This window comes from Streptomyces sp. NPDC091371 (assembly GCF_040684275.1).
Classification (GTDB): domain Bacteria; phylum Actinomycetota; class Actinomycetes; order Streptomycetales; family Streptomycetaceae; genus Streptomyces.
Genome location: NZ_JBFBFP010000039.1, coordinates 1 through 56,556, shown reverse-complemented (window position 1 = coordinate 56,556; position 56,556 = coordinate 1). Strand labels below are relative to the sequence as shown.

Here is a 56,556-nt window from a genome sequence, read left to right as displayed (position 1 = left end):
GAACCGGCACGGCCCCTGGGGCATGCTCCAGTCGCTCGCCGACGGCGTGAAGCTGATGCTCAAGGAAGACATCATCGTCAAGCGGGCCGACAAGGTCGTCTACGTCCTGGCCCCGATCATCGCGGCGATCCCGGCCTTCATGGCCATCGCGGTGATCCCGTTCGGCCCGCCCGGCGACGAGGTCTCCATCTTCGGCCAGCGCACCACGATGCAGCTGACCGACCTGCCCATCGCGATGCTCTACATCCTCGCGGTGGCCTCGGTCGGCATCTACGGCATCGTCCTGGCCGGCTGGTCCTCCGGCTCGACCTACCCGCTCCTCGGCGGCCTGCGCTCCTGCGCGCAGATGATCTCGTACGAGATCGCGATGGGCGCGGCCTTCGCCTCGGTCTTCCTCTACTCCGGGTCGATGTCGACCTCGGCGATCGTGGAGGCCCAGGCCGACCGCTGGTACATCATCCTGCTGCCGGTCTCCTTCATCATCTACGTCGTCACGATGGTCGGCGAGACGAACCGCGCCCCCTTCGACATGCCGGAGTCCGAGGGCGACCTGGTCGGCGGCTTCAACACCGAGTACTCGTCCATCAAGTTCGCGCTGTTCATGCTGGCCGAGTACGTCAACATGGTCACCGTCTCCGCGGTCTCGGTCACCCTCTTCCTGGGCGGCTGGCGGGCCCCGGCGCCGATCTCCACGTACTGGGAGGGCGCGAACCACGGCTGGTGGCCGATGCTCTGGTTCGTCCTCAAGGTGCAGCTGCTCCTCTTCTTCTTCATCTGGCTGCGCGGCACGCTGCCGCGCGTGCGGTACGACCAGCTGATGAAGCTCGGCTGGAAGGTGCTGATCCCGGTCTCCCTGGTCTGGCTGATGCTGGTCGCCACCGTCCGGGCGCTGCGCAACGAGCAGTACGACTTCAGCCAGATCGTCCTCTACGTCGGCGGCGCCGTCGTCGGGATCCTGCTGCTCTCCTTCGTCGCGGACCTCTTCCGCGACAAGCGCGAGAAGCGTGAGAAGGCCGCGGCGGCCGTGCGGGACACCGAGCCGTTCGACCCGCTGGCGGGCGGGTTCCCCGTACCGCCCAAGCCCGGCCAGCACCTGGCACCCGTACCGCGCAGGCGGCCTCGCAGCGAGCGAGAGCTGATTGTCAGTGGCGGGACGAATACTGACAGTGACCGAGAGGAGGGTGCTGAGAATGTCTGACAAGTCTGACGCCGAGCAGGGCGAGAAGTGGCAGAACCCGGTGGCCGGCTTCGGCGTGACCTTCAAGGCCATGTTCAAGAAGCGCCTCACCGAGCAGTACCCGGAGCAGCAGAAGACGACCGCCCCGCGCTTCCACGGACGGCACCAGCTGAACCGGCACCCCGACGGTCTGGAGAAGTGCATCGGGTGCGAACTGTGCGCCTGGGCCTGTCCCGCCGACGCGATCTACGTGGAGGGCGCGGACAACACGGAGGAGGAGCGCTACTCCCCGGGTGAGCGGTACGGCCGCGTCTACCAGATCAACTACGCCCGCTGCATCCTGTGCGGGCTGTGCGTCGAGGCGTGTCCGACGCGGGCGCTGACGATGACGAACGAGTTCGAACTGGCCGACGCCAGCCGCGAGTCGCTCATCTACACCAAGGAGCAGCTGCTCGCGGGCCTCACCGAGGGCATGGTCGAGGCCCCGCACTCGATCTTCCCCGGCACCGACGAGCAGGACTACTACCGCGGACTGGTGACGGGCGCCGCCCCGGGCACGGTCCGGCAGGTCGCCGTCTCGAAGGGCGAAGCCGCCCCGGAGAACGGCGGCTCCGAGGAGGTGAAGGCATGAGCAGCACCGCCGCCACCATGACCTCCAGCGGTGAGGCCGTGCAGTTCTGGGTCCTCGGCACGGTCGCCGTCATCGGCGCGCTGGCCACGATCCTCATGAAGAAGGCCGTGCACAGCGCACTCAGCCTCGCCGGGACGATGATCATCCTGGCGGTCTTCTACCTCGCCAACGGGGCGTACTTCCTCGGCGTCGTCCAGGTCATCGTCTACACCGGCGCGATCATGATGCTCTTCCTCTTCGTGGTCATGCTCGTCGGCGTCACCGCCGCCGACTCCCTGAAGGAGACCATCAAGGGGCAGCGCTGGCTGGCAGTCCTGTGCGGCCTCGGCTTCGGCATCCTGCTGATCGCCGGCATCGGCCACGCCAACCTCACCCACTTCACCGGGCTCGGCCGGATCAACTCCGCCGGACACGTCGAGGGCCTGGCCCAGCTGATCTTCACCAAGTACGTCTTCGCCTTCGAGATCACCGGCGCGCTGCTGATCACCGCGGCCGTCGGCGCGATGGTGCTCACCCACCGCGAGCGCACCGAGCGGGCCGCCACCCAGCGCGAGCTCTCCGAGAAGCGCGTACGCGAGGGAGTGCAGCTCCCGCCGCTGCCCGCGCCCGGCGTCTACGCCCGGCACAACGCGGTGGACGTCGCCGGTCTGCTGCCGGACGGCACCCCGTCCGAGCTGACGGTGAGCAAGACGCTGCGCGCCCGCGGCCAGATCCGGGACGTCTCCAGCCAGGCGCTCGACGACCTCAAGGCGCTGGAGCAGAGCTCCGCGGAGCGCCTCGGCCGTGACTCGCGTGAGGAGGCATCGAAGTGAACCCGGTCAACTACCTGTACCTGGCAGCCCTGCTGTTCACCATCGGCGCGACCGGAGTGCTGATCCGGAAGAACGCGATCGTGCTGTTCATGTGCGTCGAGCTGATGCTCAACGCCTGCAACCTCGCCTTCGTCGCCTTCTCCCGGATGCACGGCAACCTCGACGGCCAGATCATCGCGTTCTTCACGATGGTCGTCGCCGCCGCGGAGGTCGTGGTGGGCCTCGCGATCATCGTGTCGCTGTTCCGTACCCGCCACTCGGCCTCGGTCGACGACGCCAGCCTGATGAAGCTGTAAGGGGCGTTCACAGTGGAGAATCTGATTGCGCTGCTGGTGGCAGCGCCCCTGCTCGGAGCGGCGGTGCTGCTGTGCGGCGGCCGGCGCCTGGACAAGTCCGGCCACTGGATCGGCACCCTGCTCGCGGCCGTGTCCTTCGTCATCGGGGCAGCGCTGTTCGCCGACATGCTCGGGCGCAGCGCCGAGGACCGGACCCTGCACCAGCAGCTGTGGACCTGGATCCCGGTGGAGAGCTTCCAGGCGGACATCGCCTTCCAGCTCGACCAGCTGTCGATGACCTTCGTCCTGCTGATCTCCGGGGTGGGCACGCTCATCCACGTGTACTCGATCGGGTACATGGAGCACGACGAGCGCCGCCGCCGCTTCTTCGGCTACCTCAACCTCTTCGTCGCCGCGATGCTCCTGCTGGTCATCGCCGACAACTACCTGCTGCTGTACTTCGGCTGGGAGGGCGTCGGTCTCGCCTCGTACCTCCTGATCGGCTTCTGGCAGCACAAGCCCAGCGCGGCCACTGCCGCGAAGAAGGCCTTCCTGGTCAACCGGGTCGGCGACATGGGCCTGTCGATCGCGATCATGCTGATGTTCACCACCTTCGGGACCTTCACCTTCGGGCCGGTGTTCGGCGCGGTCGGTGAGACCTCGGAAGGCAGGCTGACGGCGATCGGCCTGATGCTGCTGCTGGCCGCCTGCGGCAAGTCGGCCCAGGTGCCGCTGCAGTCCTGGCTCGGTGACGCGATGGAGGGCCCGACCCCGGTCTCGGCCCTGATCCACGCCGCCACCATGGTGACGGCCGGCGTGTACCTGATCGTCCGCTCGGGCGCCATCTTCAACGGGGCGCCGGACGCGCAGCTGGTGGTCACCATCGTCGGCGCGGTCACGCTCCTCTTCGGTGCGATCGTCGGTTGTGCGAAGGACGACATCAAGAAGGCCCTGGCGGGTTCGACGATGTCGCAGATCGGCTACATGATCCTCGCCGCGGGCCTCGGCCCGATCGGGTACGTCTTCGCGATCATGCACCTGGTCACGCACGGCTTCTTCAAGGCGGGCCTCTTCCTCGGCGCCGGTTCCGTGATGCACGGGATGAACGACGAGGTCGACATGCGCAAGTACGGGGGCCTGCGGAAGTACATGCCGGTCACCTTCGTGACCTTCGGCCTCGGCTACCTCGCGATCATCGGCTTCCCCGGCCTGTCCGGCTTCTTCTCCAAGGACATGATCATCGAGGCGGCCTTCGCGAAGGGCGGCACCCAGGGCTGGATCCTGGGCGGAGTGGCCCTGCTGGGCGCCGGCATCACCGCCTTCTACATGACCCGGGTCATGCTCCTCACCTTCTTCGGCGAGAAGCGCTGGCAGCCGGCGCCGGACCCGGACAAGACGCCCGGGGTGGAGCCCGGCTTCGAGGTGCACCCCGGCGAGCTGCCGCACCCGCACGAGTCCCCGAAGTCCATGACCATCCCCATGGTCATCCTGGCGTTCGGGTCGGTCTTCGCCGGTGCCTTCTTCGAGATCGGCGAGCGCTTCCTGAAGTGGCTGGAGCCCGTCACGGGCTACGAGCACGGAAACCCGCCGGTCAGCGCCATGACGGTCACCGCCTCCACCATGGTGGTCCTGGTCATCGGTGTCGGCATCGCCTGGTCGATGTACGGCCGCAAGCCCGTCCCGGTCCTCGCCCCGCGCGGCTCGCTCCTCACCCGGGCGGCCCGACGGGACCTGCTCCAGGACGACTTCAACCACGTCGTGCTCGTACGCGGCGGGGAGCACCTGACCCGCTCGCTCGTGTACGTGGACCACAGCCTCGTCGACGGGGTGGTCAACGGGACGGCCGCCTCGGTCGGCGGGCTGTCGGGCCGGCTGCGCAAGCTCCAGAACGGCTACGCCCGCAGCTACGCGGTCTCGATGTTCGGGGGAACGGTGGTCCTGATCGCCGCGACCCTGCTGATGAGGGCGGTGTGAAATGAGTTTCCCGCTTCTGACGGTGACGGCCGCGGTCCCCGCGGTCGGCGCGATCCTGACGGCGGCCGTCCCGGCCGCCCGCAGGACCGCCGCCAAGTGGCTCGCGCTGCTCTTCTCGCTGGCGACACTGGCCCTGGCCGTGCTCGTCGCGGTCCGCTTCGAGCCCGGTGGCGACCGCTACCAGCTCACCGAATCCCACGCCTGGATCGCCGACTTCGGCGTCCGCTACGAACTGGGCGTGGACGGCATCGGGGTGGCGCTCATCGCGCTCACTGCGCTGCTGATCCCCTTCGTGATCGCGGCCGGCTGGCATGACGCCGACCCGCTGGAGACGAGCTCCAGGCGCTGGCGGCCGACCCAGGGCTTCTTCGCCCTGATCCTGCTGGTCGAGGCGATGGTGATCATCTCCTTCGAGGCCACCGACGTCTTCCTCTTCTACATCTTCTTCGAAGCCATGCTCATCCCGATGTACTTCCTCATCGGCGGCTTCGGGGACCGGGCGCACTCGGGTTCCGACGAGAACGCGGCCGCGCAGCGGTCGTACGCGGCGGTCAAGTTCCTCCTCTACAACCTGGTCGGCGGCCTGATCATGCTGGCCGCCGTCATCGGGCTGTACGTGGTCGCCGGGAACTTCTCGCTCCAGGAGATCACCGCCGCCCGCGCCGCGGGCACGCTCGACATGGCGACCAACACCGAGCGGCTGCTGTTCCTCGGCTTCTTCTTCGCCTTCGCGGTGAAGGCCCCGCTGTGGCCGCTGCACACCTGGCTGCCGAACGCGATGGGCGAGGCCACGGCCCCGGTAGCCGTCCTGATCACCGCGGTCGTCGACAAGGTCGGCACCTTCGCGATGCTCCGCTTCTGCCTCGGGCTCTTCCCCGACGCCAGCAAGTGGGCCACGCCCGTGATCCTCGTACTGGCCCTGATCAGCATCGTCTACGGCGCGCTGGTCGCGGTCGGGCAGCGGGACATCAAGCGGCTGGTCGCCTACGCCTCCATCTCACACTTCGGCTTCATCATCCTGGGCATCTTCGCGATGACCTCCCAGGGCCAGTCCGGTGCGACCCTCTACATGGTCAATCACGGGATCTCGACGGCGGCGCTGATGCTGGTGGCCGGCTTCCTGATCTCGCGGCGCGGCTCGCGGCTCATCGCCGACTACGGCGGTGTCCAGAAGGTGGCCCCGGTCCTCGCCGGCACGTTCCTGATCGGCGGTCTCGCCACCCTCTCGCTGCCGGGCCTCGCGCCCTTCGTCAGCGAATTCCTGGTCCTGGTCGGCACGTTCGCCCGGTACCCGGTCGTCGGCATCATCGCCACCATCGGCATCGTGCTGGCCGCGCTCTACACGCTGGTGCTCTACCAGCGCACGATGACCGGCCCCGTGAAGGAGGAGGTCCGCACCATGCCGGACCTGCGCCTGCGGGAGGTGCTGGTGGTGGCCCCGCTGATCGCGCTGCTGATCGGGCTGGGCGTCTACCCGAAGGTGCTCACCGACATCGTCAACCCGGCGGTGCAGTACACCATGTCCGACGTGAAGCAGAAGGACCCTGCTCCTGAAGTGGAGGCGGCGAAGTGAGCACGATGACTGCTGCCCACAGCCTGTGGACACTGGCGGCCGCGGTACCGGCCCCGGTCGACCGGATCCCGGCACCGAAGATCGAGTACGCCCAGCTCGCGCCCACGCTGATCGTGGTGGGCGCGGCGGTCCTCGGGATCCTCGTCGAGGCCTTCGTACCGCGCAAGTCCCGCTACTACGTGCAGGTGTTCCTCGCCGTCGCCGCGCTGGCCTCGGCCTTCGCGGCGGTCGTCGGCCTCGCGGCCGGCGGGTACGGGTCCACCAAGGCGCACATCGCGGCGATGGGCGCGATCGCCGTGGACGGACCGGCCCTGTTCCTGCAGGGCACCATCCTGCTGGCCTCGGTCGTCGCGGTCTTCACCTTCGCCGAGCGGCGCCTGGACCCGGCGGCGCACGGCAACCGGGTGGACTCCTTCGCCGCGCAGGCGGCGTCCGTACCGGGCAGCGACAGCGAGAAGACCGCCGTCAAGGCGGGCTTCACCACCACCGAGGTGTTCCCGCTGGCGCTGTTCGCGATCGCCGGAATGCTGATCTTCCCGGCGGCCAACGACCTGCTGACGCTGTTCATCGCGCTGGAGGTCTTCTCCCTCCCGCTGTACCTGCTCTGCGCCGTCGCCCGCCGCCAGCGGCTGATGTCGCAGGAGGCCGCGGTGAAGTACTTCCTGCTGGGCGCCTTCTCCTCCGCCTTCCTCCTCTTCGGCATCGCGCTGCTGTACGGGTACGCGGGCTCGGTCTCGTACGCGACGATCGCCGACGTGGTCGACGGCACGGTCGCGAAGGTCGACCCGGCGCTGGCCTCCACCATGGGCAACGACGCGCTGCTGCTGATCGGCGGCGCGCTGGTCCTGATGGGCCTGATCTTCAAGGTCGGCGCCGTCCCGTTCCACATGTGGACCCCGGACGTCTACCAGGGCGCCCCGACCCCGGTCACCGGCTTCATGGCGGCGGCGACGAAGGTGGCCGCCTTCGGCGCGCTGCTCCGTCTCCTTTACGTCGTCCTCCCCGGCCTGCGGTGGGACTGGCGGCCGGTGATGTGGGCGGTGGCCATCGTCACGATGCTGGCGGGCGCGGTCATCGCGGTCACCCAGACCGACGTGAAGCGGCTGCTGGCCTACTCCTCGATCGCGCACGCGGGCTTCATCCTGGCCGGTGTGATCGCGACCTCGGCGGAGGGCGTCCAGTCCGTCCTCTTCTACCTGGGCGCGTACTCCTTCGTGACGATCGGCGCCTTCGCGGTGGTCACGCTGGTGCGCGACGCGGGCGGCGAGGCGACGCACCTGTCCAAGTGGGCCGGTCTGGGGCGTCGTTCACCGCTGACGGCGGCCGTGTTCGCCGTCTTCCTGCTGGCCTTCGCGGGCATCCCGCTGACCTCCGGCTTCGCCGGCAAGTTCGCGGTCTTCAAGGCGGCGGCGGAGGGCGGCGCGGGAGTGCTGGTCGTGGTCGGTGTCATCTCGTCCGCGATTGCCGCGTTCTTCTACATCCGGGTGATCGTCCTGATGTTCTTCAGCGAGCCGAAGGCCGACGGCCCGACGGTGGCGGTGCCCTCGCCGCTGACGATGACCACCATCGCGGTGGGCGTGGCCGTCACCCTGGTCCTGGGCCTGGCGCCGCAGTACTTCCTGGAGCTGGCGGGGCAGGCGAGCACGTTCGTCCGCTGACCAGTCCGGCCTTGGCGTAGGGCCCGGCTCCCCTGGGGGAGCCGGGCCCTACGCCGTGCGGGCCCGTCCTAGTGGCCGCCGTGCGCGGGGGCGGGGTTCGCCGGTGCGGCGGCCTTCGCGGGGCAGGTCAGGGCGGGGTTCCAGTTGTGGAAGCGGCCCGCCGGGTTGTGTTCGTACGCCCACAGGTGGAGGTCGAAGTGCTTGGGCATGCCGGCCCAGTGGCCCGGCATGGGCCCGTCGAAGGGCAGGCCGAACATGCTCGGGCGGTCGTCGGCGGTCTTCAGGTCCTGGTCCCGGTCGGTGGACATCCACTCCACGGCCTGGAGCTTGCGGCGGCCGTTGCGGTCCTTCTCGGTGCTGTAGAGGAGCGCGGTCGGCCTACTGGGGTCCTTCGAACCCCAGTAGGCCTGCTTGACGTAGTGGTAGCCCATGGCGCCGACCCCGAAGGGGTTGGTCATGCACTCCGTGCCGTGCGGGACGTACCCGTCCTTGAGGGCCTGCCGCTCGTCCACGTACTTCGCCGTCACCGCGATGGCCGTAGCCATGTCCCGCATGGCCTTGGCGTTGAGCGGGTCGGGGGCAGGGCCCTCGACCCCGTGCGCCGGGGGCAGGGCGGTCAGGGCGAGGGCCCCGGCGGCGACGAGGGTGAGGGCGGCGGCCTTGAAGGGACGGCTGGCCATGGGGACTCCTGCCGGTCGGGGGCTTTCGTCCACCATCCCGGCGCGGTGCGCGGGGTGCACGCGGCAGGCCCCCGAACGGGGTCCGGGCGGGTCAGGCCGCCGCCCGGCCGGCGTACGCGCGCACGTCCGAGTCGGGGTCGGAGACCGCCGTGGCGAGGGCCGCCCGGGCCGCCTCGGAGCCCCGGTGGGCGAGCAGCGCCAGCACCGCGGCCTTGCGGACGTCGGCGTTGGCGTCGTCCAGCGCCCCGGCCAGCGCCGGTACGGCCGTGCCGGGTGCGGCCGCCGACAGCGCGGCCGCGGCCCCCGCCCGGACCTGCCAGGCCGGATCGGCCAGCCCCGCCACCGCGGCCTCGGCGTACCGCCCCGGGCAGCCGGTGGAGGACAGGGCCGCCAGCGCGGCGCCGCGCACCAGCGGGTCGGCGTCCGCGAGCAGCGGGTCCAGCGGCTCCGGTGCCGCGTCGCGGACCGCGGCCAGCCCCTTGGCGACGGCCACCCGGACCTCCCGGGCCGGATCCCCGGCCGCCCCCGCGAGCGCCGCCCGGGCGTCCACCGACACCAGGCCCCGGACGGCGTGGATCCGGACGTCCGGCTCCGCATCGGCCAGCGCCTTCGCGTACAGCCCGGCGTCGCCGAGGCGCAGCGCCCGCAGGACCTCCAGCGCCGCCGAGCGTACGGCCGGGTCGGGCACCGCCAGGGCCGTCCGCAGCCCGGCCGCCAGCTCCGGTCCGGCCGGCAGGACCTCCACCAGCTCCCGCAGCGCGCCCGCGGCGGCCGCCCGTACGGCACCGGCCGGGTCCGTGAGCCGCTCGGCCAGCGCGGGCCCGGCCCCCGCCGGGGCGGTCTCGCCCAGTGCGGACACGGCCGCGGCCCGGACCGCCGGGTCGGGGTCGCCGAGGTAGGGGAGGAGGGCCGCGAGGTCCGGTGATTCCTCGGCGAGGGCGAGCAGTTCGAGGATCCGCGGCGAGGTGCCGGCCGCCGGAATGCTCGGCGTTCCGGCTGCCGGTCCGGTTCCGCGGCCCGCCGTGCCCGCCGCCGGGGGTGCGTGCCGGGGGCCCGCCGTGGCCACCGCGACGAGTTCGACCTCGCCGAGCCGGCGTTCGGGGCCTCCCTCCGGGGCGAAGCCGTCCACCGGGACCAGGTACGGCTCCACCGGGCGGGCCGTGAACTCCATCGCCCCCGAAGCCGACTTGCGCAGGTCCAGGTGGTACAGCCAGCCCGTGTCGTCGCGCTCCGGGTGGTCGAGCCGCTCGTGGTACAGGCCCCAGCGGGACTCCGTACGGGCCAGCGAGGACCGGGCCGCCATCTCCGCGCAGTCCCGGATGAAGGACACTTCCGCGCAGCGCATCAGCTCGTGCGCGGTGGTCGCGCCCATCTCCGCGATCTCGCCGCCCATCCGGTCGAAGGCCTCCACGGCCAGGGACAGCTTCGCCCCCGTCTTCGGCGGAGCCACGTAGTCGTTGACGAACCGCCGCAGCTTGTACTCCACCTGCGGCTGCGGCGGCCCGTCCGGGTTGCGCAGCGGGCGGTAGACCAGCTCGTGGGCCGCCGCGAGCTGGTCCGCCGGCAGCTCGCCCTCGTACGCGGTGTACTGCGCGGCGTCCGCGCCCGCCAGGTCCCCGAAGACGAACGCCCCGATCATGTAGTTGTGCGGTACGGAGGCCAGGTCCCCGGCCGCGTACAGCCGCGCGACCGTGGTGCGCGCGTGGTCGTCCACCCGTACGCCCGAGGCGGAGTGGCCGCCGCACAGCCCGATCTCCGAGATGTGCATCTCGACGTCGTGGGTGCGGTAGTCGTGGCCGCGGCCCGCGTGGAAGGTCCCGCGCGTCGGCCGTTCGGTGGTGTGCAGGATCGATTCGAGCGAGGCCACCGACTCCTCGGGGAGGTGGCTGAGCTTCAGGTACACCGGCCCCCGGTCCGAGGCCAGTTCGGCCGCGAACTCCGCCATCATCTGCCCCGACCAGTAGTCGGAGTCCACGAACCGCTCGCCGTGCCGGTTGACCTGGTAGCCGCCGAAGGGGTTCGCGACGTACGCGCAGGCCGGGCCGTTGTAGTCCTTGATCAGCGGGTTGATCTGGAAGCATTCGATGCCGGTCAGGGCGGCCCCCGCGTGGTAGGCCATGGCGTAGCCGTCACCGGCGTTGGTCGGGTTCTCGTACGTTCCGTAGAGGTATCCGGAGGCCGGCAGTCCGAGCCGTCCGCAGGGACCGGTCGCCAGGATCACCGCGCCCGCGCGGACGGTGACGAAGGCGCCGGTACGGGTGTTGAAGGCGGCCGCGCCGATCGCCCGGCCGTCCTCGGGCGAGGTCAGGACCCGCACCGGCATCACCCGGTTCTCGATCCGGATCCGCTCGCGCATCTCGCGGCGCCGCAGCTGCCGGTAGAGGACCTTCTTGACGTCCTTGCCCTCGGGCATGGGCAGCACGTACGAGCCCGAGCGGTGCACCTGGCGGACGGCGTACTCGCCGTGCTCGTCCTTCTCGAACTTCACCCCGTACGACTCCAGCCGCTGGACCATCGCGAAGCCGCGGGTGGCGGTCTGGCGGACGGTGGACTGGTCGACGACCCCGTCGTTGGCGCGGGTGATCTCGGCGACGTAGTCGTCGGGCTCGGCGCGGCCGGGGACGACGGCGTTGTTGACCCCGTCCATGCCCATGGCGAGGGCGCCGGAGTGCCGTACGTGTGCCTTCTCCAGGAGCAGCACCCGCGCGCCGTGCTCGGCGGCGGTCAGCGCGGCCATCGTGCCGGCGGTGCCGCCGCCGATGACGAGGACGTCGCAGGAGAGTTCCTCGGCGTCGCCGATCGCGGGGATGTCCATGGTGCGGCCCTTCAGAGTGAGTTGATGATCTGCTGCCGCAGCGCGGCGTGGTCGGCCGCCCGGGTGCGCGGCAGGGGCACGCGCAGCACCTCGCCGGTGGCCGGCAGGGCGATGCGGTCGCCGAGGAAGAGGGCCTCGTCCACGTCGTGGGTGACGAAGACGACGGTCGCCCCGGTGCCCGCGAGGACGTCGACGAGGAGGTCCTGCATCTCGGCGCGGGTCTGGGCGTCGAGCGCGCCGAACGGCTCGTCCATCAGGACGGCGCGGGGGCGCGCGGCGAGGGCGCGGGCCAGCTGGACGCGCTGGCGCTGGCCGCCGGAGAGCTGGTGCGGCAGCCGGTCCGCGTGCGCGGCGAGCCCGACCCGCTCGAGCCACGCCTCGGCGACCTGCCGCCGCCACCCCCGCCCGCCTCCGGCACCCCGGTCGGCCCCGGCCCGCTGCTCCGGCTCGCCCGCGGCGGCCCGCGCCGCTTGGGTCCGTCCCGCGCCGTCCTCGTCGGCCGGCCCGCCGCGCGCGGAGGCGCGGATCGCGAGGGGGAGTTCCACGTTGGAGCGGGCCGTGCGCCACGGGAGGAGGGCGTCGTCCTGGAAGACCAGCGCCCGGTCCGCGGACGGGCCCGAGACCGGCTGCCCGTCCTGCTCGACCGCCCCGCCGAGCGGCGGCAGCAGCCCGGCCAGGGTCCGCAGCAGCGTGGACTTCCCGCATCCGGAGGGGCCTACGACGGCCAGCACCTCGCCGGCTTCGACGGTCAGGTCGAACCCGTCGAGGACCACGTCGCCCCGGTGGCCCAGGCGGGCGCCGCGCAGCGCCAGCGTCGCCCCGCGGGCCGGGGCGCGGGTGGCGGGGGTGCTGGTCGGGCTCATGTGGCCACCTCTCGGTCGCGGGTCGTGTTGGGCTCCGGCTCGGCGGTGTCCGTGGGACCGGACCCGGCCGCCCCCACGGCGGCGGCCCGGGCAACGCTCCGGCGGCGTACCGCCGAGCCGGCCGCCGAGCCGGCCGCCGAGCCGGCCGCCGCGCCGCTCCCGGCGGTGCCGACGTGGGCCGTGCTCGCGGCCGGTGTGCCCCGGGGCCGCTCGGCCGCGGCTCCCGCCGCGGCGCCGGCCTCGGCCACCCGGGCCTCGGCGGTTGCCGTGGTCGCCGGGCCCGCCTGAGCCCCGGGGGTGCCCCTGCGGGCGGGCCGGTGGGGTCGCGACGGCCCGGCCGGGAAGCCCCCCGCCGGGGAGCCGGCACCGCGGGACGGGAGCCACCGCGTCAGGCGGCGGCCCGCCCGCTCCACCGCCGTGGAGGTCAGCCAGCCCAGTGCCCCGATGGTCGCCATGCCGACGAACACGCCGGGGTAGTCGACGACCGTGTAGTCCTGCCACGTCCGGTAGCCGACGCCGTACTCGCCGGAGATCATCTCGGCGGAGATCACGCAGATCCAGGACACCCCGATGCCCACCGAGAGCCCGCCGAAGATGCCCGGGAGGGCGCCCGGCAGCACCACCGAGAACAGGACCCGCGCCCGGCCGCCGCCCATCGTCAGCACCGCCTCCTCCCACACCGGGGTCAGCGCCGCCACCGCGTGCCGCGTCGAGACCAGCACCGGGAAGAAGGCGGCCGCCCAGGTGATGAAGACGATCCCCTGCTCGTTGGAGGGGAACAGCAGGATCGCCACCGGCACCAGTGCGATCGCCGGGATCGGACGGAGCACCTCCACCAGCGGGCCCAGCAGGTCGGCCGCGATCCGCGACCGGGCGACGGCGGTTCCCGCCGCCACGCCCAGCACCGCGGCGAGCACGAAGCCCGCCACGATCCGCTGGAGGCTGAAACCCAGGTCCTGCCAGAAGGCCCCGGTCCCCGCCCGTTCCGCGAACTTCGCCGCGACCTCGCCCACCGTCGGGAACTGCTCGAAGCGCAGCCACAGGTTCACGTCCAGGGAGGTCAGCCCCTGCCACAGCAGCAGCGCCGCGCCGAGGGAGGCCGCCCGCAGGAGTCGGCGTCCGGCCGTCATGAGGCGAGGGCCCCGGCCTCGGCGAAGCTCACGATCCGCGCACCGGATCCGGCGTGCTGGTCGACGTACGACTTCGCGCCCGCCGGCGTGACGAAGGCGCGCAGCTCCGGTCCCTCGGCCACCCACACCGCCTTGTCCGCGAACCAGAGCGTGCCCGTCACCGCGTCCGGCACGTACGCCGCCCGGACGTCCGCGCCCCGGGCCGCCTTCAGCAGCTCGCGCGGGGAGTCGAACTTCCGCGTCAGGGTCTGGCCCTTCAGCCACAGCTCGGAGCGGGCGGCCGTCGCCTTCGGGTACTCGGCGGCGTCGCGCGTCGCCCGCTTCAGCGGCTCGGGGTCCACGAAGCCGTCGACGTCGACGTCGCCGACCAGCTTGGCGGCCTTCAGCACCGGCACGTCCTGCTTCAGCGCGTCTATCAGCTCCGGGCGCAGGGCCGGGTCGAAGGTCGCGATGCCGTTCGCGCCGTTGTAGAGGTACACCACCTCCGGGGGCAGCCCCGTCTCCTTCGCCACCGACTCCGCGGCCGCCACCGGCTCCGTCCGCAGGTACTCGGTGGCCTTGCGCTGCGCCCGCAGGAACGCCTCCAGCACGCCGGGCCGCTCCTTCGTGAACTTCTCGCGCACGGTGACCCCGTGGAAGGTCGGCAGGTTCAGCTCGGCGCCGTCGTACAGGGCCTTCGCCTTCCCCTCGAAGGCCAGCTGCCCGGGCCAGGCCACGAACTGCGACAGCGCGTCCGCGCTGCCCGCCTGGAGGGCCGAGGCGCCCACGCTGGGCTGCTGGTTGAGCTTCTGGATGCCGCTCTCCGGGTCGATGCCGGCGCGCTGCAGAGCCCGTACGAGGGTCCCGTCGGCGGCGGAGCCGACGCTCGTCGACACCTTCTTCCCGCGCAGGTCGGCGAGCGACTCCAGCTTCGAATCCGGCGCGGTGACCACGGTGTTGAGGCCGCCGCGCAGGTTGTAGCCGGTCACGGAGACGAGGTGGGTGGGCTGGCCGAGCTCCTTGCCGCGCGCCGCGTTGAGCAGCAGCGGGAAGTCGCCCATCGAACCGATGTCGACCTTTCCGGCCGTCATCTGCGCGGTGATCGGCGCGCCGGTCGCGTAGTCCTGCCAGTCGACCTTGTAGGCGACGCCGTCCTCCTGGCCGCGCGCCGCGAGCTCCTGCTCGAAGTGGCCGAGGGAGCGCAGCAGGGTGCCGGCGGTGACGGTGTTGATGGTCTTGGACTGGTAGCCGACGGTCACGGTGACCGTTTTCCCGCCGGACGCCCCCGAAGCGTCGCCGCCGCAGGCGGTGGCGAGCGGGGCGAGGAGCAGGACGAGCGCGGGAGCGAGAGCCTTCGTACGCATGGGGATCGGGCCTTTCACCGGAGCAGGTAGGGCATGTTGACGGTCACGGCGCCGGTGGGACAGCGCGCGGCGCACGGGCCGCAGTACCAGCACTCGTCCACGTGCATGTACGCCTTGCCGTCTTCCTCGCGGATCGCGAGCGAGTCGAGCGGGCACATGTCGACGCAGAGGGTGCAGCCGTCGATGCACAGGGACTCGTCGATGGTCACGGGCACGTCGCCGCGCTGGGGGACCAGAGGCATGGCTGTCTCCAGGAAAGGGGGGAACGCAGGGGTCAGAGGGAGCGGCGCAGCAGGCCGCTCATGGTGATCCGGTCGCCGCGGAAGCGGATGAACTCCAGGTCCACGGGACGGCCGTCGCCCAGATGGGTGAGCCGCTCCAGCATCAGTACGGCGGCCCCGCGCGGGGCCTGCAGGACGGCGGCGGAGTGCGCGTCGGCGTTGACGGCCTCCAGGGTGATCTCGGCGTGGCCGAGCGGCCGGCCGGTGAGCTGCTCCAGGAGCCGGAAGACGTCGGTGTTCTCCAGGTCGCAGCCCAGCAGTCCGGCGCCGATGTCCATGGGGACGTAGGTGAGGTCGAGGGAGAGCGGCAGCCCGTTCAGGCGGCGCAGCCGTTCGATGTAGAGCACTTCGGAGTGCTCGGGCAGGCCGAGGCGGCCGGCGACCGGGGCGGGGGCGGGGACGGGGCCGGCGGTGCGGACCTCGTTGGTCACCCGGCCGTGCTCGTGCAGGGTTTCGGCCAGGCCCTGGAGGCGGTCCAGGCCGTGCGGGTACTTCTCGCAGACGACGACGGTGCCGAGGCCGGGGCGGCGCTCCACCAGCCCCTCTCCGCGCAGCAGGCCGAGGGCCTGGCGGACGGTGTTGCGGCCGGCCCCGTAGTCGGCGGCCAGGGCGTTCTCCAGGGGGAGGACCCCGCCGGGGTAGCCGCCCGCCAGGATCTGGTGCCGCAGCAGGTCGGCGAGCTGGCGCGCCTGGTCCGCGCGCAGCCGCCGCCGACGCGCGGCGGCGGCGGCCGGGACGGTGTGCGTGGCGGTGCGTTCGGCTGGCATGGCAGGGAACGTACCGGCGGCGCGGCGGCAGTGGTGTTGCAGCAGTATTGCGCCACCGGAGGCTCCGGAGGCAGGGCTCTGACCTGCTATTTCGGCGGGGTGGCGAGAAGATCCGCCACCCCGCCGCCCACCCTTCGGACTACCGCGATCCCACGATGCGGCCGGTGACCTCGCCGAGGCCGACGCGGGTGCCGTCCGGGCCCGGGGCCCACGCGGTGAGGGTGACGGTGTCGCCGTCCTCCAGGAAGGTGCGCTTGCCGTCGGCGAGCTCGATGGCGTCGCGGCCGTTCCAGGTCAGCTCCAGCAGGGAACCGCGCTGGCCGACCTCGGGGCCGCTGACGGTGCCCGAGCCGTACACGTCACCCGTGCGCAGGGAGGCGCCGTTGACCGTCATGTGCGCGAGCTGCTGGGCCGCGGTCCAGTACATGGAGGCGAACGGCGGCTGCGCCACCTCCTGCCCGTTGATGGAGACGGTGATGCGCAGGTCGAAGCCGCCGGGGCGCTCGGCGTCCGAGTCGTCGAGGTAGGGCTGGAGCGGGAAGTCCCGCGCGGGCGGGGCCACGCGGGCCGCGTCCAGGGCCTCCAGCGGGGTGACCCAGGCGGAGACGGAGGTCGCGAAGGACTTGCCGAGGAAGGGGCCGAGCGGCACGTACTCCCAGGCCTGGATGTCGCGCGCCGACCAGTCGTTGAGCAGGAACAGCCCGAAGACGTGCTCCTCGAAGTCGCCCAGCGCCACCGGGGAGCCCAGCTCGGACGGGGTGCCGACGATGAAGCCGACCTCGGCCTCGATGTCGAGCTTGACCGAAGGCCCGAAGACGGGCGCAGGGTCGGTGGGCGCCTTGCGCTGCCCGGAGGGCCGTACGACGTCCGTGCCGGACACCACGATGGTGCCCGAGCGGCCGTGGTAACCGATGGGCAGGTGCTTCCAGTTGGGGGTCAGCGCGTCCCCGTCGGGCCGGAACATCTTCCCCACGTTGGTGGCGTGGTGCTCGCTCGCGTAGAAGTCGACGTAGTCGGCGACCTCGTACGGCAGGTGCAGCGTGACCTCGTCGAGGGGCGTGAGGTGCGGCTCCACGGTGGGGCGGTGGCCGGGGTCGGTGACCCACGCGGTCAGCGCGCGGCGCACGTCGCGCCAGGCGGTGTGCCCGGCGGCCAGCAGCGGGTTGAGGGAGGACTGCCCGAGCAGCCCGGCGTACGGAGAGCCGAGCGCGACGGCGGCCGCCCCCGCGTCGAGGACGTGTCCGCCGATCCGCACGCCGATCCGGCGCCGGTCGTCCCCGGCGGTCGAGAAGACGCCGTAGGGGAGGTTGTGCGGCCCGAACGGGTCGCCCTCGGCGAGATCGAGGGGGCTCTGCTGGGGCATGGGGTGCTGCCTCGCTTTCGACGCGGTCCGGGGGTGTCCCGGAGGCTGGTTGACACGTTACGTGGCTGGTGGGGCGTGCGGGAGGCCGGATTCGGGCGCTATTTGTAGGACTTGTCCGAGGGGGTCCGTATCCTTGGCGGGGTGACTTCCGCCCTGCCTCAGGCCCTCCCCTATGCCTTGATCGCCACTGACCTGGACGGGACTCTGCTGCGTGCCGGAGACACCGTCTCCGCCCGCTCGTACGAGGCGCTCGCCACGGCCCGCGCGGCCGGCGCCCAGCACATCATCGTCACCGGCCGCCCCGTCCCGCAGGTCCGGCACGTCCTGGACGGCCTCGGCTACACGGGGCTCGCGGTGTGCGGGCAGGGCGCGCAGGTGTACGACGCGGCGCGCGGGAGCCTGCTGCACTCCGTCTCCATGGACCGGGAACTGGCCGAGGTGGCCCTCGGCAAGATCGAGGCGGAGATCGGCGAGGTGTACGCGGCGGTCAACCAGGAGGGCGTGGACGCCGAGATGCTGATAGGGCCGGGCTACCGGATGTGGCACCCGCACCTGCCGACGGTGCGGGTGGCGCGGCGCGGCGACCTGTGGGCCTCGCCGATCAACAAGGTCCTGCTCCAGCATCCGGAGCTGGACGACGACGAGCTGACGCGGGTGGCGCGGGCGGTGGTCGGGGACCTGGTGAACGTCACCATGGCGGGGGAGCACACGGTGGAACTCCAGCCGCCGGGCATCGACAAGGCGAGCGGCCTGGCCCGGGCGGCCGCCGTGCTGGGGGTGCCGGCCGCGTCGACGATCGCGTTCGGGGACATGCCGAACGACATCCCGATGTTCGCGTGGGCCGCCCGGGGGGTGGCGATGGCGAACGCCCACCGCGAGCTGGTGGCCGTCGCCGACGAGGTCACGCTCTCGAACGAGGAGGACGGCATCGCGGTGGTCCTGGAGCGACTGTTCGCGTAGCGCCGCATTCAGCCTCGCCAGGGGCCGCCCGCCCGGGCGGCTGACCCGCCGCGCCCCAGAATGTCTGATTATCGATCCCCGCAGGGGAACCTCCTCTGCCCGCCCGGCAGTTCACAGAAGTGACCGGCAGGACAACGGCAGGGAGAACCCGTGCGCATCCTCTTCACCGGACCGGCCGCGGCCGGCCACCTCTTCCCGATGATCCCGACCGCGCAGGCCCTGCGCGCCGCCGGCCACGAGGTGCTGTTCGCGGGTTCGCAGCCGCTGGACCAGCTCCGCCAGGCCGGTTTTCCGATCGTCGAGATCGGTGACGGCCGCAGTGTCAGGGAGGTGTTCGAGCAGTCGACCGGCGAGGAGGTGCGCTACGTCTCCCCCGACATGACCACGGACGAGATCCTCGACAGGGCGGCCCGCATCTTCGCGCTCGTCTCCCGCTCCACCGTGGACGGCCTGCTGGAGGCCGCCGACAGCTGGCGCGCCGACCTGCTGGTCCACGACTCCTTCCAGGCCTCCGCCCCGCTGGTCGCGGCCAAGCTCAAGATCCCGTCGGTGGTCCAGAACTTCGGCGTCACCTCCGGCCTCGCCATGGTCGGCCGGGGCGCCGCCAACTTCACCGAGGCGTACGAGACGTACGGAGTGGCCGGCCCCGCCGAGCCCACCGCGCTGAACATCGTCCCCGCCTCCCTCGGCGGCGACCCGGGCGGCCTGCGGATGCGCTACCTCCCCTACAACGGCGGCGGCACCGTCCCGGCCCGGCTGCTCCGCCGCGGCACCCGTCCGCGCGTCGCCGTCACCCTGGGCACCGTGCTCACCGAGCTGGACGGCGTCCGCGCCATCGTCCGCCTGATCGAGGCCGCCGCCTCGGTGGACGCCGAGTTCCTGCTCGCCGTCGGCGACGCCGACCTCACCCCGCTCGGCACCCTCCCGGACAACGTCCGCCCGCTGCCCTGGGTCCCGCTCGCCGAGCTGCTGACCGCCTCCGACGCGCTGGTCCACCACGGCGGCTCCGGCACCCTGCTCACCGCCCTGCAGGCCGGCCTGCCCCAGCTCCTGCTCCCGCAGGGCGCCGACCACTTCACCAACGCCGATGCCCTCACCGCGACCGGCGCCGGCCTGCGGTCCGCCTCCGACGAGGTGAACTCCCCGCTTCTCGAGCGTCTCGTCGCCGACCAGGCCCTGCGCGAGGCCGCGACCCGCCTCCGGGCGGAGAACGCCGCCCTGCCCACCCCGGCCGAAACGGTCCCCGCCCTGGAGGCCCTGGTCACCGGCTAGCCGGCCGTGCGCGGCAGCCGGCGCTCCCACGTGCGGTGGAAGACCACCTCGTCGCCCTCCCGGCACACCACCTCGTTCGACGTGACGAAGCCGCCCGCGTCGCACGAGACCTCCGACCGGGTCTCCACCCGCGCGTCCCAGCCGAGTTCCGGCCGGTGGAGCCGGATCCGCCACTCCGAGCGCGTCCGCGCCGACAGCGGGTCCCCGTCGGCGATCTCGTACTCCTCCGCCGCGTCCTCGGCGTACTCCAGCCCGTCCGGGTACACCCGCGTGCCCCCGTACCGCGGGTCCACCTCCAGCCGCCACACCCCGCGCGCGACGTCCCGTACGACCAGCCGTTCCGGGCGGGGGTCGTCCAGCGTGGCCGGGAAGGAGACGCCCAGCGGCTCCGACTGCTCCGGCGCCTCGAAGACGATCCCCTCGTCGGCGGGGGAGGAGGCGCGGACCGGGAGGGTCAGGAGGCTGCCCGCAGGGTCCACGGTCCAGCCGGCCTCGGAGCCGGCCCGCGGCCAGATCCACGGCCAGTACGCGGAGGAGAGAGCGAGGCGGATGCGGTGGCCGGGCGGGAAGGAGTGGCCGATGCCGTTCAGCTCGAAGGTGACGTCCTCGTACGAGCCCACCGGCCAGGGCACCGCCTTGTCCCGGCCCTGCCGCGCCGAGAGGTTCAGCGCGCCCCGGGTGACCAGGGTCGAGGAGCCGTCGGGGGCCACGTCGCACAGCCGGGCCACGACCTGCCCGTACGGGACGTCCATGCGCAGCCGGAGCGTCACCGAGGGGCGGCCCAGGATCTCGACCGGTTCGCCGGGCGCCACCGGGAACTCGAAGCACGCCGACTTCGCGTCCTCCTCCCGCTGGTCCGGCGGCAGGTCGGCGTCGTTGCCGAAGGGGAAGAACCGGCCCGCGTCCAGCCCGGTGTGCTGCGGGGAGGCGACGAGCACCGGCTCGCCCTGGAGCCCGTACGGGACGGGGACGACCCACGCCGACGGCCAGGACTTGTCCGCGACCCAGCGGCCCGGGAGCTCCTCGTACACGGTGGCGGGCGGGTGCGAGTCGCTGATCCAGGAGCGCAGCAGCGGCTCGCCCATCACGCCGTTGTCGACGCCCTTCAGCCAGTGGTCCCACCAGCGCAGGGTCTCCTGGAGGAAGCCGATCGCCGGGCCCGGCGGGAGCCCCCGGTCGGGGTACTGGTGGGACCAGGGACCGATCAGGCCGCGGACGCGCGACGCGGGCAGCGCGGAGACCAGCCGGAGCACGGTGTCCCGGTACGGGTCGTGCCAGCCGCCCACGGCGAGGACGGCCGCGCCGATCGCCGAGTAGTCCTCGCAGACGCTGCCGTGGCGCCAGTAGTCGTCGCGGGTCTGGTGGGAGAGCCAGGTGTGGATCAGGGGCTCGACCGATTCCAGCCGGTCCAGCCACTGCTCGCGCCAGCCGTCGCCGACGAACCGGGGGTCCGGCGGGCGGGAGGCGAAGGCGAGCATGGTCGCGGCCCACGCGTGCATGTCCACGGCCAGCACCGAGCCGCCCATGTAGTGCACGTCGTTGTCGTAGCGGTCGTCGGTCGAGCAGACGGTGACGATCGCCTTCAGCGGTTCGGGGGCCAGGGCGGCGATCTGGAGGGAGTTGAAGCCGCCCCAGGAGATCCCGAACATGCCCACCGACCCCGTGCACCACGGCTGCGCCGCCAGCCACTCCACCACGGCGACCCCGTCGGCCAGTTCGCGGGCGTCGTACTCGTCGCCGGGGCGGCCCCCGCTGCACCCGTGGCCGCGCACGTCCACCCGTACGGAGGCGTAGCCGTGGCCCGCGTACCAGGGGTGGCGCTGCCAGTCGCGCGGCGCGGTCCAGTCGGTGAGCCGGTACGGGAGGTACTCCAGCAGCGCCGGAACCGGCTCGTCCGTGACCGGGCGCCAGATCCGCGCGTACAGCTCGACGCCGTCGGGCAGCGGGATCCGCACATCCTCGTGGGCGGTCCCGTACGGGAATTCGGTGCGGATGATCATTCGACAACCACCTCAGTGGACGGGGTGCATCGTGCGCCGCAGCCACGGCGCGAGCGCGATCACGGCCAGGCCCACGGCGACCGCGACGGCGCCGTTGACTCCGAAGTACACGGGGTTGGACACCTCGCCGTAGAGCTTGACCACCTGCGCCTGGATGCCGTTGGCCAGTGCCAGCGAGAGGAACCACAGGGCCATGGTCTGGCTGCTGAACGCCTTCGGCGCGAGCTTGGTGGTGGCCGACATGCCCGAGGTCTCCAGCAGGACGTCGCCGAGGCCGAGCAGCAGGTAGGAGCCGACGATCCACCAGGCGGCCATCTTGTAGGCGTCCCCGCCGTGTCCCGACGTCGGGATCACCATCAGCAGGAAGGACAGGCCGCCCAGGATCACACCGATGGCGATCTTGTTCGAGGCGTGCGGCTGGCGGGGCCCCATCCGGACCCACAGCGCGGCGACGACGGGGGCGAGCAGCACCTCGAAGGCGCCGAGCGCGGAGGCGTACCAGCTCGCCGGGAAGTGGAAGCCGAGGATCTCGGTGCGGGCGTTGGTCGAGGCCAGCAGCATCATCGTCGAGTAGGCCTGGAAGAGGATGAAGTTGAAGGCGACCGAGGCCAGGAAGAGGACCACGTACGGACGCAGCCGCCCGCGCTCCTCGGGTGTCACCCGGGGGCTGCGGAACATGATCGCGAAGTAGACGGCCGGGGCGATCACCGAGACGAGGGTGAGGAGGTCGACGAAGCGGTCCATCGTCAGCCACCCGGCGACCGCCAGCAGGGTGGCGAGCACGGCGAAGCCGAGGCAGCCGGCGATGATCTTCGTCACGGCGGAGCGCATCGCGTCGGGGGCGAGCTCGAACTCTGCCGAATGCTTGCGTCCGGCCAGGTGGCGGCGGCCCAGCACGTACTGGATCAGGCCCGCGGTCATCCCGATGGCGGCGGCGGAGAAGCCCCAGTGCCAGCCCTTGTGCTCGCCGAGCCAGCCGGTGATCAGGGGTCCGGCGAAGGCGCCGATGTTGATGCCCATGTAGTAGAGGGCGAAGCCGGCGTCGCGCCGCTCGTCGTCCGTCCGGTACAGCTTGCCGACCATGCTGGCCACGTTCGGCTTGAGCAGGCCGGTGCCCGCGCTGATCAGGCCGAGGCCCACCCAGGTCATCGCGGCGGTCGGCACGGCCATCGCGTAGTGGCCGCATGCGATCAGGATGCCGCCCCACAGCACGGCCCGGTAGGAACCGAGGATGCGGTCGGCGAGCCACCCGCCCGCGACGGAGACGAGGTAGACCATGGTCCCGTAGGCCGCCGATACGGAGGCCGCGGTGCCCGGGTCCATGCCCAGGCCGCCGTTCGCCACCGTGTCCGCGAAGTAGAGGACGAGGATGGCCTGCATGCCCAGGAACGAGAAACGCTCCCAGACCTCCAGTCCGGAGAGCGTGGCGAGGCCCCGGGGGTGGCCCAGGAAGGCATGGTCGTCGCTGGGCGGCGGCTGGTCCTCCGGCGGATCCGCGGGCTCGTCTATATCGGTCGAGATTCTGGACAAAACGCATTCTCCGGTTGTTTCGGCTCCTCAAGAACATACCGGTACGGTTCGGACAGTGCGCGGGTGGCGCCGGACGGGCCCTCTCTGTGATCGAAAACGGACCCGATACGCTGGGTTGAGTGATGGCAGCGACACGTCGACAATCCAGGTGATCGTCAGTGTGATCGTCAGCAGACAGGAGTACCCCTCGTGACCGTCGTCGGGCCGTTCGGACTGAGCGTGCGGGACCAGGCTCTTGAGACCGATCTCCAGGCCGGACTGGCCGCTGTCGAGGCGGGTCTGCTGGAAGCCACCAAGAGCGAAGTCCCCTTCATCACCGAAGCCGCGCAGCACCTCGTGCGCGCCGGAGGCAAGCGCTTCCGGCCGCTGCTCGTGATGCTCGCCTCCCAATTCGGCGATCCGTACGCGCCGGGGATCGTGCCCTCCGCCGTCGTGGTGGAGCTCACGCACCTCGCCACGCTCTACCACGACGACGTCATGGACGAGGCGGACGTGCGCCGCGGGGTCGAGAGCGCCAACACCCGCTGGGGCAACTCGGTGGCCGTCCTGACGGGTGACTTCCTGTTCGCCCGCGCCTCGCACATCCTGGCCGACCTCGGCCCCGAGGCCGTACGCATCCAGGCCGAGGCCTTCGAGCGGCTGGTGACGGGCCAGATCCTGGAGACGGCCGGCCCGCGCGACGGCCGCGACCCCGTCGCGCACTACCTCGACGTCATCGCCGGCAAGACCGGCTCGCTGATCGCCGTCTCCGGCCGCTTCGGCGCGCTGATGTCCGGCGCCGACGAGTCCGTCGTCGACATCCTGACCCAGTACGGCGAACGGCTCGGCACCGCCTTCCAGCTCGCCGACGACGTCCTCGACATCGCCTCCGACGCCCACGAGTCCGGCAAGACCCCGGGCACCGACCTGCGCGAGGGCATCCCGACCCTGCCCGTACTGCGGCTGCGGGAGATGGCCGCACAGGGCGGCGACCCGGCCGACCTGGAGCTCGTACGACTCCTCGACGGAGACCTCTCGGACGACGCCCGCCACGCCGAGGTGCTCACCCGGCTGCGGTCGCACCCGGCCCTGGAGCAGGCCCGCCGCGACACCATCCGGTACGCGGAGGACGCGCGGGCCATGCTCGCGCCGCTGCCCGAGTGCTTCGCCAAGTCGGCGCTGGAGGAACTCTGCGACGCGGTGGTGCACCGCGCCGGGTAGCGCGTACCGCACCCGCAGCAGTGGAACGGGCCCTTCCGCCCCGTCGACCCCTACGGGTCGGGGGAGGAGGGCCCTTCCCGTGTCATCCCACGGTCGTACGCGCAGTTGCGTCCGGGGGGTGACGCCCCAGCCCCGCCGTTTTGGTCAGATGGAGTCATCAACCCCACCAGATCGGGTGAGTGCGGCGACACGGGGGTCGCCGCCTTGGACACAGAGGGCAGGGCAGTGACATGGCAGCGAACACGAACACTTCTCGCAAGGCCGCCCGGTACGCCGTACCGGTTGCGGTGGCAGGAGTGGCCGCGGCGACCGTGGCGATGGTCCCGGCCTTCGCCAACGCCGGGGGACCCGACCTGCCGAAGGTGACGGCGCAGCAGCTGATCGAGAAGATCGCGGCCTCCGACGTGCAGCAGCTGTCCGGCACCGCCAAGATCAGTACCGACCTGGGCCTGCCGAAGCTCGCGACGGGCCTGCTCGGCGGCGGCGGTGTCGCGGGAGGCTCGGCCAACCCGGAGGACAAGGTCGCCCAGCTGGCGAACGGCACGCACACCTTCCGCGTCGCCGCGGACGGCCCGGACCGGCAGAAGCTGACCTTCCTCGACGGCAAGGACGAGTACAGCCTCATCCACAACGGCGCCGACGTGTGGGGGTACGACTCCAAGTCGAACGAGGTCTTCCACGAGAAGAACGCCGACGCGGGTGCCGGGCACGAGGAGGCCGGCCGGCTCGCGGCCTCTCCGCAGCAGCTCGCCCAGGACGTCCTGAAGGCCGCCGGCCCGACCACGGACGTCACCGTCGGCGACACCGCGCAGGTGGCCGGCCGGGACGCCTACCAGCTGGTGCTCAAGCCCAAGCAGAGCGGCTCCACGGTCGGCTCGGTGCAGATCGCGGTCGACGCGAAGAACGGCGTGCCGCTGCGGGTGCAGCTGCTCTCCAGCCAGGGCGGCAAGCCGATCGTCGAAGCGGGCTTCACCAAGGTGGACTTCGCCAAGCCGTCCGCCGACACCTTCGTCTTCAACGCGCCGAAGGGCGCCAAGGTGACCGAGGGCGGGAGCGAGGCCGGCAAGGCCGGGCGGGACGAGCACTGGAAGGCGCTGGACTCCTTCCCGGGCTTCGGCGGCCTGATGGGCGGGGCGAACGGCAAGGGCGGCGACGTGAAGGTCCTCGGCGAGGGCTGGGCGACCATCGCGCGCATCGACTCGGGCGCCGGCAAGGGCCTCAAGGACCTTGAGAACTCGGCGAACGACAAGAACGCGCCGAAGGAGGCCAAGCAGTTCCTCAACTCGCTCGGCGACAAGGTCAGCGGCTCGTTCGGTGGGGGCCGCGTCCTGTCGACCCGCCTGGTCAACGCCCTGATCACGGACGACGGCAAGGTCTACGTCGGCGCCGTGACCAAGGACGCGCTGGTGAAGGCGGCCGACGCCGACAAGTAACAGCGCGTCGCGAAGACGTTCGAAGGGTGGGCCGGGACTGTGTCCCGGCCCACCCTTCTGCCGTTCCCCTCTCGCGTACAGCACACCCGCTGTACGGTGGTGGGATGTCGAGACACGTGACCATCCGCCTGGACGAAGAGTTCCATGAACGTCTGAAGGCACGTGCGGCGGCGTTGGGGACCACGGTCACCGCGCTGATCACCGAGGTCACGGAACGCGAACTCGACGAGGACCGGAAGAACTTCCTCTCCGGCATCGAGGAGTTCGCGGACCACTGGGGCTACTTCCAGGAGCGGTTCGGCAATTGAAGATCACCATGGAGTGGGCGTGGACCGCGCTGGCCCACCACCTCCCGTCCGATCCCGCCGTGTGGGATCCCTCCGGGGTGGCCGCAGCGGTCGCCCGGCACCAGAACGACCTCGTCCTGGTGCCCGAACAGCCCGCCCCGGACACCGCGTGGCGGGCCGCCGCGTTTCTGCACACCCTCGCGGTGTGCCCGGCGCTGGAATCCCCGATGAACGAGTTCTACGCGGCCGCCGCGACCCGCTCGTACCTGCGCGTCGCCGGGGCCAAGCAGCTGCCCTCGCCGGAGGAGCTCGGCGATCTGGTGGAGGCGGCGAAACTGGGCCGCGCGGACGTCGCGGCGGTGGCGCGCGAGCTGCGCGCCCGCATGGAGGAACCCCTGTCGGCCTCGCTGCGGGCGGCCGCGGAGGACGCGTAGCGGGGGCGCGGAGGCCCCGGTGCGGTCCGAGGGGATCGCACCGGGGCCCGGGTGTGCCGCCGTCGGTCAGAAGGTGATCTTCCAGCTGTTGATGTAGCCGACGTCCTGTGCGGCCGTGTCCTTCACCTGGAGCTTCCACACCCCGTTCGCGACCTCGCTGGAGGCGTTGACGGTGTACGACTGGACGAGGTTGTCGGCGCTGCCGCCGCTGCGGTTGTGCAGGTTGTAGACCGTGCCGTCCGGGGCCACCAGGTCGACCACCAGGTCACCGCGGTAGGTGTGGACGATGTTCACGTCGACCTTGGTCGTGGCCGGCGCGTTGCCCGTGACGCCCGAGACCGTGATCGGCGAGTTCACCGCGGCGGCCGGGTAGTCCGGGATGCTCACGTCCGCCGTGTTCTCGAAGGACGGGCCCGGCGGGACCGGGACGGCTGTGCCGAGGGTCCAGATCGCGTAGGCGACGGCGTCCGAGTTGCGGTCCAGGGCGGTGTCGTTGATGTTCGCCGTGTTGTCGCAGGAGGAGTGGTAGCAGCGGTCGAAGGCCTGACCGGCCGTGCCGCCCCACTTCTGCGCCTGGGCCGAGGTCTTGGTGTTGCTGGCGCCGGTGAACAGGCCGCCGACGGGGATGCCCGCGTTCTTGAAGGAGGCGTGGTCGGAGCGGCCGTCGCCCTCGGTCTCGATCTCGGTCGGGACGCCGAGGCCGGCGAAGTAGTTCTTGAAGGTCTGCTCGATCGTCGGGTCGTCGTCGTAGACGAAGTAGCCCGGGTTCGGCGAGCCGATCATGTCGAAGTTCAGGTAGCCGGCGAACTTCGCGCGCTCGGCCGTCGGGAGCTGGTTGACGTAGTACTTCGACCCGATCAGGCCCAGCTCCTCCGCGCCCCACCAGCCGAAGCGCAGGTGCTTCGTCGGCTGGAGCTGGGCGCGGGACACGGCGAGCGCGGTCTCCAGCACGGCCGCGCTGCCGGAGCCGTTGTCGTTGATGCCGGCGCCCGAGGACACCGAGTCCAGGTGTGCGCCGGCCATCAGGACCGAGTTCGGGTCGCCGCCCGGCCAGTCGGCGATCAGGTTGTAGCCGGTGGCGCCGCTGGAGGTGAAGGTCTGCAGGGTGGTGGTGAAGCCGGCCGCGTCGAGCTTGGCCTTCACGTAGTCGATCGACGCCTTGTAACCGGTCCGGCCGTGGGCCCGGTTCCCGCCGTTGTTGGCGGCGATGGTCGAGAGCTGCGACAGGTGGGCCTTGACGTTGGCCAGCGGGATGTCGGGGGGAGTGGGGGCCGCGGCGACCGCCGTGGGGGCGGCGAGTGCGGCGGGGGCGGTGGCGGCGAACAGGCCCGCGACCGCGAGGGCGGTCACGGCAGCAAGACGCCGGGAGACGGACAGGCTCATGTGGGGGCTCCGGGATTCCGCGGGGATGAAACGGAACGAGCGGTATCGAGCGGGTGAGCGTTAGTGCGTCAGTGCGAGCCTGATGTTCAGCGAGAGTATGACTGTCCGTCAAGACCACAATTCGGTCAGGGTAGTTCGGAAAACGGACGATCCCCGGTACGGGTGATTCGTACCGGGGATCGTGGGGATCGGGGAGGCGCCGGGCAGCGCCGCGATGCGGAGGGCTACGCCGGTTCGCGCGCCGGAGCGGCGACGGGCACGGGCGCGGCTTCGAGCGCCGCCCGCGACCGCCGCGCCGTACGCAGGGCGTCCCAGGTCAGGAGGGCGAGCGCGGCCCAGACCAGCGAGAAGCCCACCCAGCGCTCGGGCGGCATGGCCTCGTGGAAATACAGCACGCCGAGCCCGAACTGGAACACCGGCGCCATGTACTGGAGCAGCCCGAGGGTGGACAGCGGGACCCGGATCGCGGCGGCCCCGAAGAACACCAGCGGGATCGCGGTGACGAGCCCGGTCGAGGCGAGCAGGGTGGCGTGCCCCGGCTCGTCCGCCGTGAAAGTGGACTGGCCCTGCGCGCCCAGCCACAGCAGGTAGCCGAGGGCGGGCAGGAACAGCACGGCGGTCTCGGCGGCCAGCGATTCCAGGCCGCCCATGTTGAGCTTCTTCTTGATCAGCCCGTACGTCGCGAAGGAGCAGGCCAGGACCAGCGAGATCCACGGCGGCCGGCCGTACCCGACGGCGAGGACGAGGACGGCGATGAAGGTGATGCCGACCGCCACCCACTGCGCGCGGCGCAGCCGCTCGCCGAGCAGCAGTACGCCCATGGCGATGCTGACCAGGGGGTTGATGAAGTAGCCGAGGCTCGCCTCGACGACGTGCCCGTTGTTGACGGACCAGATGTACAGGCCCCAGTTCACGCTGATCACCGAGGCGGCCAGCGCGGTCAGGCCGAGCTTGCGGGGCTCGCGGACGAGCTCCCGTATCCAGCCCCAGCGCCGCACCGCGAGCAGCGCCAGCCCCACGACGACCAGGGACCACACCATGCGGTGGGCGAGGATCTCGACCGCCCCGGAAGGCTTGAGGAACGGCCAGAAGAGGGGGACGAGCCCCCACATCCCGTATGCGCCGAACCCGTACAGCAAACCCGTGCGCTGCTCGTTCTGTGCCTCCACGGGCCCTCCTGTACGACTTTTCGGCCAACCTCACGACGGTATCGCCGCAGGGGCCGGATGTCATGCCCGTTCGGGGGAGATACTCATGACATTCCCGTGGCGGGACGACGAAGCCCGGGCCTCCTGGGAAGGAGGCCCGGGCTTCGTGTGCTCAGTCACCCGACGACGGTCCAGGTGTCGTTGCCGCTCAGCAGGGCGCCGAGGTCGCCCTTGCCCTTCTGGTCGACGGCCGTGTCGAGCTGGTCGGCCATGAGCGTGTCGTAGACGGGCCGCTCGACGCTCCGGAAGACCCCGATCGGCGTCTGGTGCAGGGTGTCCGGATCGGCGAGGCGGGACAGTGCGAAGGCCGTGGTGGGGCCGGCGGCCTGCGCGTCGTGGACCAGGATCCGCGACTCGTTCTCCGGGGTGACCTCGACGACCTGCAGCTCGCCCGTGGCCTGGTCGCGGACGACCCCCTTGTGCCCGTCGACGCCGAAACGGATCGGCTGCCCGTGCTCCAGCCGGATCACCGCCTCCGCCGCCTGGTTGTTGTCCTTGAGGACCTCGAAGGCGCCGTCGTTGAAGATGTTGCAGTTCTGGTAGATCTCCACCAGCGCCGTGCCCTGGTGGTCGGCGGCCTGCCGCAGCACCTCGGTGAGGTGCTTGCGGTCCGAGTCCACCGTCCGCGCCACGAAGGAGGCCTCCGCGCCCAGTGCCAGGGAGACCGGATTGAAGGGCGCGTCCAGCGAACCCATCGGCGTGGACTTGGTGATCTTGCCGATCTCGGAGGTGGGGGAGTACTGGCCCTTGGTCAGCCCGTAGATCCGGTTGTTGAACAGCAGGATCTTGAGGTTGACGTTGCGCCGCAGGGCGTGGATGAGGTGGTTGCCGCCGATGGACAGCGCGTCGCCGTCACCCGTGACGACCCAGACGGACAGGTCGCGCCGCGAGGTGGCCAGGCCGGTGGCGATGGCGGGGGCGCGGCCGTGGATCGAGTGCATCCCGTACGTGTTCATGTAGTACGGGAAACGCGAGGAGCAGCCGATGCCGGAGACGAAGACGATGTTCTCCTTCGCCAGTCCCAGTTCGGGCATGAAGCCCTGGACGGCGGCGAGCACCGCGTAGTCGCCGCAGCCCGGGCACCAGCGGACCTCCTGGTCCGACTTGAAGTCCTTGGCGGACTGCTTGGCCTCGGCCTTCGGGACCAGCGAAAGCAGCTTCGGGGCGTCGGTCACCTCAGTCATTGATGGCCTCCTTGAGAACCTGCGCGAGCTGCTCGGCCTTGAACGGCATTCCGTTGACCTGGTTGTACGACTGGGCGTCGACCAGGTATTTCGCCCGGATCAGGGTGGCGAGCTGCCCGAGGTTCATCTCCGGCACCACTACCTTCTCGTAACGCTTCAGGACCTCGCCGAGATTCCTGGGGAAGGGGTTCAGGTGGCGCAGATGGGCCTGGGCGACGGGGAGGCCCGCGATCCGCGTGCGGCGGACGGCGGCGGTGATGGGGCCGTAGGTGGAGCCCCAGCCGAGGACCAGCGTGCGCGCGTGGTCGGGGTCGTCGACCTCCAGGTCGGGGACCTGGATGCCGTCGATCTTGGCCTGCCGGGTACGGACCATGAGGTCGTGGTTGGCGGGGTCGTACGAGATGTTGCCCGTGCCGTCCTGCTTCTCGATGCCGCCGATGCGGTGTTCGAGGCCGGGAGTGCCCGGGACGGCCCACGGCCGGGCCAGGGTCTCGGGGTCCCGCTTGTAGGGCCAGAACACCTCGGTGCCGTCGGCCAGCTCGTGGTTGGGGCCGGTCGCGAACCGGACCTTCAGGTCCGGCAGTTCCGTGACCTCGGGGATCTTCCACGGCTCGGAGCCGTTGGCGAGGTAGCCGTCGGAGAGCAGGAAGACCGGCGTCCGGTAGGTGAGGGCGATCCGGGCCGCGTCGAGAGCGGCGTCGAAGCAGTCCGCCGGGGTCTTCGGGGCGACGATCGGGACCGGGGCCTCGCCGTTGCGCCCGTACATGGCCTGGAGCAGGTCGGCCTGCTCGGTCTTGGTCGGCAGACCGGTGGAGGGCCCGCCGCGCTGGATGTCCACGATCAGCAGCGGCAGCTCCAGCGAGACCGCCAGGCCGATCGTCTCGGACTTCAGCGCCACGCCCGGACCGGAGGTGGTCGTCACGCCGAGGGCCCCGCCGAACGCGGCACCCAGCGCGGCACCGATGCCGGCGATCTCGTCCTCGGCCTGGAAGGTCCGCACGCCGAAGTTCTTGTGCTTGGACAGCTCGTGCAGGATGTCCGAGGCCGGGGTGATGGGGTACGAGCCCAGGTAGAGCGGCAGATCGGCCTGCTGGGCCGCCGCGATCAGGCCGTACGACAGGGCCAGGTTCCCGGAGATGTTGCGGTAGATACCGGTCGGGAAGGCCCGGGTGGCCGGCGCGACCTCGTAGGAGACCGCGAAGTCCTCGGTCGTCTCCCCGAAGTTCCAGCCGGCCCGGAAGGCGACGATGTTCGCCTCGGCGATCTCCGGCTTCTTCGCGAACTTCGACCGCAGGAAGGCCTCGGTGCCCTCGGTCGGCCGGTGGTACATCCACGACAGCAGGCCGAGCGCGAACATGTTCTTGCTGCGCTCCGCCTCCTTCCGCGACAGCCCGAAGTCCTTCAGCGCCTCCACGGTCAGCGTCGTCAGCGGGACCGGGTGGATGTTGTAGGCCGAGAGCGATCCGTCTTCCAGCGGGGAGGTCTCGTAGCCGACCTTCGCCATCGGGCGCTTGGTGAACTCGTCGGTGTTGATGATGATCTCCGCACCGCGCGGCACGTCGCCGATGTTCGCCTTGAGGGCGGCCGGGTTCATCGCGACGAGCACGTTCGGGGCGTCGCCGGGCGTGAGGATGTCGTGGTCCGCGAAGTGCAGCTGGAACGACGACACGCCGGGCAGGGTTCCGGCGGGCGCCCGGATCTCGGCGGGGAAGTTCGGCAGCGTGGAGAGGTCGTTCCCGAAGGACGCGGTCTCCGAGGTGAAGCGGTCACCGGTGAGCTGCATACCGTCACCGGAGTCACCCGCGAAGCGGATGATCACACGATCGAGACGGCGTACTTCCTTGCCGCCCGGGCTCGGCGGGGTGCGCTGTCCACCGACAACCGCACCCCCAGCCCCGTCGGCCTGCTCGGCTGGGCTGCTGACCTGGCTGGTCACTGAACTGGACCTCCTTCGAGGCGTGGGCTCCCCCACAAACCCACCCTACGTCGGCGGGGAGGGCTTCCAAGGGAGCGATCACATTCTGGACCGTCGGGCCGCCCCTTGAGACGGCCGGCCGGTATGCCGTAACTGCCGTATCTGACAGAGTGTCAGTCGATCAAGATTTGAGGTAGGTGAGGACGGCCAGTACGCGCCGGTGATCCCCGTCACTCGGCGACAGGCCGAGCTTCATGAAGATGTTGCTGACGTGCTTCTCGACCGCTCCGTCGCTCACGACCAGCTGCTTCGCCACGGCCGAATTCGTCCGCCCCTCGGCCATCAGCCCGAGCACCTCGCGCTCCCGCGGGGTCAGCCCCGCCAGCACGTCCTGCTTCCGGCTGCGGCCCAGCAGCTGCGCGACGACCTCCGGGTCCAGGGCGGTACCGCCCCGGGCCACCCGAACCACCGCGTCGAGGAACTCCCGCACATCGGCCACCCGGTCCTTGAGTAGATAGCCCACCCCGGTGGTGGAACCGGCCAGCAGTTCGGTGGCGTACTGCTCCTCCACGTACTGCGACAGGACGAGCACCCCTATCCCGGGGTGGTCGCGGCGCAGGCGTACGGCCGCCCGTACGCCCTCGTCGGTGTGCGTCGGCGGCATCCGCACATCCGCCACCACCACATCGGGCAGCGCGTCCTCCGCGGCCAGCTCCGCCACCGTCTTGATCAGGGCTTCCGCGTCCCCGACGCCGGCCACGACGTCATGCCCCCGGTCGGTCAGCAGCCGGGTCAGGCCCTCGCGCAGCAGCACTGAGTCCTCGGCGATGACCACCCGCACCCTGTCTTCCACGATTCAGCTGCTCCCGCGTCCACTCGTTCCCGCAAACTCCCTGACCCGGCCAAGCATCCCAGTCCCGGGCCCGGATCAAGGCAGAGAAAGCGGACAACGCGTGGACCCCGGCGCCGAGTTTCAGCCAAGACCCCCTCCCGGCTCGCCGGGCCGGCCTCCGCCTTCAGGGTCCCGCCGGGCCAATTCCAGCCTCGCCGGCATCGCAGCCCGCCGGGGGCATATCCAGCCTCGCCGGCGTTTGAGGCGCGGGGTCTGGGGCGGAGCCCCAGAAGCCCGGGCGCAGCCCGGGGCCGCTCGCGCAACGGCGCCGCACCCGCATACGCGAACGGGACTCCCGTCCACCCGGACGGGAGTCCCGAAGCAAAACCCGCAGCCGACCTAGCCGCGCCCGCGCCACGGCAGCTCCGCCGTCACCACCGTCCCCTCCCCCTCGGGGGAGTCCACCACCAGCACCCCGTCCACCGCCCCCAACCGCTCCGCGAGCCCCGCCAGCCCACTCGCACCGCCGGAGGCACCGGCTCCGCCCCGCCCGTCGTCGCAGACCTGGATCAGCAGCCGCTCCCCGGACTTCCACACGTCCACGCTCGCGCCCCGCGCACCCGCCCCCGCGTGCTTGCTCACGTTCTGCAGCAGCTCCGACACCGTGAAGTACGCGATCCCCTCGATCGCTGCCGCCGGCCGCTGGTCCGCCGGCAGCTCCACCGCCACCCGTACCGGTACGGAACACCGCGACGCCACCGCGGACAGCGCCGCGTCCAGCCCCCGGTCCGTCAGCACCGCCGGGTGGATCCCGCGGGCCAGGTCCCGCAGCTCCTGGAGGGCGATCTTCACCTCCCCGTGCGCCTCGTCCACCATCCGCGCGGCTGCCTGCGGGTCCTCCGCGAGCTTTTCCTTCGCCAGCCCCAGGTCCATGGACAGCGCGACCAGCCGCGCCTGCGCCCCGTCGTGCAGGTCCCGCTCGATGCGCCGCAGGTCCGCCGCGGCGGTGTCCACCACCACCCCCCGGTCGGCTTCCAGCTCGGTCACGCGGTGGTCCAGGCGGGACGGCCCGAGCAGCCCCGCCACCAGGACCCGGTCCACGGTGGTCAGGGCCCGGATCACCCACGGCGTGGCGAGGGTGACGGCGAGGCCGAGGAGCGAGGCGAGGGCGATCTCCCAGGGGGCGTCGACCGGCGTGGAGAAGACGATCAGGCCGGCCTCGTCGGTGAAGGCCGGGAAGACCCAGAACCAGAGCGGGTACAGCAGCAGGGCCCACCCGTACGCCCAGAACGTCAGTGCCGCGCAGAAACCGAACACCGCCCACGGGAAGTGGATCACGGAGTACAGCACGTGCCGCCAGGCGCTCCCGCTCTTGAGCAGTGCCCCCATGGCGGCGATCGGCCCGCTCTTCCGGGCCCGGACGGGGGCGGGCTCGGCGATGTCCACGCCCAGCAGGTGCCGTACCCGGGCCCGCTCCAGGTGCCCGAAGCCGCGGCACATGGCGAGCAGGCCCGCCAGGACCGGCACGCCGAGGAAGGTGATGAGCAGCCCCGCGCCGAGGCTCACCCCGGTGATGGCGAGGGAGAAGTACAGGACGCTCAGCGGCAGCCCGATCAGCAGGTACCCGAACTCCCGCCAGGTCCGCCCCGCCACGGGAGCCCGCAACACCGCCCGTACCCCTTCACCCGTGCCCGTGCCGTTACCCATGACCCCGACCCGCCCTTCCCTCTGCCAGTACCCCTCCACCCTGCCGGTCGCCCCCAGCCCCCAACCATCCAGCGAGTCGGCCTCTCGAAAGGGGGGTTAACCCCACCCCGCCGGGGCGTATCCAGCCTCGCCGGCGCTTGAGGCGCGGGGTCTGGGGCGGAGCCCCAGGAGCCCGGGCGCAGCCCGGGGACGCTTGCGCAACGGCGCCGCACCGGCCGCCCCCGCGCGACGGCGCCGCACCCGTAAACGCGAACGGGACCCCCGTCCACCCGGACGGGAGTCCCGAAGCAAAACCCGCAGCCGACCTAGCCGCGCCCGCGCCACGGCAGCTCCGCCGTCACCACCGTCCCCTCCCCGGCAGGGGAATCCACCACCAGCACCCCGTCCACCGCCCCCAACCGCTCCGCGAGCCCCGCCAGCCCGCTCCCCCCGGAGGCACTGGCTCCGCCCCGCCCGTCGTCCGCGACCCGGATCAGCAGCCGCGCCCCCGCCCGCCTCACCTCCACACTCGCGCCCCGCGCAGCGGGCCCGGCGTGCTTGCTCACGTTCTGCAGCAGCTCCGACACCACGAAGTACGCGATCCCCTCTATCGCCTCCGCCGGCCGCTCCTCCGCCGGCAGCTCCACCGCCACCTTCACCGGCACCACGCACCGCGAGGCCACCGCGGACAGCGCCGCGTCCAGCCCCCGGTCCGTCAGCACCGCCGGGTGGATCCCGCGCGCGAGGTCCCGCAGCTCCTGCAGCGCCAGCTTCACCTCCCCGTGGGCCTCGTCGACCATCGCCGCCGCGCCCTCCGGGTCCTCCAGCAGCTTCTCCTTCGCCAGGCCCAGCCCCATCGCCAGCGCGACCAGCCGCGCCTGCGCCCCGTCGTGCAGGTCCCGCTCGATGCGCCGCAGGTCCGCCGCGGCGGTGTCCACCACCACCCCCCGGTCCGACTCCAGCTCCGCGATCCGCCGTTCCAGCTCGTCGACGGGCGACAGCAGCCCCCGCACCATCGCGCGGTCCACGTTCGCCATCCACCGCACCAGCCACGGCAGCACCGGCCACAGCACGAACAGCCCGGTCAGCGCTACCGTGAAGGTGAGCACCCCCCAGGGCAGCCGGATCAGCTGGTACAGCACCGTCCGCCAGCCGACCGGGTCCTTGATGCTCGTCCACAGCCAGGGGAAGAATCCGCCGGACCGCTTCGGCCCGGGGATCGGGGTCGGCTCGTCCACCCGTACGCCCAGCAGCGCGCGGGCGCGAGCGCGGTCCAGCCGTCCCAATTGCCGAGACAAGAAGAGGCCGCCCGCGAGCAGCGGAATCCCGATCGCCGTCACGGAAAGCCCCCCCGTCCCGGCGACCATGACAACCGTGTAAACGAATCCGACGATCGCCACCGGCAAATTGCTCACCAGATGGGCGATCTCCTTCCAGGTCACGGCGCTGAAGACGGCCCGTACCGGGGGAGGCTGATCGCTGTCGGGGGTGTCATGGCTCGTGGTCATGGGCCACAGCCTGCCAAGCGGGCCCCACTGATGCCATGGGGTGGCCGGGGTGCTGTGAACGGGGGATAACCCCACCCTGTGTGAGGCAGGCCCTAGACTCCCGTCCGTAACAGATCGTCGACAGTGGCCGAGGAGCGAGGAACGGAACGTGCCTGAACAGACGGTATCGACCGTAACCGTGCTCGCGGCGGACTACTTCCGAAGCTATTCGGTCGTGGGTCTCATGGCCGCGCTCGGTGTGCTGTTCGTGGCCGTGGCCTTCGGCGCCGGCCGCCTGCTGCGCCCCGTGGTCCCGACCCACGAGAAGCTGCTGACGTACGAATGCGGTGTGGACCCCGTGGGCGAGGGCTGGGCGCACACCCAGGTCCGCTACTACGTCTACGCGTTCCTCTACGTCATCTTCGCCGTCGACTCGATCTTCCTGTTCCCGTGGGCGACGGTGTTCGCCGCCGCCGGTTACGGCGCCACGACCCTGGTCGAGATGTTCATCTTCCTGGGCTTCCTGGCCGTCGGCCTGCTCTATGCGTACAAGAAGGGCGTCCTCGAATGGACGTGACACCGGCCGTGACGCCGACCGAGGCGGTGCTGCTCCCGGAGCCGAAGCGCCTCGGAGTTCTCTCCCGCCTCGCCCCGGAACCGATGAAGGTGGTCCTGAACTGGGGCCGCCGCTACAGCCTCTGGGTCTTCAACTTCGGCCTGGCATGCTGCGCGATCGAGTTCATCGCCGCCTCCATGGCCCGGCACGACTTCATCCGGCTCGGCGTGATCCCCTTCGCGCCGGGGCCCCGCCAGGCCGACCTCATGATCGTCTCGGGCACGGTGACGGACAAGATGGCCCCGGCCGTGAAGCGGCTGTACGAGCAGATGCCGGAGCCGAAGTACGTCATCTCCTTCGGCGCCTGCTCCAACTGCGGCGGACCGTACTGGGACTCGTACTCGGTCACGAAGGGCGTCGACCAGATCATCCCGGTCGACGTCTACGTGCCCGGCTGCCCGCCGCGCCCGGAGGCGCTGCTGCAGGGCATCCTCAAGCTCCAGGAGAAGATCGCCCGCGAGTCGCTGGCCGAGCGCTACGCCGACGGCCCGTCCGTCGCCCAGCTCACCAGCGGTCTCGTCACGCCGCCGCCCACCCCGGGGGCCGGCGCATGAACCTCTACGACTCCCTGCCCGACGCGGCACCGACGGTCTTCGGCGAGGAGGCCGTGGCCTCGTACGAGTACGACCTCCTCACGGTCGACGTGCCCGTCGGCTCCTGGATCTCCTCCCTGGAGATCGCCCGGGACAAGCTGGGCTGCACCTACTTCGACTGGCTGAGCGCGGTCGACGAGCCGGGCACCGGCTTCCGTATCTGCGCGCACGTCGTCTCCCTCGAGAACCGGCGCGTACGCCGGCTGCTCCTGCGCACGACGGTCCCGCACACCTCGCCGTCCCTGCCCTCCGCCGTCGCCGTGTACGCGGGTGCGGAATGGCACGAGCGCGAGACCTTCGAGATGTTCGGGGTCACCTTCACCGACCACCCGCACCTCGTCCACCTCCTCCTCCCGGAGGAGTTCGAGGGGCACCCGCTGCGCAAGGACTTCGTCCTCGCCGCGCGCGTCGCCAAGGCCTGGCCCGGCGCCAAGGAGCCGGGCGAGGCGCACGACCCGGACGCGCCGAAGCGCCGCCAGATGCTCCCGCCGGGCGTCCCGGACCCCAACGACTGGGGCCCGCTGAAGGGCCAGCTCCCCCCGGCCCCCGCCCGCCCGGCCCGCACCCCCCGCGCAGCCGGCGCGGCCGCCCGCACCCCCCGCGAGGGTGCCCCGGCCCGCCGCACCCGCTCGGTCGCCGACGGCTCGGCCACCCAGGCCACGGAAACCCCGGCGGCAGCCGCGTCCGCGGCGACCCCGGACGCCCCGCGCCCGGCCCGCCGCACCCGCTCCGTGGCCGACGGCTCAGCCAGCCAGGCCACCCCGCCGGCCACCCCCGACACCTCGGACGCCACCGCGCCGGAGGCAGCGCCCCCGGCCCGGCCGGCCCGCCGCACCCGCACGGCGAGCGACGGCTCGGCCAGCCAGGCAGCCACCCCGCCGGAGGCGACCCCCGACGCCCCGGACGCCGCCACCCCGCCGGCGGCGACCCGCCGCCCGGCCCCACGCAGCGCGGACGCGCCCTGGCACGACCCGAAGCCCGCCTTCGAGGAGCCCCCGACCCCGGCCACCCCGCCGGAGGCACCGGCGCCGCCGGCCGACCAGGCCAAGCCCAAGACCGAGACCGACCCCACCCCCGACAACGGAGGCGACGCGTGAACGACGTCCTCGACGTCGCCCTGCGGCTGATCGTCGTCTTCGCCGTCTTCCTCGTGCTCCCGCTCGTAGTAGGGCAGACCGAGCACAAGGTGATGGCCCACATGCAGGGCCGACTCGGCCCCATGTACGCCGGCGGCTTCCACGGCTGGGCCCAGCTCGTGGCCGACGGCGTGAAGTTCGCGCAGAAGGAAGACATCGTCCCGGCCAACGCCGACCGGCGGATCTTCCAGCTCGCGCCCGCCGTGGCCCTGCTGCCGTACCTCCTCGTGCTCCTCGCCATCCCGATCGGCCCCGGCGAAGGCGCCGTCGGGCAGGTCATCGACGCGGGCCTGTTCTTCGTGCTCGCCGTCATGGGCGTCGGAGTCCTCGGCTCCCTCATGGCCGGCTGGGCCTCCGCGAACAAGTTCTCCCTGCTCGGCGGCCTCCGCACCGCGGCCCAGCTGCTCGCCTACGAGCTCCCGATGCTGCTCGCCGCCGCCTCGGTGGCCATGGCGGCCGGGACGGTCTCCCTCCCCGGCATCGTCGAGAGCTTCCAGTGGTGGTGGCTGCCCTGGCAGATCGTCGGCGCGCTCGTCTTCTTCACCGCCGGCCTCGCCGAACTCCAGCGGCCCCCCTTCGACATGCCCATCGCCGACTCCGAGATCATCTTCGGCGCGTACACCGAGTACACCGGACTGCGCTTCGCGCTGTTCCTGCTCGCCGAGTACGCCGGCATCGTCGTCCTCTGCTTCCTCACCACCGTCCTCTTCCTCGGCGGCTGGCAGGGCCCCTTCGGCGCCGACGGCCTCGGCTGGGTCTGGACCCTGCTCAAGACCGGCATCCTCGCCTTCGTCGTGATCTGGCTCCGCGTGAGCTACCCGCGCCTGCGCGAGGACCAGCTCCAGAAGCTCGCCTGGACCGTACTCATCCCGCTCGCGCTCGCCCAGATCGCGCTCACCGGCATCGTGAAGGTGGCGATCCAGTAATGCCCATCCCCGGATCCGGCCTCGCCAAGGGCCTGGCCGTCACGCTGCGCACGATGACGAAGCGCTCGCACACCGCCCAGTACCCCGACGTCCAGCCGCAGCTCCCGCCCCGCTCCCGCGGGGTCATCGGCCTGTTCGAGGAGAACTGCACGGTCTGCATGCTCTGCGCCCGTGAGTGCCCCGACTGGTGCATCTACATCGACTCCCACAAGGAGACGGTCCCGGCCGCCACCCCCGGCGGCCGTGAGCGCAGCCGCAACGTCCTCGACCGCTTCGCCATCGACTTCTCCCTCTGCATGTACTGCGGCATCTGCATCGAGGTGTGCCCCTTCGACGCCCTCTTCTGGTCGCCGGAGTTCGAGTACGCGGAGACCGACATCCACGAGCTGACCCACGAGCGCGACAAGCTCCGCGAGTGGATGTGGACCGTCCCGGCCCCGCCCGCCCTGGACCCCGCCGCCGAGGAGCCCAAGGAGATCGCGGCCGCCCGCAAGGCAGCGGAAAAGGCCGAAGCCGCCGCAGCCGAAGCCGCCGCAGCCGAGGCCACCCCCGACGCCCCGGCCACCCCCGGCACCCCGGCCTCCGGCACGGAAACCGGCACCCCCGACGCCCCCGGCACGGGAACCGGCACCGACCCGGCGGGAGGCACCGCCTGATGTACGCCGCCCACCTCGCCGCCGCCCAAAGCCACGGCTTCCTCTCGCCGACCGGCGTCGAGATCGCCTTCGTCCTCGTCGGCCTCGCCACCCTCGGCGCGGCCCTCGTCACGGTCACCACCCGCCAGCTCGTGCACGCCGCCCTCTGGCTGGTCGTCGCGCTCGGCGGCATCGCCGTCGAGTACCTGCTGCTGACCGCGGAGTTCATCGCCTGGGTCCAGGTGCTGATCTACCTCGGTTCCGTGGTCGTCCTCCTCCTCTTCGGGCTGATGCTCACCAAGGCGCCCATCGGCCGCTCCCCGGACGCCGACTCCGGCAACCGGTGGATCGCGCTCGCGGTCGCGGTCGTCGCCGCCGTCGCCCTCGTATGGGTCGTCGTCGACGCCTTCCGCACGACCTGGATCGACCTCGACGGCCCGGTCCAGGGCTCGACGAAGGTCTCCGGCGAGATCCTCTTCCAGCACTGGGTGCTGCCCTTCGAGGCCCTCTCCGTGCTCCTCCTCGCGGCCCTGATCGGCGCCATCGTGCTGTCCCGCAAGGACAACCCCGCCGAAGACGGCGCCCCCGGCGCGAAGAAGGGCCAGCGCTGATGCACCTCGCCTACCCCGCCGTGCTCGCGGCACTGATCTTCTGCACGGGCCTGTACGGAGTGCTCGCCCGCCGCAACGCCATCCTGGTCCTGATGTCCGTCGAGCTGATGCTCAACGCCGTCAACCTGAACCTGGTGGCCTTCGACGTCTGGCTGCGCGACACCCTGCACGCCGGCCAGGCCCTCACCCTCTTCACCATCGCGATCGCCGCCGCCGAGATCGGCATCGGCCTCTCGATCGTGCTGATGGTGTACCGCAACCGGGGCACCTCCGACGTCGACCGGCTGCGCGACACCGTCGAGGGCAACGAGCCCGCCCCGCACACCCCGAACACCCCGAGCACTCAGAACACCCAGAGCGAGGTCACCGCGTGAGCACGACGACCCTCGCCGTACTCGTCCCCCTCCTGCCCTTCCTCGGCGCGGTCGCGGGACTCCTCCTCGGCCGCACCGCCCCCGGCTTCGTCCGGCCGCTCGCGATCCTGCCGACGCTCGCCGCCGCCGTACTGGCGGTGCTCGTCGCCGTCCGCCAGGGCGGCGGGAAGGCGATCGACACCTCGACCGAGTGGACCCCGACCGGCTCGGTGCCGATCGAGCTCTCGCTCTACCTGGACGGCTTCGCCGTTCTGGTCGCCGTCCTCGTCGGGATCGTCGCGACCTGCGTACAGCTCTACTCGACGGCCTACCTCCGCGAGGACCCGCGCTACCCCTCGTACGCCGCTCTGGTCTCACTGTTCACCTCCGCCATGCTGCTCGTCGTCTACTCCGGCGACCTGATGCTGCTGCTGGTCGGCTGGGAGATCATGGGTATCTGCTCGTACTTCCTGGTCGGGCACTACTGGGAGACCGAGGCGGCCCGTTCCGCCTCGCTGAAGGCCTTCCTCGTCACCAAGCTCGGCGACGTCCCCTTCCTCATCGGTCTGTTCGCGCTCGCCGTCGATGCCGGCTCCTTCCAGATCACGAAGATCCTGGGCACCGTCGCCGCCGGCGGACTCGACCAGCCGACGCTGATCGCGCTGCTCCTGCTCGCCGGAGTCGCCGGCAAGTCCGCGCAGTTCCCGCTGCACACCTGGCTCCCGGACGCCATGGCCGGCCCCACCCCGGTCTCCGCGCTGATCCACGCTGCGACGATGGTCGCCGCCGGTGTCTACTTCATCGCCCGTCTCCTCCCCGTCTTCGCGGCCTCCCGCGCCGCACTGGTGGTCATGGCCGTCATGGCGGCCGTCACGATGGCCGGCTCCGCCCTCGCCGCCCTCGCCCAGGACGACATCAAGCGGGTCCTCGCCTACTCCACGGTCGGCCAGCTCGGCTACATGATCGGCGCCCTGGCCGTCGGCGACCGCGGCGCCGCCGTCTTCCACCTCCTGTCCCACGGCTTCTTCAAGGCGCTCCTCTTCCTCGGCGCGGGCGTGATCATCCACGCCGCCGGTACGAACTCCCTGGCCGCCATGTCCCGTATGGACGGCCTGACCAAGCGCATCCCGGACGCCTTCTGGACGATGTCGATCGGCCTCCTCGCGCTCGCCGCGATCCCGCCCTTCGCCGGCTTCTTCTCCAAGGAAGCCGTCCTCGTCGCCGCCGAGCACACCGCCACCGGCCACTCGGACTTCGCGCCCAGCGCCGCCGGCTGGCTGGTCCTGGTCGCCGGCGTGCTGACCGCCCTGCTCACCGCCGCCTACGCCACCCGGCTGTGGCTGATGGCCTTCCGCGGCCGGGGCGCCGCCGCCCCCGACCACGGCAAGGAGCCCGTCGCCATGACCGGCGTGCTGTGGCTGCTCGCGATCCCGACCATCGGCTTCGGCCTCGCCGCGGGCACCCTCGCCGACTGGTTCGACGGCAAGGAGCTCACCCCGACCTTGGCCACCTCGGTCCTCGGCACGGGCGCGGCGGTCATCGGCGCGATGCTCACCTACGCCCTCTGGCAGCGCGCCACGGTCAAGGCCGCCGCGGTCGCTGCCAAGGCCACGGCCGCCAACGGCCTCGCCGCGCGCGCCGCCGTCGCAGCCACCGTCGCCGAGTCCGAGGCCGAGACCCCCGAGGTCGCCGAAGTGACCCACGACCACCCCGCCGCCCCGGCCGGCCCCGCCCCCGACCCCGGTAAGGCGCTCCTCGGGCCCCTGTACCGGCACGCCGCCAACGGCTTCCACCTCGACGCCGTCTACGACCGGATCTTCGTCCGCCCCGTCCGGGCGTCCGCGAGCCTCGTCCGCTTCCTCGACCGCGAGGTCGTGGACACGTACGTCCGCGGCGCGGGCACCGGCCCCCGGCTGCTCGGCAGCCTCGTCCGCCGTGCCCAGACCGGCAACGTGCAGAGCTACCTGAGCGCCCTGCTCGCCGGCGCCGTGGTCCTGGCGATCGCCACCGCCGTCCTCGCCAACGTCAACGCCGGATCGTGAGCCGAGAGTCAGCCGTGATCGATATCAGCCCGTCCGTGATGCAGTTCCTTCTGGCGTTCGTCGTGGCCGCACCGCTCCTCGGTGCGGTGGCGGCCCTCCTGCCGGCCCCGCCCGGGCTCAAGGGCAAGAGCCCCGAACAGGCCGTGCTCCGCCACGGCGTGACCGTGACCGGAGTGATCCTCGCCGCGGCGATCGCCCTCACCCTGGGTTTCGACCACGACGCCCCGTCCCGCTTCCAGGCGACGACGGACATCAGCTGGATCCAGGCGCTGAACGTCCGGATCCACCTCGGCATCGACGGCATCTCGCTCCCCCTCCTCCTGATGACCGCGCTGCTGTTCTTCCTCTGCGCGCTCTACAGCTACTTCAAGCTCCCCGCAGGCCCCTCCCCGAAGGCCTTCGTCGCGCTGCTCCTGGTCCTGGAGTCCGGCACCCTCGCGACCTTCGCCGTCCTCGACCTGCTGCTCTTCTTCCTCGCCTTCGAGATGGTCCTCATCCCGATGTACTTCCTCATCGCCCGCTGGGGCGGTGCTCAGCGGCAGGCCGCCGCCTGGAAGTTCATCCTCTACACCCTCCTCGGCTCCGTGGTCATGCTGCTCGGTCTGCTGCTGATCGGACTGACGAGCGGCACGTTCGACATGGTGGCACTCGCCTCTGACAACGGCCGCGAACTGTCCCACACCACCCAGCTCCTGGCCGTCCTGTCCATCGGAATCGGCCTCGCCGTGAAGACCCCGATGTGGCCCCTGCACAGCTGGCTGCCCGACGCCCACACCGCCGCGCCCACCGTCGGCTCCGTCGTGCTGGCCGGCGTCCTGCTCAAGATGGGCACGTACGGGTTCGTCCGCATCCTGCTCCCCGTCACCCCCGACGGCATGGCCACCTTCGCCCCCTACCTCGGCGCCTTCGCCGCCGTCGGCATCGTCTACGGGTCCCTCGCCTGCCTGGCGCTGGCCCGCAAGGGGAACAAGGGCGACCTCAAGCGCCTCATCGCGTACTCCTCCGTCGGCCACATGGGCTTCGTGCTCCTCGGCATCGCGTCCATGACCCCCACGGGCGTCAACGGCGCGCTCTTCGCCAACATCGCCCACGGCCTGATCACCGGCCTCCTCTTCTTCCTGGTCGGCGCCCTCAAGGACCGCTACGGCACCGCCGACCTCGACACCCTCGCCGGGGCCACCGGCGCCGCCCTCTACGGCCGCGCCCCCCGCTTCGGCGCGTTCCTCGCCTTCGCCGCCGTCGCCTCCCTCGGCCTGCCCGGCCTCGCCGGCTTCTGGGGCGAGATGCTGGCCCTCTTCGGCGCGTTCGACCCCGCCGAGGGCCTGTCCCGGCCCGCCTTCCTCACCTACATGGCGTTCGGCGCGTTCGGCACCCTGCTCACCGCCGCCTACCTGCTGATCGTCGTACGGCGCGTCTGCATGGGCGACCCGAAGGCCGGCCCCGCGATCGTCCTCGCGGACGTCCAGCGCTACGAGTTCGCCGCCTGGACCCCGCTCGCCGCGCTCACCGTCCTCGCCGGCCTGTGGCCCGCGGTACTCCTCGGCCTCACCGACCCGGCCGTCCAGAAGCTCCTCGCAGGAGGCAACTCATGACGGTCCTGTCCGCCGTTTCCGCGGAGGCCCCCAGCCTCGTCCAGTCCGTCGACTGGCTCGCCATCGCGCCCGTCGTCATCCCCGCCGCCGTCGCCCTGCTGGTGCTGATCGCCGACCTGTTCGTCGCCGAGAACCGCAAGCCGCTCCTCGGCTGGATCTCGGTAGCGGGCCTGGCCGTCTCGACGGCCCTCCTGCTGCCCCTGCGCGCCGGCGACCGCTCCACGTTCTGCCTCACCGCGGACCCGGCCGCCTGCAGCTACACCGCCGACCACTTCGCGCTCGTCGTCCAGTTCCTGGTGCTCGCCGGCGCCCTGGTCACCGCCCTGCTGTCGGTCACCGCCGTACGCGACACGCGCATGCCCGCCGGCGAGTACTGGTTCCTGCTGCTCTCCTCCGCGGCCGGCGCGGCCCTGCTGCCCGCCTCCCGCGACCTGGCCACCCTGATCGTCGCCCTCGAAGTCGCCTCGCTGCCCGCCTTCGCCCTCGTCGGCATGCGCCGCGGCGACCGGCTGTCCTCCGAGGCCGCCCTCAAGTTCTTCCTCTCCTCCGTCACCGCCACCGCCGTGTCGCTGATGGGCATCAGCTTCGTCTACGCGGCCACCGGCTCCCTGCACCTCACGCAGGTCGCCGACCGGCTCGAAGACGTCCCCGGGCAGCTCGACACCGTCGCCATGGTCGGCGTCGCGCTCACCCTCGTCGGCTTCGCGTTCAAGACCGCGGCCGTCCCGTTCCACTTCTGGGTCCCCGACACCTACGTCGGCGCCCCGCTGCCCATCGCCGGCTACCTCTCGGTGATCGGCAAGGCCGTCGGCTTCACCGGCCTCATCCTCGTGACGGTGATCGCCTTCCCGGCGTACTCCGACATCTGGGGACCGGCCCTCGCCGTCCTCGCCGCGCTCACCATGACCCTGGGCAATGCCGCCGCCCTGCGCCAGTCCGCGGACCGCCCGAACAGCGCCGTACGCCTGCTCGCCTGGTCCTCCGTCGGCCAGGCCGGCTACCTCCTGGTCCCGATCGCCGCCGCCGCGTACTCCGGCCGCGACCAGATCGGCTCCACCCTCGCCTACGCCCTCATGTACGCCGCGGTGAACCTCGGCGCCTTCGCCGTGGCCGCGCTCGTCGCCCGTACGAAGCCGCTCCACCGGATCAGCGACTACCGCGGCCTGTACGCCGAGCGGCCGATGGTCGCCCTGTCGATGGCCTTCTTCCTGCTCTGCCTGGCCGGCCTGCCGCCGGGCATCATCGGCCTCTTCGCCAAGGTCGCCGTCTTCCAGTCCGCGGTCGACGCGGGCCTGGGCTGGCTGGCCGTGGTCATGGCGGTCAACGTCGTCATCGCCCTCTATTACTACCTGCGCTGGACCGCGCTCCTGTTCCGCGCTCCGGAGGGGGCGGAGGCCGCCGAGGGCGCGCAGCCGCCCACGAAGGCCCCCTGGCCGGTCACGGCGGCCATCGTCGTCACCGCGGTCACCGCCGTCGTCGTCTCCGGCGCCCCGCAGCTGGTCCTGCGCGTCGCGTCGGGCAGCCTCTTCCCGCAGTAGCCGGCACCCGGCTGTAACCCGTACGGAGTAACGCCCGCGGCCGCCGCCCCCTCGCCCCCACCGCCGGGGCGACGGGGCGGCGGCCGCCTCGGCATGCCCCGGGAACCAGCCGCCCCCACCTCGCGTTGACCAGGAAGGGAGGGTCCACTGGACCGTAGACCCTCAGTCCTGGACGGGGGCTCCCTGCCGCACCACAAGGAGGGCGTACCGTGCACCGCCGGCACAACGGGCTGAAGACCGCCGTACTCCTCGGCGGGCTGTCCGCACTCATCATCCTCATCGGCAGCTTCTTCGGGCGGGGCGGCCTGATCGTCGCCGTCGTCATCGCCCTCGGGACGAACGCGTACGCGTACTGGAACAGCGACAAGCTGGCTCTACGCGCGATGCGGGCCCGCCCCGTCAGCGAGTTCGAGGCCCCCCAGCTCTACCGCATGGTGCGCGAGCTCTCCACGTCCGCGCGCCAGCCCATGCCACGCCTCTACATCTCGCCCACCGAGGCCCCCAACGCCTTCGCGACCGGCCGTAATCCGCGCAACGCCGCGGTCTGCTGCACCGAAGGAATCCTGCGCATCCTCGACGAGCGCGAGCTGCGCGGAGTCATCGGCCACGAGCTCAGCCACGTCTACAACCGCGACATCCTGATCTCGTCGGTGGCCGGCGCGCTGGCCTCGGTGATCATGTTCCTGGTCAACTTCGCCTGGCTCATACCCGTGGGCCGCTCGAACGACGACGAGGGCCCGGGCCTCCTGGGCATGCTGCTCATCATGATCCTCGGCCCGCTGGCCGCCTCCGTGATCCAGCTGGCCATCAGCCGCTCCCGCGAGTACGAGGCCGACGCCTCCGGCGCCCAGCTCACCGGGGATCCCCTCGCCCTGGCGAGCGCCCTGCGCAAGCTCGACGCGGGCACCAAGCAGCTCCCGCTGCCCCCTGAGCCCCGGCTCGAGACGGCGAGCCACATGATGATCGCCAATCCCTTCCGCCCCGGCCAGGGATTGTCCAAGATGTTCTCGACACACCCTCCGATGGCCGAGCGCATCGCCCGGCTCGAACAGATGGCAGGCCGCACGCAGTGAAGACAATCCTGAACATCATTTGGCTCGTCCTCAGCGGCGTCTGGCTGTTCCTCGGCTACTGCGTCGCGGGCGTGATCCTCTGCATCACCATCATCGGCATCCCCTTCGGCATCGCCGCCTTCCGCATCGCGGTGTACGCCCTCTGGCCCTTCGGCTACACCACGGTCGAGCGCCGCGACGCGGGCGCCGCGTCCTGCATCGGCAACGTCCTGTGGCTGGTCCTGGCCGGCTGGTGGCTGGCCATCGGCCACATCGTCACCGGCATCGCGCTCTGCATCACGATCATCGGCATCCCGTTCGGCATCGCCAACTTCAAGATGGTCCCGCTCTCGCTGCTCCCGCTGGGCCGCGAAATCGTCCCGACGGACGCGCCGTTCGCCTCTCGGTAACCCTGTGGGCGCCGTGCGGGACGGCGGAGGACCCTCACCTGACATCTGACCGAAATGTGCAGGTCAGGGCGATTGTCAGTGGGGTGCGTCACCATGAACGCATGAACGAGACCGAGCAGTTGCTGGAGCAAGTCGCAGCCCGTTCGCGCAACTCCGCGCGCGGGCACGGAAAGCCCCATCCCGTGCCGCTGGGCGATGGGGAGATCGCCCGCGCCGAGGGCATACTCGGCTTCGCCCTGCCCCCGCTGCTCGCCGCGCTCTACGCGCGCGTCGGGGACGGTGGATTCGGCCCGGAACAGCGCTTCCTGCCCCTGCGTCAGGTCGTGGCGGCCTACGAGGCCCGGCGCGAATCCGGCTGGCGCTGGCCGGAGGGCGTTCTGCCGGTGGCCGACTTCGGCTGCGGCCTGGACGCCTGCGTCGACAGCCGGTCCGAGACCGCCCAAGTCCTGCTGTTCGACCCGAATCCCGGGGAACCCGAGCTCGCCTGGTCCATGGACACCCCGAGCCTGGCCGACTGGCTGCGCGGCTGGCTCGACGGGACCGCCTGGTTCTGCGAGGAGTCGGAGCTGGGGGAGGAGCTCGACCTGGAGCTGCACCCCTGGGCGGAGTTCAGCGCCCGGATCTGACGCCCCGGCGTACGCCGTACGCCAGGGCGCCCAGCGCCAGCACGGCCGCCCCCGAGACCGCCGAGGCGAGGGGCAGCGTGCAGGCCAGCACGACACAGCCGGACAGCCCGACGGCTGCCACGGCCCGACCCTTGACACCTGAATCGAGAGTCCAGGCAGAAGCGTTCGCGATCGCGTAGTAGACCAGCACTCCGAAGGAGGAGAAACCGATCGCGCCCCGCAGATCGGCGGTGGCCGCGAGCACCGCCACGACCGCACCCACTGCCAGCTCCGCATGGTGCGGCACCTGATGCCGGGGATGTACGGCGGCCAGCGCGCGCGGGAGGTGGCCGTCCCGGGCCATCGCCAGCGCGGTCCGCGAAACCCCGAGTACGAGGGCCAGCAGCGAGCCCAGCGCGGCCAGGGCCGCACCCACCCGGACGACCGGGACCAGTCCCGGCAGCCCGGCCGCCCGGACCGCGTCGGCGAGCGGGGCCGCCGACCGCGCCAGCCCGTCGGCACCGAGCACCGACAGCGCCGCCACCGCCACTGCGGCGTACACCAGCAGCACGATCCCCAGCGCGAGCGGCACCGCCCGGGGGATCGTCCGCTCCGGGTCGCGCACCTCCTCGCCCAGCGTGGTGATCCGGGCGTATCCCGCGAAGGCGAAGAACAGCAGCCCGGCACCCTGCAGCAGCCCGGCGGCCTCCCAGTCGGCGCCGCCCAGCCGCCCCGCGTCGGCGGCGCCCGAAGACAGGCACCCGACCACCACCCCGGCCAGCACCGCCAGCACCGCCGCCACGATCAGCCGGGCCAGCCGGGCGGACTTCTGCACCCCGCCGTAGCTCGCCGCGGTCAGCGCCACGACCGCCGCGACGGCCACCGCATGCTGCTGCCCCGGCCAGACGTACGCGCCGACGGTCAGCGCCATCGCCGCGCAGGAGGCCGTCTTGCCGATCACGAACCCCCAGCCGGCCAGGTACCCCCAGAAGGGACCCAGCCGCTCGCGCCCGTAGACGTACGTGCCGCCGGAGGACGGGTACCGGGCGGCGAGCCGCGCCGAGGAGTGCGCGTTGCAGTAGGCGACGACGGCCGCCAGGGCGAGGGCGGCGAGGAGCGCGCCGCCCGCCGCGCCGGCCGCCGGGGCCAGCGCGGCGAAGATGCCGGCGCCGACCATCGCGCCGAGTCCGACGACGACGGCGTCGGAGACCCCCAGGGTGCGTTTCAGCTCATCCGTCACGGGCGGAGGCTAGCCCGGCCAGATGACGCCCTCACGTCCGGGGAGTGGCGTCCGCTCCCGCTCCCAGCCCTCGAGGGCCGTCAGGCAGGCGTGGTCGAGGTGGCGCAGCCCGCTCAGGTCCAGCCGTACGGGCTGTCCGGGCGGCAGCGCGTCCAGCGCGTCGAGCAGCTTGGGCAGGCGCAGGAAGCTGGCGTTGCCCACCACCCGGACGTACAGGCCCGTTCCCTCCCGCACCTCCTCGATGTGCACGTGGGAGGTTTCCCAGGCGGCCTTGGCGACGGCGAGCCCCAGGCCCACGAGCACCCCCTCGAAGAGGTTGGTCACCACGATCGCCGTGGCCGTGGCGAGCAGCACCACCGCCTCACCCCGGTGTGTCCGCCACAGCGCGTACACCGCCCGGGCCGGCAGCAGCTTCCAGCCCGCATGCAGCAGCACTCCGGCCAGCGCGGCGAGCGGTACGACCTCCAGTACCTGCGGGAAGGCGACCGCGAAGAGCAGCAGCCAGGCGCCGTGGAGCACCCGGGCCGCCCGGGTCCGCGCCCCGGCCTCCACGTTCGCGGCGCTGCGCACGATCACCGCGGTCATCGGCAGCGCCCCGAGCAGCCCGCACACGGTGTTCCCGAAGCCCTGGGCGACCAGTTCCCGGTCGTAGTCCGTCTTGGGGCCGTCGTGCATCCGGTCGACGGCGGCCGCGCTGAACAGCGTCTCGGCGGAGGCGATCAGCGCCAGCGCGGCCACGGTCCCCAGCGCCCCCGCCGAGGCCAGCACCTCGAAGTCGCCCGATGAGGGCAGCGCCACGGCCTCCAGCACTCCCGTCACCCGCACCCGCTCGACCGGCAGCCGCAGCAGCGCCGACGCGGCGGTGGCGGCCGCGGCCCCGACGAGCGCCCCCGGTACGAGCCGCCACCGGGCCGGCATCCGCCGCCAGGCGACCATCACGGCGATGGTCCCCGCGCCCAGCGCCACGGCCGCCCAGTCGGCCCGCGCCCCGAGCTCGTGCACCCCCGCCAGCTTCGCGAGGGTGTGCCCCGGAGCCTCCACCCCGCCCAGCGCGTACAGCTGCCCCGCGATGAGCACGAGCCCGATCCCGGCCAGCATCCCGTGCACGACGGCGACCGAGATCGCCCGGAACCACCGCCCGAGCCGCAGCACCCCCATGCCCAGCTGCACCACCCCGGCGGCCAGCACCAGCACCCCGAGCGCGGGCAGCCCGTAGGACCGCACCGCCTCGTAGACCAGCACCGTGAGCCCCGCGGCGGGCCCGCTCACCTGGAGCGAGCTCCCGCGGAACCACCCGGTGACCAGCCCGCCGACCACCCCGGTGACGATCCCCAACTCGGCCGGCACCCCGGAAGCGACCGCCACCCCCACACAGAGGGGCAGCGCGACCAGTGCGACGACCACGGACGCCCCGAAGTCTTCGCGAAACGTGCCGGCCCCAGGCATGCGAGAACCCCCTGTCACGCGGTGATGGATGGCACCCAGCGTGGTGGGCGCACTCACCGCCGCCCAAGTGCCCACGGAAGCCCTCGATGGCGCGTGCGCCGCTCACGCCCCGCACACACTCCCGCGGGCCCCGCAAACGCCGCGGCCCGGCAGTCCGCGAGGACCACCGGGCCGGCGTGGAGGCAGGCCGCCGACTGGGTCAGCGGTAGTTCACGAACTGGATCGCGAAGTCCAGGTCCTTGCCCTTGAGCAGTGCCTGGACCTCCTGCAGGTCGTCACGGCTCTTGGAGCTGACGCGCAGCTCGTCGCCCTGGACCTGGGCCTTGACGCCCTTGGGACCCTCGTCCCGGATGATCTTCGCGACCTTCTTGGCGTTCTCCTGGGAGATGCCCTCCTCGATCGTGGCGAAGATCTTGTACTCCTTGCCGGACAGCTGCGGCTCGCCGGCGTCCAGCGCCTTCAGCGAGATCCCGCGCTTGACCAGCTTGGTCTCGAAGACGTCCAGGACGGCCTTGACGCGCTCCTCGGAGTTCGCCTCCATCAGGATCTTGTCGCCGGACCAGGCGATCGTGGCGCCGGTGCCCTTGAAGTCGTAGCGCTGCGAGAGTTCCTTGGCGGCCTGGTTGAGGGCGTTGTCGACCTCCTGCCGCTCGACCTTCGAGACGATGTCGAAACTGGAGTCGGCCATGTGCTGTGGCTCCTTGAAGTCGGTTGTGGCGGCCCCGGAGGGCGCGGCCGGACGTTCCCGGCCCGCTCCGCAAAGCCTAGCCACCGCGCCCAGCCCCGGTGCTGATCAATCCGGTGGCGAAGCACCCCCAGTCATCAGGTATCGTTTACGTCGTTGCCAGGGAGCGCCGCCGCAAGGCGGAAAAAATGGCAGCAAATCTTGGCGGTGTGCCCGAGTGGCCAAAGGGAGCAGACTGTAAATCTGCCGGCTCAGCCTACCCAGGTTCGAACCCTGGCGCCGCCACGCGAGAGAGACCCCCGTTACTTGTAACGGGGGTCTTCTTCGCATTCCCGACGGGGCCGCTCACCGACCGCATCGTCACGCTCTCCCGTTCGTTCACCAAGGGTGAAATGGACATCTGACACACGGGGGAAGATCGGCGGCGGGGTACTCATCGCCCTGCTCGGGGCCGGCCTGCCCGCACTGGTGGGAGCGGCGCTCGACCCGCACGTCGGCGAGCCGTACCAGGAGACCAGGCTCTACTTCGGCACCGAGCGCCCCGGCGGCCGGGGTCCGGTCGGAGAGCGGGAGTTCATGCGGTTCCTGGACCGGGAGATCACCCCCGCCTTCCCTGAGGGACTGACCGTCCACGACGGGTACGGCCAGTGGCGGGGGAGCGACGGCAAGACCGTCCGCGAGACCTCCTACGAGGTGGTGCTGCTGTACCCCGAGAAGGAGGCCGACGAACGGAACGCACGGGTCGAGCGGATCCGGCGGGCGTACGAGAAGCAGTACCAGCAGGATTCGGTCGGGCGGTCGGACGACAAGGTCAGCGCCGCGTTCTGAGCCGCCCGGAGGGGCCCCGACGGGCCGTCAATTGCCCGCCACGTCCTTGACGGCCACCGGGACCGGCGTCGAGCCGGCCGTCAGCTCCAGCGTCAGCCCCGCCGTCGCCGGGGTCTCGACCAGCTCGGCCAGCACCGCCGCCACGTCGTCCCGCGGCACGGCTCCGCGCCCCGTGTGCGCCTCCAGGCGGACCAGGCCCGTACCGGCGTCGTCCACCAGCGAACCGGGGCGCAGCACCGTCCACTCCAGGCCCAGCCGGGTACGGACGTGGTCGTCGGCCTCGCCCTTGGCCCGCAGATAGGCGTCGAAGACGTCGTCGCCCTCATGCCGCGCGTCGGCGCCCATCGAAGAGACCATCAGGAAGCGGCGCACTCCCGCCCGTTCGGCCGCGTCGGCGAAGAGCACCGCCGCGCCCCGGTCCACGGTGTCCTTGCGCGCGATTCCGCTGCCCGGGCCGGCGCCGGCGGCGAACACCGCCACGTCCGCGCCGTGCAGGATGCCCGCCACGTGCTCGACCGACGCCGACTCCAGATCGCACAGCACCGGTTCGGCGTCCATCTCCCTGAGGTCGTCGCCCTGTGCCCGGTCGCGGATGATCCCCGCGACCTCGTACCCGCGCGCGGAGAGCAGGCGCTCCAGCCGCAGCGCGATCTGACCGTGTCCACCCGCGATGACGATGCGCATGTCCCGACCGTACGACGAGCCGGGCGCCCCCGCCCGCGAACGCACGGGAAACCTCAGGGACCGGGCTCCGTACGGCCCTGCCGGGGCAGGTCCAGGGCCACGGCGACGGCGGAGTCGCAGTACTCCCGTACGGCACTCGTACGGGCTACCACCCGCCCGCGGTGGATCACGATCCGGCTGTAGGCGAGGGAGAGCACGCCCGCGATCCGGTCCCCGCGCACGGCGAGCAGCTCCGCCGGGAACCCGGCCTCCACCCGCACCTCCGGCAGGCCCATGGCCTCGCGGGCGCAGGCGCTGACCGACTCGTAGGCCTCGCCCGCCCGCAGCCCGCCCTGGGAGGCCAGCAGGTACGCGGCCTCCAGCGGGTCACCGCGGCCGACCGGGTTCCCCGCGTCCCGCAGCGCCCCGCTGCCGGCCGCGACCCGCACCCCGGCGGCCCGCAGCAGCCGTACGGGCGCGGTGCGCAGCCCGCGGCGCTCCAGGGCCGCGCAGTCGCCCTGCGGGAGGCAGGTGACCCGTACGCCGGCGGCGGCCAGCTGGTCGGCGGCGCGGGTCGCCACGTCCAGGGGGAGCCGGGCCAGACCGCCGCAGGGGCCGATGGTGACCCCGGGGCGCAGTCCCCCCGCCATGGCCGCGAGCCGGGCGAGGCGGGCGGGGTCGTCACCGTCCGTGTGCAGGTCCACGGGGCAGCCGTGCTCGCCGGCGAGCTCCAGGACGGCTTCGAGGAAGCCGGTCGGGTCGGGGTCCAGGTCGGGGCAGCCGCCGATCACGGAGGCGCCCATCTTGACCGCGTCGCGCAGCATGGCGAGTCCGTCCACGCCGGCCACCCCGGTCAGCAACCGGGGGACGGCCACGGTGGTGAGGTCGGCGAGCCCGCGCAGGGAGCGGCGGGCCTGGAGCACGGCCTCCAGCGGGCCGAGGCCGTGCACGTCGCCGATCCGCACGTGGGAGCGCACGGCGGTGGCTCCGTGGCCCAGCTGGAGCAGGGCGGCCTCGGTGGCGCGGCGCTGGACCTCGTCGGGGGTGTAGGAGACGGGCCCCTCGCCGTCGGCGGTCAGAGCGGTGTCCCCGTGGGCGTGCGGCTCGGCCGGGGCGGGGAGCAGCAGGTACCCGCTCAGGTCCACCCGCGAGAGCGCGGGGGCGGGGAGGCTGCCCGCGGTGCCGACGGCCTGGATGCGGCCGCCGCTGAGGCGGACGTCGACGGTACGGCCGTCGGTGAGGCGGGCCCCGGCGAGCAGCAGGGTGGTGGCTTCGGCGGCGGCTGCGTTGCCGAGACCGCCGCCCTCGCCACGGCCGTTGCGCGGGGAGTGGAACGGCTGCTGCGGCTGGCTGTCGGACATCGCGCTCCTGCGGTGGCTCGGGCGGTTCCTGGGCCCCCGGCCGCGGCCCGCGGCCCAAGATCACGCAGCGTGCTCAGAGCCTAGGGCGCGGCGCACCCCGGTTCGCGGAAGAGCGCAATAGTCGTACCGGTGTGGTGCCCATGCGCTCCGGCGCGCGGGGGCGGCGTCGAGGGGGGAGTGCGCCGGGGGAGGGAGCCGCGTGGTGACCCCGGACACATTTCGGGTGAGAACGGGGGTGTGGGCGGCCCGGGCAGTGATCCGGGAAGGCCGGGGAACCCCCTCGGAGCCCGGTCCCCCCAAAGGATTTGGGCGATGGGCGGGCAACCGTGTAATGTCTTCATCGCTCGCCCCAATAGCTCAGTCGGTAGAGCGTCTCCATGGTAAGGAGAAGGTCTGCGGTTCGATTCCGCATTGGGGCTCTGGTGAGAGAGGTTCCCCACCCTCGGGTGGGGAGCTGATCACATCAAAGCGGCGTAGCTCAGTCGGTAGAGCAAGCGGCTCATAATCGCTGTGTCACCGGTTCAAGTCCGGTCGCCGCTACACACAGTAGCCGATTGCGGGGTCGGTCTCCCGATCGGCTACTCTTTTATGCGTTCATCCGTCCCATATTCCGTCAAGGAGCACTCACGTGGCTGCCACCGACGTCCGCCCGAAGATCACGCTGGCCTGCGTGGAGTGCAAGGAGCGGAACTACATCACCAAGAAGAACCGGCGTAACAACCCGGACCGCATGGAGATGAAGAAGCACTGCCCGCGCTGCAACTCGCACACCGCGCACCGCGAGACCCGCTGACCCCAGCGAAGTCTCGAATACAGGCACCGTCATGAGGTCGTCCCCGTCATCGGGGGGCGGCCTTGTGTCGTTTCCGCGGCCGGCTGACTGCGCGGACTGACTGCCCGGACGTTTACGCGTCCGAGCGTCAGCGCGTCTGATGGGCCACGTGCCTGGCCGCTGTTCGTTGTCTTGTCCTTGTGATTGCACCTGTTTCTTGTGGAGGTAGTGAGTCATGGCTCTCGACCAGTCCTTCGTGGGGCGGAGCTACCCGCCCACCGATCCGTATGAGGTCGGCCGGGAGAAGATCCGCGAATTCGCGGTCGCGGTGGGTGACGCCCATCCCGTCTACACGGACCCCGAAGCGGCCAAGGCGCACGGCTACCTCGATGTGATCGCTCCGCCGACTTTTGTGTTCGCCATCACGTTCGCCGCGGCGGGCCAGGTGATCGAGGACCCGCAGCTGGGGCTGGACTACAGCCGCGTGGTGCACGGCGACCAGAAGTTCACGTACTCCCGTCCCGTGCGTGCGGGTGACCGCCTCTCGGTGACCTCCACCATCGAGGCCGTGAAGTCGCTGGCGGGCAACGACATCATCGACATCCGCGGCGAGGTCCACGACGAGACCGGCGAGCACGTGGTGACGGCGTGGACGAAGCTCGTCTCCCGCGCCCCCGAGGAGGCCTGACATGGCAGCGCAGATCAAGTACGACGACGTCGAGGTCGGCACCGAACTGCCGGCGGCGTCCTTCCCCGTGACGCGCGCCACGCTGGTGCGGTACGCGGGCGCTTCCGGTGACTTCAACCCGATCCACTGGAACGAGAAGTTCGCCAAGGAGGTCGGACTGCCGGACGTGATCGCGCACGGCATGTTCACCATGGCCGAAGCGATCCGCGTGGTCACCGACTGGGCGGGCGACCCGGGCGCGGTGGTGGAGTACGGCGTGCGCTTCACGAAGCCGGTGGTGGTCCCGAACGACGACCAGGGCGGGCTGATCGAGGTGACGGCCAAGGTCGCGGCAAAGCTGGACGACAAGCGGGTCCGAGTGGACCTGACGGCGATGAGCGCGGGCCAGAAGGTCCTGGGCATGTCGCGCGCGGTGGTCGAACTGGCCTGACGGCGGGCGGCAGGCGGCAGGCGGCTCCGGTTGGGCGGGGTCGGGACTGCCGCGGGGTCCGTGTTGACCGGAATCAGAGAAGGCGCGGGGGGTTTCCCGTCAGTCCCATAGTCCTTCCGTGTCGGGCCGGCCTGTAAAGGGCGCTCCTCCTTCGTCGTCGCGTCGCTTCGCGATCGCCTTC

Annotated in this window: 51 protein-coding genes, 3 tRNA genes and 1 pseudogene (1 of these 55 only partly in view); 33 read left to right on the top strand and 22 right to left on the bottom strand. The window is 71.7% G+C overall.

Annotation, left to right across the window (positions count from 1 at the left end; genetic code table 11):
* The 7 genes in view from nuoH to nuoN are tightly spaced (at most 12 nt apart) and all read left to right on the top strand, a layout consistent with a single transcriptional unit that may run on beyond the window.
* Window positions 1-1,198 carry the 3' portion of an NADH-quinone oxidoreductase subunit NuoH gene (gene nuoH / locus AB0O21_RS30940; protein ID WP_365176210.1) on the top strand. 194 nt of this gene lie to the left of the window's left edge, so the window shows 1,198 of its 1,392 coding nt (coding positions 195-1,392); its start codon lies off the left edge, out of view; its stop codon occupies window positions 1,196-1,198.
* On the top strand, window positions 1,191-1,808 hold the full coding sequence (gene nuoI, locus AB0O21_RS30935) for an NADH-quinone oxidoreductase subunit NuoI (protein WP_365176208.1): 618 nt from the start codon (window positions 1,191-1,193) through the stop codon (window positions 1,806-1,808). Before nuoH ends, nuoI begins: the two co-directional genes overlap by 8 nt.
* Entirely contained in the window at window positions 1,805-2,620 is an 816-nt protein-coding gene (locus tag AB0O21_RS30930) for an NADH-quinone oxidoreductase subunit J (protein ID WP_365176206.1), read from the top strand. Before nuoI ends, AB0O21_RS30930 begins: the two co-directional genes overlap by 4 nt.
* Window positions 2,617-2,916: an NADH-quinone oxidoreductase subunit NuoK gene (nuoK, locus tag AB0O21_RS30925; protein WP_030653455.1), complete on the top strand. Its 300-nt coding sequence runs from the start codon at window positions 2,617-2,619 to the stop codon at window positions 2,914-2,916. The genes AB0O21_RS30930 and nuoK (AB0O21_RS30925) overlap by 4 nt, the downstream gene beginning before the upstream one ends.
* 12 nt (window positions 2,917-2,928) lie before the next feature.
* Window positions 2,929-4,869: an NADH-quinone oxidoreductase subunit L gene (nuoL, locus tag AB0O21_RS30920; protein WP_365176203.1), complete on the top strand. Its 1,941-nt coding sequence runs from the start codon at window positions 2,929-2,931 to the stop codon at window positions 4,867-4,869.
* A 1-nt stretch (window position 4,870) separates the two neighbouring features.
* On the top strand, window positions 4,871-6,442 hold the full coding sequence (locus AB0O21_RS30915; RefSeq protein WP_365176201.1) for an NADH-quinone oxidoreductase subunit M: 1,572 nt from the start codon (window positions 4,871-4,873) through the stop codon (window positions 6,440-6,442).
* 5 nt (window positions 6,443-6,447) lie between these two features.
* A complete protein-coding gene (nuoN, locus tag AB0O21_RS30910) occupies window positions 6,448-8,100 on the top strand; it encodes an NADH-quinone oxidoreductase subunit NuoN (RefSeq protein WP_365176258.1) in 1,653 nt (550 codons plus the stop codon).
* Between the two features lie 68 nt (window positions 8,101-8,168).
* Here the strand turns inward: nuoN and AB0O21_RS30905 are convergent, their stop codons facing one another.
* The 8 genes and pseudogenes from AB0O21_RS30905 to fahA form a co-directional block, all read right to left on the bottom strand.
* The gene (locus AB0O21_RS30905) at window positions 8,169-8,780 is read right to left on the bottom strand and encodes a hypothetical protein (protein WP_365176199.1); all 612 of its coding nucleotides are present in this window, start codon (window positions 8,778-8,780) and stop codon (window positions 8,169-8,171) included.
* 91 nt (window positions 8,781-8,871) lie between these two features.
* A complete protein-coding gene (locus tag AB0O21_RS30900; RefSeq protein WP_365176197.1) occupies window positions 8,872-11,595 on the bottom strand; it encodes a fumarate reductase/succinate dehydrogenase flavoprotein subunit in 2,724 nt (907 codons plus the stop codon).
* Window positions 11,596-11,606: 11 nt separating this feature from the next.
* Window positions 11,607-12,458 (bottom strand): ABC transporter ATP-binding protein, encoded by an 852-nt coding sequence (locus tag AB0O21_RS30895; protein WP_365176195.1) that lies wholly within the window; start codon window positions 12,456-12,458, stop codon window positions 11,607-11,609.
* 374 nt (window positions 12,459-12,832) lie between these two features.
* Window positions 12,833-13,588, bottom strand: a pseudogene (locus tag AB0O21_RS30890) (ABC transporter permease); the annotation flags it as partial.
* A complete protein-coding gene (locus AB0O21_RS30885; RefSeq protein WP_365176193.1) occupies window positions 13,585-14,931 on the bottom strand; it encodes an ABC transporter substrate-binding protein in 1,347 nt (448 codons plus the stop codon). The pseudogene AB0O21_RS30890 and the gene AB0O21_RS30885, both read right to left, overlap by 4 nt.
* A gap of 14 nt (window positions 14,932-14,945) precedes the next feature.
* Window positions 14,946-15,173 carry a ferredoxin family protein gene (locus AB0O21_RS30880; RefSeq protein ID WP_365176191.1) on the bottom strand — a complete coding sequence of 76 codons (228 nt, stop codon included), beginning with the start codon at window positions 15,171-15,173 and terminating at the stop codon, window positions 14,946-14,948.
* 32 nt (window positions 15,174-15,205) lie between these two features.
* The gene (locus tag AB0O21_RS30875; RefSeq protein WP_365176189.1) at window positions 15,206-15,979 is read right to left on the bottom strand and encodes a GntR family transcriptional regulator; all 774 of its coding nucleotides are present in this window, start codon (window positions 15,977-15,979) and stop codon (window positions 15,206-15,208) included.
* Between the two features lie 139 nt (window positions 15,980-16,118).
* Complete coding sequence (fahA, locus tag AB0O21_RS30870; protein ID WP_365176187.1) at window positions 16,119-17,342, bottom strand: fumarylacetoacetase; 1,224 nt, start codon at window positions 17,340-17,342, stop codon at window positions 16,119-16,121.
* Between the two features lie 153 nt (window positions 17,343-17,495).
* On the opposite strand from fahA, the gene AB0O21_RS30865 reads away from it, so the two are divergent.
* On the top strand, window positions 17,496-18,302 hold the full coding sequence (locus tag AB0O21_RS30865; protein ID WP_365176256.1) for an HAD family hydrolase: 807 nt from the start codon (window positions 17,496-17,498) through the stop codon (window positions 18,300-18,302).
* A 150-nt stretch (window positions 18,303-18,452) separates the two neighbouring features.
* Window positions 18,453-19,574, top strand: a complete 1,122-nt coding sequence (locus AB0O21_RS30860; RefSeq protein WP_365176185.1) for a nucleotide disphospho-sugar-binding domain-containing protein — start codon at window positions 18,453-18,455, stop codon at window positions 19,572-19,574.
* Here the strand turns inward: AB0O21_RS30860 and AB0O21_RS30855 are convergent.
* Complete coding sequence (locus AB0O21_RS30855) at window positions 19,571-21,574, bottom strand: CocE/NonD family hydrolase (RefSeq protein WP_365176183.1); 2,004 nt, start codon at window positions 21,572-21,574, stop codon at window positions 19,571-19,573. The two genes, AB0O21_RS30860 and AB0O21_RS30855, sit on opposite strands and share 4 nt — an antisense overlap.
* Window positions 21,575-21,586: 12 nt before the next feature.
* Window positions 21,587-23,104: a peptide MFS transporter gene (locus AB0O21_RS30850; protein WP_365176181.1), complete on the bottom strand. Its 1,518-nt coding sequence runs from the start codon at window positions 23,102-23,104 to the stop codon at window positions 21,587-21,589.
* A gap of 189 nt (window positions 23,105-23,293) precedes the next feature.
* Here AB0O21_RS30850 and AB0O21_RS30845 point away from each other — a divergent pair, with 189 nt between their 5' ends.
* The 4 genes from AB0O21_RS30845 (at window position 23,294) to AB0O21_RS30830 (ending at window position 26,458) form a co-directional block, all read left to right on the top strand.
* Window positions 23,294-24,304, top strand: a complete 1,011-nt coding sequence (locus AB0O21_RS30845) for a polyprenyl synthetase family protein (RefSeq protein ID WP_365176179.1) — start codon at window positions 23,294-23,296, stop codon at window positions 24,302-24,304.
* Window positions 24,305-24,534: 230 nt separating this feature from the next.
* Entirely contained in the window at window positions 24,535-25,737 is a 1,203-nt protein-coding gene (locus AB0O21_RS30840) for a sigma-E factor regulatory protein RseB domain-containing protein (protein WP_365176177.1), read from the top strand.
* A gap of 104 nt (window positions 25,738-25,841) precedes the next feature.
* The gene (locus AB0O21_RS30835) at window positions 25,842-26,045 is read left to right on the top strand and encodes a ribbon-helix-helix domain-containing protein (protein WP_225884906.1); all 204 of its coding nucleotides are present in this window, start codon (window positions 25,842-25,844) and stop codon (window positions 26,043-26,045) included.
* Window positions 26,042-26,458 carry a hypothetical protein gene (locus AB0O21_RS30830; protein ID WP_365176175.1) on the top strand — a complete coding sequence of 139 codons (417 nt, stop codon included), beginning with the start codon at window positions 26,042-26,044 and terminating at the stop codon, window positions 26,456-26,458. The genes AB0O21_RS30835 and AB0O21_RS30830 overlap by 4 nt, the downstream gene beginning before the upstream one ends.
* 66 nt (window positions 26,459-26,524) lie before the next feature.
* On the opposite strand, the gene AB0O21_RS30825 is transcribed toward AB0O21_RS30830, so the two are convergent.
* The 7 genes from AB0O21_RS30825 to AB0O21_RS30795 all read right to left on the bottom strand — a co-directional run bounded on the left by AB0O21_RS30825 (window position 26,525) and on the right by AB0O21_RS30795 (window position 36,174).
* Window positions 26,525-27,841, bottom strand: coding sequence for a M28 family metallopeptidase (locus AB0O21_RS30825; RefSeq protein WP_365176173.1), 1,317 nt, complete (start codon window positions 27,839-27,841; stop codon window positions 26,525-26,527).
* 224 nt (window positions 27,842-28,065) lie between these two features.
* On the bottom strand, window positions 28,066-29,010 hold the full coding sequence (gene rarD / locus AB0O21_RS30820; protein ID WP_365176171.1) for an EamA family transporter RarD: 945 nt from the start codon (window positions 29,008-29,010) through the stop codon (window positions 28,066-28,068).
* Between the two features lie 155 nt (window positions 29,011-29,165).
* On the bottom strand, window positions 29,166-30,224 hold the full coding sequence (locus tag AB0O21_RS30815) for a 2-oxoacid:ferredoxin oxidoreductase subunit beta (protein ID WP_365176254.1): 1,059 nt from the start codon (window positions 30,222-30,224) through the stop codon (window positions 29,166-29,168).
* 1 nt (window position 30,225) lies between these two features.
* The gene (locus AB0O21_RS30810; protein WP_365176169.1) at window positions 30,226-32,169 is read right to left on the bottom strand and encodes a 2-oxoacid:acceptor oxidoreductase subunit alpha; all 1,944 of its coding nucleotides are present in this window, start codon (window positions 32,167-32,169) and stop codon (window positions 30,226-30,228) included.
* Window positions 32,170-32,329: 160 nt separating this feature from the next.
* A complete protein-coding gene (locus AB0O21_RS30805; RefSeq protein ID WP_365176252.1) occupies window positions 32,330-32,989 on the bottom strand; it encodes a response regulator transcription factor in 660 nt (219 codons plus the stop codon).
* Between the two features lie 390 nt (window positions 32,990-33,379).
* Entirely contained in the window at window positions 33,380-34,687 is a 1,308-nt protein-coding gene (locus AB0O21_RS30800) for a sensor domain-containing protein (RefSeq protein ID WP_365176167.1), read from the bottom strand.
* A gap of 305 nt (window positions 34,688-34,992) precedes the next feature.
* Window positions 34,993-36,174, bottom strand: coding sequence for a sensor domain-containing protein (locus AB0O21_RS30795; RefSeq protein WP_365176165.1), 1,182 nt, complete (start codon window positions 36,172-36,174; stop codon window positions 34,993-34,995).
* Between the two features lie 148 nt (window positions 36,175-36,322).
* Here AB0O21_RS30795 and AB0O21_RS30790 point away from each other — a divergent pair, with 148 nt between their 5' ends.
* The 13 genes from AB0O21_RS30790 to AB0O21_RS30730 all read left to right on the top strand — a co-directional run bounded on the left by AB0O21_RS30790 (window position 36,323) and on the right by AB0O21_RS30730 (window position 48,283).
* On the top strand, window positions 36,323-36,730 hold the full coding sequence (locus AB0O21_RS30790; RefSeq protein WP_365176163.1) for an NADH-quinone oxidoreductase subunit A: 408 nt from the start codon (window positions 36,323-36,325) through the stop codon (window positions 36,728-36,730).
* Entirely contained in the window at window positions 36,721-37,323 is a 603-nt protein-coding gene (locus AB0O21_RS30785) for an NADH-quinone oxidoreductase subunit B family protein (protein WP_365176161.1), read from the top strand. The genes AB0O21_RS30790 and AB0O21_RS30785 overlap by 10 nt, the downstream gene beginning before the upstream one ends.
* Entirely contained in the window at window positions 37,320-38,459 is a 1,140-nt protein-coding gene (locus AB0O21_RS30780) for an NADH-quinone oxidoreductase subunit C (RefSeq protein WP_365176159.1), read from the top strand. The genes AB0O21_RS30785 and AB0O21_RS30780 overlap by 4 nt, the downstream gene beginning before the upstream one ends.
* Window positions 38,456-39,424, top strand: coding sequence for a complex I subunit 1 family protein (locus tag AB0O21_RS30775; protein ID WP_365176157.1), 969 nt, complete (start codon window positions 38,456-38,458; stop codon window positions 39,422-39,424). Before AB0O21_RS30780 ends, AB0O21_RS30775 begins: the two co-directional genes overlap by 4 nt.
* On the top strand, window positions 39,424-40,080 hold the full coding sequence (locus AB0O21_RS30770; RefSeq protein ID WP_365176155.1) for an NADH-quinone oxidoreductase subunit I: 657 nt from the start codon (window positions 39,424-39,426) through the stop codon (window positions 40,078-40,080). The genes AB0O21_RS30775 and AB0O21_RS30770 overlap by 1 nt, the downstream gene beginning before the upstream one ends.
* Complete coding sequence (locus AB0O21_RS30765) at window positions 40,080-40,670, top strand: NADH-quinone oxidoreductase subunit J (protein WP_365176153.1); 591 nt, start codon at window positions 40,080-40,082, stop codon at window positions 40,668-40,670. Before AB0O21_RS30770 ends, AB0O21_RS30765 begins: the two co-directional genes overlap by 1 nt.
* Window positions 40,670-41,044 carry an NADH-quinone oxidoreductase subunit NuoK gene (gene nuoK, locus AB0O21_RS30760; protein ID WP_365176151.1) on the top strand — a complete coding sequence of 125 codons (375 nt, stop codon included), beginning with the start codon at window positions 40,670-40,672 and terminating at the stop codon, window positions 41,042-41,044. The genes AB0O21_RS30765 and nuoK (AB0O21_RS30760) overlap by 1 nt, the downstream gene beginning before the upstream one ends.
* A complete protein-coding gene (locus AB0O21_RS30755) occupies window positions 41,041-43,065 on the top strand; it encodes an NADH-quinone oxidoreductase subunit L (protein ID WP_365176149.1) in 2,025 nt (674 codons plus the stop codon). The genes nuoK (AB0O21_RS30760) and AB0O21_RS30755 overlap by 4 nt, the downstream gene beginning before the upstream one ends.
* Before the next feature lie 38 nt (window positions 43,066-43,103).
* A complete protein-coding gene (locus AB0O21_RS30750) occupies window positions 43,104-44,657 on the top strand; it encodes an NADH-quinone oxidoreductase subunit M (protein WP_365176250.1) in 1,554 nt (517 codons plus the stop codon).
* Window positions 44,654-46,195: an NADH-quinone oxidoreductase subunit N gene (locus AB0O21_RS30745; RefSeq protein WP_365176147.1), complete on the top strand. Its 1,542-nt coding sequence runs from the start codon at window positions 44,654-44,656 to the stop codon at window positions 46,193-46,195. Before AB0O21_RS30750 ends, AB0O21_RS30745 begins: the two co-directional genes overlap by 4 nt.
* A gap of 209 nt (window positions 46,196-46,404) precedes the next feature.
* A complete protein-coding gene (htpX, locus tag AB0O21_RS30740) occupies window positions 46,405-47,268 on the top strand; it encodes a zinc metalloprotease HtpX (RefSeq protein ID WP_365176145.1) in 864 nt (287 codons plus the stop codon).
* Window positions 47,265-47,657 carry a YccF domain-containing protein gene (locus AB0O21_RS30735; RefSeq protein WP_365176143.1) on the top strand — a complete coding sequence of 131 codons (393 nt, stop codon included), beginning with the start codon at window positions 47,265-47,267 and terminating at the stop codon, window positions 47,655-47,657. The genes htpX and AB0O21_RS30735 overlap by 4 nt, the downstream gene beginning before the upstream one ends.
* Window positions 47,658-47,758: 101 nt before the next feature.
* Window positions 47,759-48,283, top strand: a complete 525-nt coding sequence (locus AB0O21_RS30730) for an SMI1/KNR4 family protein (protein WP_365176141.1) — start codon at window positions 47,759-47,761, stop codon at window positions 48,281-48,283.
* Here the strand turns inward: AB0O21_RS30730 and AB0O21_RS30725 are convergent.
* The 3 genes from AB0O21_RS30725 to AB0O21_RS30715 all read right to left on the bottom strand — a co-directional run bounded on the left by AB0O21_RS30725 (window position 48,267) and on the right by AB0O21_RS30715 (window position 51,636).
* Window positions 48,267-49,502, bottom strand: a complete 1,236-nt coding sequence (locus AB0O21_RS30725) for an APC family permease (protein ID WP_365176139.1) — start codon at window positions 49,500-49,502, stop codon at window positions 48,267-48,269. The two genes, AB0O21_RS30730 and AB0O21_RS30725, sit on opposite strands and share 17 nt — an antisense overlap.
* Before the next feature lie 9 nt (window positions 49,503-49,511).
* A complete protein-coding gene (locus tag AB0O21_RS30720; protein WP_365176137.1) occupies window positions 49,512-50,948 on the bottom strand; it encodes a SulP family inorganic anion transporter in 1,437 nt (478 codons plus the stop codon).
* Window positions 50,949-51,147: 199 nt separating this feature from the next.
* Entirely contained in the window at window positions 51,148-51,636 is a 489-nt protein-coding gene (locus AB0O21_RS30715) for a YajQ family cyclic di-GMP-binding protein (RefSeq protein ID WP_365176135.1), read from the bottom strand.
* 200 nt (window positions 51,637-51,836) lie between these two features.
* Between AB0O21_RS30715 and AB0O21_RS30710 the strand changes: the two genes are divergently transcribed.
* Both AB0O21_RS30710 and AB0O21_RS30705 read left to right on the top strand, forming a co-directional pair.
* Window positions 51,837-51,918, top strand: a tRNA-Tyr gene (locus AB0O21_RS30710).
* 102 nt (window positions 51,919-52,020) lie between these two features.
* Window positions 52,021-52,461 carry a DUF3574 domain-containing protein gene (locus AB0O21_RS30705; protein WP_365176133.1) on the top strand — a complete coding sequence of 147 codons (441 nt, stop codon included), beginning with the start codon at window positions 52,021-52,023 and terminating at the stop codon, window positions 52,459-52,461.
* A gap of 27 nt (window positions 52,462-52,488) precedes the next feature.
* Here AB0O21_RS30705 and AB0O21_RS30700 read toward each other — a convergent pair whose 3' ends face one another.
* Both AB0O21_RS30700 and AB0O21_RS30695 read right to left on the bottom strand, forming a co-directional pair.
* Window positions 52,489-53,145 (bottom strand): SDR family oxidoreductase, encoded by a 657-nt coding sequence (locus tag AB0O21_RS30700; RefSeq protein ID WP_365176131.1) that lies wholly within the window; start codon window positions 53,143-53,145, stop codon window positions 52,489-52,491.
* A gap of 53 nt (window positions 53,146-53,198) precedes the next feature.
* Entirely contained in the window at window positions 53,199-54,485 is a 1,287-nt protein-coding gene (locus AB0O21_RS30695; protein WP_365176129.1) for an amidohydrolase family protein, read from the bottom strand.
* 346 nt (window positions 54,486-54,831) lie between these two features.
* Here AB0O21_RS30695 and AB0O21_RS30690 point away from each other — a divergent pair.
* The 5 genes from AB0O21_RS30690 (at window position 54,832) to AB0O21_RS30670 (ending at window position 56,375) form a co-directional block, all read left to right on the top strand.
* A tRNA-Thr gene (locus AB0O21_RS30690) sits at window positions 54,832-54,904 on the top strand.
* Between the two features lie 48 nt (window positions 54,905-54,952).
* A tRNA-Met gene (locus tag AB0O21_RS30685) sits at window positions 54,953-55,025 on the top strand.
* 88 nt (window positions 55,026-55,113) lie between these two features.
* Window positions 55,114-55,278 (top strand): 50S ribosomal protein L33, encoded by a 165-nt coding sequence (gene rpmG / locus AB0O21_RS30680; protein WP_007265873.1) that lies wholly within the window; start codon window positions 55,114-55,116, stop codon window positions 55,276-55,278.
* Window positions 55,279-55,492: 214 nt separating this feature from the next.
* Window positions 55,493-55,945: a MaoC family dehydratase N-terminal domain-containing protein gene (locus tag AB0O21_RS30675; protein WP_365176127.1), complete on the top strand. Its 453-nt coding sequence runs from the start codon at window positions 55,493-55,495 to the stop codon at window positions 55,943-55,945.
* Window position 55,946: 1 nt separating this feature from the next.
* Window positions 55,947-56,375, top strand: coding sequence for a MaoC family dehydratase (locus AB0O21_RS30670; RefSeq protein ID WP_365176125.1), 429 nt, complete (start codon window positions 55,947-55,949; stop codon window positions 56,373-56,375).
* Window positions 56,376-56,556 lie beyond the last annotated feature (181 nt).

Coding starts and splice junctions, on each gene's coding strand:
- AB0O21_RS30875 (WP_365176189.1), bottom strand. CDS start 15,979: ATGCCAGCCGAACGCACCGCCACGCACACCGTCCCGGCCGCCGCCGCC.
- AB0O21_RS30880 (WP_365176191.1), bottom strand. CDS start 15,173: ATGCCTCTGGTCCCCCAGCGCGGCGACGTGCCCGTGACCATCGACGAG.
- AB0O21_RS30695 (WP_365176129.1), bottom strand. CDS start 54,485: ATGTCCGACAGCCAGCCGCAGCAGCCGTTCCACTCCCCGCGCAACGGC.
- fahA (WP_365176187.1), bottom strand. CDS start 17,342: ATGCCCCAGCAGAGCCCCCTCGATCTCGCCGAGGGCGACCCGTTCGGG.
- AB0O21_RS30905 (WP_365176199.1), bottom strand. CDS start 8,780: ATGGCCAGCCGTCCCTTCAAGGCCGCCGCCCTCACCCTCGTCGCCGCC.
- nuoN (WP_365176258.1), top strand. CDS start 6,448: ATGACTGCTGCCCACAGCCTGTGGACACTGGCGGCCGCGGTACCGGCC.
- AB0O21_RS30720 (WP_365176137.1), bottom strand. CDS start 50,948: ATGCCTGGGGCCGGCACGTTTCGCGAAGACTTCGGGGCGTCCGTGGTC.
- AB0O21_RS30745 (WP_365176147.1), top strand. CDS start 44,654: ATGACGGTCCTGTCCGCCGTTTCCGCGGAGGCCCCCAGCCTCGTCCAG.
- nuoI (WP_365176208.1), top strand. CDS start 1,191: ATGTCTGACAAGTCTGACGCCGAGCAGGGCGAGAAGTGGCAGAACCCG.
- AB0O21_RS30915 (WP_365176201.1), top strand. CDS start 4,871: ATGAGTTTCCCGCTTCTGACGGTGACGGCCGCGGTCCCCGCGGTCGGC.
- AB0O21_RS30785 (WP_365176161.1), top strand. CDS start 36,721: ATGGACGTGACACCGGCCGTGACGCCGACCGAGGCGGTGCTGCTCCCG.
- AB0O21_RS30700 (WP_365176131.1), bottom strand. CDS start 53,145: ATGCGCATCGTCATCGCGGGTGGACACGGTCAGATCGCGCTGCGGCTG.
- AB0O21_RS30795 (WP_365176165.1), bottom strand. CDS start 36,174: ATGACCACGAGCCATGACACCCCCGACAGCGATCAGCCTCCCCCGGTA.
- nuoK (WP_365176151.1), top strand. CDS start 40,670: ATGCACCTCGCCTACCCCGCCGTGCTCGCGGCACTGATCTTCTGCACG.
- AB0O21_RS30835 (WP_225884906.1), top strand. CDS start 25,842: ATGTCGAGACACGTGACCATCCGCCTGGACGAAGAGTTCCATGAACGT.
- AB0O21_RS30770 (WP_365176155.1), top strand. CDS start 39,424: ATGCCCATCCCCGGATCCGGCCTCGCCAAGGGCCTGGCCGTCACGCTG.
- AB0O21_RS30765 (WP_365176153.1), top strand. CDS start 40,080: ATGTACGCCGCCCACCTCGCCGCCGCCCAAAGCCACGGCTTCCTCTCG.
- AB0O21_RS30895 (WP_365176195.1), bottom strand. CDS start 12,458: ATGAGCCCGACCAGCACCCCCGCCACCCGCGCCCCGGCCCGCGGGGCG.
- AB0O21_RS30855 (WP_365176183.1), bottom strand. CDS start 21,574: ATGATCATCCGCACCGAATTCCCGTACGGGACCGCCCACGAGGATGTG.
- AB0O21_RS30675 (WP_365176127.1), top strand. CDS start 55,493: ATGGCTCTCGACCAGTCCTTCGTGGGGCGGAGCTACCCGCCCACCGAT.
- AB0O21_RS30730 (WP_365176141.1), top strand. CDS start 47,759: ATGAACGAGACCGAGCAGTTGCTGGAGCAAGTCGCAGCCCGTTCGCGC.
- AB0O21_RS30715 (WP_365176135.1), bottom strand. CDS start 51,636: ATGGCCGACTCCAGTTTCGACATCGTCTCGAAGGTCGAGCGGCAGGAG.
- AB0O21_RS30930 (WP_365176206.1), top strand. CDS start 1,805: ATGAGCAGCACCGCCGCCACCATGACCTCCAGCGGTGAGGCCGTGCAG.
- AB0O21_RS30840 (WP_365176177.1), top strand. CDS start 24,535: ATGGCAGCGAACACGAACACTTCTCGCAAGGCCGCCCGGTACGCCGTA.
- AB0O21_RS30900 (WP_365176197.1), bottom strand. CDS start 11,595: ATGGACATCCCCGCGATCGGCGACGCCGAGGAACTCTCCTGCGACGTC.
- AB0O21_RS30825 (WP_365176173.1), bottom strand. CDS start 27,841: ATGAGCCTGTCCGTCTCCCGGCGTCTTGCTGCCGTGACCGCCCTCGCG.
- AB0O21_RS30800 (WP_365176167.1), bottom strand. CDS start 34,687: ATGGGTAACGGCACGGGCACGGGTGAAGGGGTACGGGCGGTGTTGCGG.
- AB0O21_RS30885 (WP_365176193.1), bottom strand. CDS start 14,931: ATGCGTACGAAGGCTCTCGCTCCCGCGCTCGTCCTGCTCCTCGCCCCG.
- AB0O21_RS30670 (WP_365176125.1), top strand. CDS start 55,947: ATGGCAGCGCAGATCAAGTACGACGACGTCGAGGTCGGCACCGAACTG.
- AB0O21_RS30780 (WP_365176159.1), top strand. CDS start 37,320: ATGAACCTCTACGACTCCCTGCCCGACGCGGCACCGACGGTCTTCGGC.
- AB0O21_RS30750 (WP_365176250.1), top strand. CDS start 43,104: ATGCAGTTCCTTCTGGCGTTCGTCGTGGCCGCACCGCTCCTCGGTGCG.